Consider the following 57671-nt stretch of genomic DNA (forward strand, 5'->3'; position numbering starts at 1 on the left):
CGCCCCGGCGCTCTTGTCCTCCAATTCGAAAGGGAACACTTCGATCGACATCGGCTTTGTCTGCTGCGCCTGCGCAAATGTGCAGGTGCCTACAAGCAGCGTCACCAGGACACTTAATGTGCGAATGCTCATCGTAGTCCTCCTGTCGGTATGATGGGCATTATACGCGGCCTGACAACGCAAATCACGATTAAATCGAAAGCAATGCTATGCTTCGGGAGTTCTCACGCAGTCTCGCTCGAACTCCGTCGTTCAGAGTGATTGGCTTGATCTTGGACTAACTCTTGCTCGGGACCAGACTGGTCTCCAATGCAGCCAGTCCGCTGGTGATCGCCGTGCGCTCTTCAGCGCTGAGCCTTGCCAGCAAATCCCGTTCGAACGCCTTCGCCAGCGGCACCATCTCGCGGTAGGCGGCCAGCCCCGTTCCGGTCAGCGTCAGATGTTCGATACGGCGATCTTTCTCATCAGGTGTCCGCATCAACCAGCGCCGCCGCTCGAGTTCAGCCACGGCGCGTGAAACCTTGGTCTTGTGCATAGCCGATTGCTCGCCGAGTTCGGTCGCAGTCATCGTTCCATGCTGCCCCAGCCCCGAAAGGGTGCGCCATTCCGGCCGCGTCAGGCCATGGCTGTCCTTGTATATCCTCGAAAATTCGCGGCTGACGGCGTCGGCAAGCCGGTAGAGCCGGTAGGGCAGGAAGTTTTCCAGATTGAGAATTTCAGCCGCGTCGGACGCTTCGCTCCTGATCGCCATTTTTCAAAGCCGCCATTGATGGTTACATTTTCGATGGTTACAAATGAAACCAGTTTGGTCAATTGAGATCCATTCCGGGAGGAAGCAATGGCCTTTTCCTATATGCCGGGCTTCGGCAACGATTTTGAGACCGAGACGCTGCCCGGCTCGTTGCCGCAGGGACGGAATTCGCCGCAGCGGCCGGCCTACGGCCTCTATGCCGAGCAGCTTTCAGGCTCGCCCTTCACCGCGCCGCGCGGCACCAATGAGCGGTCCTGGCTCTACCGCATCCGGCCGAGCGTCAAGCACACCGGCCGCTTCAAGGCGGCGAGCTATCCCTTGTGGAAGAGTGCGCCCAATGTCGGCGATCATGAACTGGCGCTCGGCCAGTATCGCTGGAACCCGGTGCCGATGCCGAAGGAGCCGACCGATTTCATCGCCGGTATGCGCAGCATCACAACCGCTGGCGACGTGCTCGGGCAGACGGGTATGGCAGCCCACGTCTATGTCGCCAACACCTCGATGGCGGACGATCATTTTTTCAATGCCGACGGCGAGTTGCTGGTCGTGCCGCAAGTCGGCGCATTGCGCTTCGTCACCGAGATGGGCGTCATTGAGCTGCGGCCCGGCGAGATCGCGGTGTTGCCACGCGGTCTGGTCTTCAAGGTCGAGCTGGTCGACGCCGAAGTGCGCGGCTACGTCTGTGAGAACTACGGCGCCAAGTTGACGCTGCCCGATCGCGGCCCGATCGGAGCCAATTGCCTGGCCAACCCACGCGATTTCAAGACGCCTGGCGCATGGTTCGAGGAGAAGGAAACGCCGTGCCGGCTGATCGTGAAATGGTGCGGCAATTTCCATGTCACCGAGATCGGCCATTCGCCGCTCGATGTCGTTGCCTGGCACGGCAACTATGCGCCCTACAAATATGATCTGGCGACCTTTTCACCGGTCGGAGCGCTTTTGTTCGACCATCCCGATCCGTCGATCTTCACCGTGTTAACGGCACCAAGCGGCGAGGAGGGCACGGCCAACATCGACTTCGTCATCTTCCCGCCGCGCTGGCTGGTGGCCGAAGATACCTTCCGGCCGCCCTGGTACCACCGCAACATCATGAGCGAGTTCATGGGCCTGATCCACGGCCAGTACGACGCCAAGGAAGAAGGTTTCGTGCCCGGCGGCATCAGCCTGCACAATCTGATGCTGGCCCATGGGCCGGATGCGCCTGGCTTCGAAAAGGCCTCGCGCGCGGAGCTGAAACCGGTCAAGCTCGACAACACCATGGCCTTCATGTTCGAGACCCGATTTCCGCAGATGCTGACCCGCTACGGCGCCGAGCTCGAAACCCGGCAGGACAACTACATCGACTGCTGGGCCGACCTGAAGAAGCGTTTCAACGGCACGCCTGAGGGCGACTGGTCTTGAACACCGAGCCAATGCCGGATCGGCTGGTGCTTTTGGGCTCGAAGGGTGGCCCGGCATTGCGGCCGGGTGGTCCATGGCCGAGTTCGTCGCTGCTGCAGATCGGCGGCCGCAGCATCGTCGTCGACTGCGGCCTTGGCGTGACGCGTGGTCTGGTCGATGCCGGCATCAGCCTGAAGTCGCTCGACCTGATCTTCATCACGCATCTGCACTCCGACCATGTGCTGGAACTGGGGCCGCTGATCCACACCGCCTGGACGGCGGGCCTCGCGACGCCCGTCGGCGTGTTCGGCCCGCCCGGCACCGGTCATTACTGGCGGCGCTTTTGCCAGGCGATGGAGTTCGACATCGAGATCCGCATCGTTGACGAAGGCCGGCCGGATATTCGCGATCTGGTGTCGATCAGCGAATTCGGCGAAGGCCAGGTGGTCGCGCAGGGCGGCTTGACGGTTTCGGCGCTGCGCGTCGAGCATCCGCCGGTGACCGACTGTTTTGCTCTTCGCTTCGAGCATGGTGCCAAAAGCGTCGTGTTCTCCGCCGATACGGCCTTTTATCCGCCGCTCGCCGATTTTGCCCGAGGCGCCGACATCCTCGTCCACGAGGCAATGCTGGAAGAAGGCATCGAGCGACTGGTGGCCAGGACCGGCAATGGTGCGCGGCTCAGAGAGCATCTGCTCGCCAGCCACAGCTTTGCCGAAGAGGCCGGCAGCATCGCAAGCGATGCCGGCGTGAAGAGATTGGTGCTCAACCACCTCATTCCGGCCGACGATTCTTTGATAGGCGAGGCCGACTGGACTGCCGCCGTCAGGAAAACTTGGAACGGCGACTTGACGATCGCCCGCGACGGTCTTGTTGTGGGCTTAAGCAGCGCCAAAGCTGCAGCAGGAGAGGAAACCGTATGAAGCTTGCCACATTGAAGGACGGGACGCGCGACGGGAAACTCGTCGTCGTCTCGCGCGACCTGACACGCTTCACCGACGCCTCGTTCCTGGTTCGCACGCTGCAGGCGGCGCTCGACGACTGGCGGCGCATCGCCCCGCATCTCGCGACAATAGCGGAATCGCTTGAGAACAATGCGATGCCGGCGGAGCGCTTCCACGAACATGACGCCCATTCGCCGCTGCCGCGTGCCTATCAATGGGCCGATGGCTCGGCTTACGTGAACCATGTCGAGCTGGTGCGCAAAGCGCGCGGCGCCGAGATGCCGGCGAGCTTCTGGACCGACCCGCTGATCTACCAGGGCGGCTCGGATTCTTTCATTCCGCCACGTGATCCGATCCGCACGGCTGACGAAGCCTTCGGCATCGACATGGAGGGCGAGGTCGCTGTCATCGTCGACGATGTGCCGATGGGTGCAAGCCTCGAAGAAGCAAAGGCAGCGATCCGACTGGTCATGCTGGTCAACGACGTTACGTTGCGCGCGCTCACCGGACCGGAACTGGAGAAAGGTTTCGGTTTTTTCCAATCAAAGCCGTCCTCGGCGTTTTCACCGGTCGCTGTGACGCCGGACGAACTGGGTGATGCCTGGGACGGCGGCAAGGTCAGCCTGCCGCTGCTTACCGATCTCAACGGCAAGCCGTTCGGCCGCGCCAATGCCGGTATCGACATGACCTTCGACTTTCCTGCGCTGATCGTTCATGCAGCAAGGACACGGCCATTGGCCGCCGGCACGATCATCGGTTCCGGCACCGTCTCCAACAAGCTCGACGGCGGGCCGGGCAAGCCTGTCTCGGCCGGTGGCGCCGGCTATTCCTGCATCGCCGAACTGCGCATGATCGAAACCATTGTGTCGGGCGAAGCCAAAACGCCATTCCTGCGCTTCGGCGACACGGTGCGCATCGAGATGAAGGACAAGGCTGGGCATTCGATCTTCGGTGCCATCGAACAGAAGGTCGAGAAATACGAGAGGTAAGGGCATGACGGGGGGCTATCTGCTGGCTGGTGTCTGGGCACTCGCCATACTGGCGGTCTTCATCCAGGCGATCCGGCTGAGCTATCGCATCGAGGCGCGATCGCCCGACCTGACCAACCGCAGCGGCTTTCCGCGCAAGGCGATGATGTTTTCCACACCATCACCAACATGGACGTCGCGCGGGACGCGGAAACGCAGAGCATGCGTCGGCGTATGAACTGGTTGCTGCTGATCGTTCTTGCTGGATTTGCCGTTATGTGGGCGGGCTTGTATCTGTCGCGGTCAACCGGATGACGTGATGAGCCTGCCCGACTACCCGCGCAGCATGGCCGGCAACAATCTCTGGTCGAACGACCGACTCTACCGCGCGGTATTGTCCCTTCAGCCCGGCGAAAGAGGTCAAGCGGCTGGGCTTGGGCGATCAGGCCAATACGACGTCATAGGCTGAAAATTGCCGATCCGCGGAGACCAACGTCAGGCCTTCAATTTGGGTCTGCGCAATAAGCAGGCGGTCGAAGGGATCGCGGTGGTGAAGCGGCAGATGTTCAAGTCTCGCCGCGTGTAGTTCGTTTACGCCGAGAATCGGAATCCCGTTCGATCGCAGGATGTCCACGATGTCGCCTGTGAGCGTCACTTTGCCGAGCGATTTCTTGATGGCGATCTCGGCCACCGAGACGGCGCTGACGATCACATCCTTGCCTGTGAGAAAGATATCGCGATGATGATCCGAAAGACGTGAATCGGCGTTGAGTACCCAAAGCAGAATATGGGTATCGACCAGATATCTGCGGCTCATTTAATATACTCGTCCCATTCGGGACCGAGTTCATCAAAATCATCCGATATCCAAATCTGGCCTTTCAGGGCGCCAAGCAAGCCTTTGCTCCCACCAGCCCGAACGGGAGCGCTCAAGGTTGCGACAACCTCTCCATGTCGGGTCAGATGGATCTCTTCGCCAGCCTGGGCACGTTTCACCAATTCGGAAAGCTGAGCCTTCGCTTTTGCCATGGGGATATTCATAGATGACCTCTTATGACCAGAATTTAGGTCATAACTGGCCGGGCCGCAAGTGAGTTCGATGGCTATTCCGCCGCCTGAACCTTGATCACCCCGCGCTTGATCTGGTCCTGTTCGATCGATTCGAACAGTGCGCGGAAATTGCCTTCGCCAAAACCTTCGTCGCCCTTCCTCTGGATGAACTCGAAGAAGATCGGCCCGATCACGGTTTTCGAAAAAATCTGCAGCAGGATCTTGGTCATGCCGCCGTCGACGACGCCTTCGCCGTCGATCAGGATGCCGTGCTTCTTCATCCGCTCGATCGGTTCGTCATGGCCGTTCACGCGGTCATACGACATGTCGTAGTAGGTTTCAGGCGGGCCGGGCATGAACTTCAGCCCGTTCTCGGCCAGTCTGTCGGTGGCCTCGTAGATTTCGTCGGTGCCGACGGCGATGTGCTGGATGCCTTCGCCATTGTACTTCTTCAGGTACTCGGCGATCTGGCTAGTCTCGTCCTTGGACTCATTGAGCGGAATGCGGATCTTGCCGCAGGGCGAGGTGATGGCGCGGCTGACCAGGCCGGTGATCTTGCCGTCGATGTCGAAGAAATGGATCTGCTTGAAGCCGAACAGGTTGCGGTAGAAATCCCACCATTTGTCCATCTGGCCGCGATAGACATTGTGGGTCAGGTGATCGAGATAGTAGAAGCCGACGCCTTCCGGCCGCGGGTCGCGCGCACCCAGCCACTCAAACTTGGCGTCATAGGCCGAGCCCTTCTTGCCGTAGGTTTCGATGAAATAGAGCAGCGAGCCGCCAATGCCCACGATCGCCGGCACGTCCAGCGCCTTGTCGGCACCTTCGTAAGGTGTGGCACCCTTGGCAACGGCATGATCGAAGGCGTGTTTGGCGTCGACCACCCGCCAGGCCATCGAGGCGGCGCAAGGGCCGTGCTTGTCGACGAACTTCATCGCATGCGAGCCGGGTTCGGCATTGACGACATAGTTGATGTCGCCCTGGCGCCAGACGGTGATGTCCTTCGTGCGGTGCTTGGCCACCGCGATATAGCCCATGCGGGTGAACAGCTCAGCCAGCTTTTGCGGCTCCGGATGCGCGAATTCGACGAACTCGAACCCATCGGTGCCGGCCGGGTTGTCCTTGCTGATCCTGGCGGGCGGGGCGTCGTGCGGGAAGGGACCCATAATATTCCTCCGAAAGCTGGCCTGGCCTGAAAAGGCGATTTGACACGATGATAACGCGGAGGAGGCGCACGGTGCTTGCATTCAAACGCTTGAAATGATGATGTCATGCGTGAAGCGTGCATGATGTAAGGGAAAGCCATGGATGAGGCGCGCATTGACCAGTTCGACCGCAAGATAATGGCACTGTTGCAGGGTGATGCGCGGCTGACCAACAACGATCTTTCGGAGCGGGTGAACCTGTCGGCGTCGCAATGCTCGCGCCGCCGTCAGCGGCTGGAGGAGGACGGCTTCATCAGGGGCTATCGCGCCGTTCTCGACCGCGACAAGCTCGGTTTTTCCCTGGTCAACGTCATTTCGGTCACGCTCGCCACCCACAATCGCGACAATGCAAGGCGCTTCGGCGAACTGGTGGCGCGGCTGCCCGAAGTGCAGGAAGCGCACGCGCTGACCGGCGAGATGGACTACATCCTGAAAGTGGTGACGCCGGATCTCAAATCATTGTCGGAATTCGTCAACGGCGTGCTACTGCCGCACGAATCCGTGCAGCACGTGAAGACGGCGATCGTGCTGGAGACGCTGAAGGAAACCGGCGCGCTGCCGATTTAATCTGAGCGGATATCATTGATACGTCGGCAGGCCAGAGGGGGTGTGAAGGATCGCCAGCCTAATGACGGAAGGGCCGTTCAACCCTTCGACTGCTGGATCAGTCCATAGAGATTGGTGCAGCGGGCGCCGGAACGGCAATAGGCGAAGACCGGGCCGTCGAGTTCCTCGAGCGCTTCGGCCTGATCCTCGACATTCTCGGCCGTGATCTGGCCGCTGATCACCGGAATGTAGCGGAAGGCGAGGCCTGCGGCTTCGACCGCTGCCCCGACGGTGTCGGCAGAAGGCTGGCCCGGCTGTTCGTCATCGGGCCGGTTGCAGATGACGCTCTTGAAGCCGGCTTTCTTGATGGCGGCGACGTCTTCGGGCTGGATCTGGCCCGAAACCGAATAGTCCTCGCTGATTTCGCGGTATTCCATGGCAGCATCCTCGCAAACTGGTCAGGTGGCAGTCTTGCCACTCCCCGACATGGGCGGCAATCCGTGCCGAAGGATTTCTCTGCCAAATAGACATTGCGTGCCAGAAAATCCAACCGGGCCGATGCGGCCCGGCTGGGCAATCCTTCAAACTCAGCTGCCGAGAATAGCGCCTTTGATCTGACGGATGTTGTTGTGCATCATGTCGATATAGGTCGCGGCCGGGCCGTCGGGCTGCGACAGCGCGTCCGAATAGAGCGTGCCGCCGACTTTGATGCCGGTTTCGCTGGCGATCTGCTCGATCAGGCGCGGGTTGGTGATGTTCTCGACGAAGATCGCAGCCGCCTTGTCCTGCTTCACCTGATTGACCAGCTTGGCAACGTCTGCGGCGGATGGTTCGGAGTCGGTCGACACCCCTTGCGGGGCGAGGAAGGTCAGGCCGTATGCATGTTCGAAATAGCCGAAGGCGTCGTGCGAGGTGATGACGACGCGCTTGCTCTCCGGGATCGAGGCAATTGCCGCTTTCACTTCACCTTCGACCGCATCAAGCTTCTTGGTGTAGGCGGCGGCATTGGTCTGATAGCTGACGCAGCCTTCCGAATCGGCCGCGCAGAAAGCCTCGGCGATGTTCTTCACATAGATCCTGGCGTTGGCAATCGACTGGAATGCGTGGGGATCGGTGACCGTCTTGCCGCCGCCGGTGCCGGCACCTTCGGCCGCGTCGGCATCGGCGAATTCAGGCTTGAAATCGATCGGCGTCACGCCCTTGGTCAAGGTGATGATCGAGGCCTTGGTGGCACTGGCATCGACCAGCCGCTGCAGAAAGCCTTCGAAATGCAGGCCGTTGACCAGCACGATGTCGGCCTTGGCCATGGCCACCGCATCGGCCGGGCTCGGCTCGTAGACATGGGCATCGCCATCCGGCCCGACGATGGTGGTGACATCGATGCGGTCGCCGCCGACATTTTTGGCGAAATCGGCAATGACGGTGAAGCTGGCGACCACTTTCAGCGGTGCCGCGAAGGCCGACGATGCGCCAAAGGCGGTTAATGTTATAACGCTCATCGCCAGGGCGGCATGGATGGATTTCAGCATAGAGGGGTCTCCTTCTAGGGGCGGGGATCAGGCCGTTCTGTGACGGTGATGGATGATGCGTGCGCGCAGGATGCCGCGCGTGCCAAACAGGATCGAGGCGAAATAGACGACGCCGGCCGACAGGATGATGGCCGGGCCGGATGGCAGCGAGGCGTGATAGGACAAAAGCAGCCCGGCGACGCAGGATGCGAAGCCGATCAGTACGGCCAGCACGCACATCGGCTCGACGCGAACCGTCCAGAAGCGGGCGGCCGCGGCCGGCAGCATCATCAGCCCAACCGATAGAAGCGTGCCGAGCGCCTGGAAGCCGCCGACGAGGTTGAGTACGACAAGGCCGAGGAAGATGAAATGCACCGGGCTGCCGAGCCGGCTGACCGAGCGCAGGAACAGCGGGTCGAGGCATTCGGCGACCAGCGCCCGCCAGAAGATGGCGAGGCTGGCCAGCGTCACCGCGACGATGCCGCCGATCAGCGTCAGGGCCTCGTCATTGAGCGCCAGCACGGTGCCGAACAGCACATGCATGAGATCGACGCTGGAACCGCGGATCGACACCATCAGCACGCCGATGGCGAGCGAAATCAGGTAGAAAGCCGCCATCGAGGCGTCTTCGCGCTGGATGGTGAAGCGCGAGACGGCGCCGGCGCCGAGCGCGACGATGACGCCGGCGATCAGGCCGCCGATGGTCATCGGCAGGATTTCCAGCCCATAGAACAGGAAGCCGGCGGCTGCACCGGGCAGGATTGCGTGCGCCATGGCGTCGCCCGACAGGCTCATGCGCCGCAGCATAAGGAAGACGCCGATCGGGCAGGCGCCGAGCGACAGCATCAGCGAGCCGATCAACGCCCGCTGCATGAAGGCGAAATCGGCGAAGGGCGCGATGACTAGGCCGTAAAGCATGTCCATCAAGCAGCCCTCGGTCCGACGCCATGTTGGTGATCGTGATCGTGGCCATGGTGATCGTGACCATGAGCGTCCTCGCCCGGCTCGCACCAGGGTGCATTTTCTTCCCAGGCCTCGTGAAAACGGCGGGCGCGCAACAGATTTTCAGGCTTCAGCGTTTCCCGGGTTTCGCCCCAGGCGATCGGCTGGCGGGCCAGAAGCAGCGTTTCGGGGAAATTCTGCCGCACCAGATCCAGATCGTGGACGACGACCATGATGGTGCGTTCCTCGCCATGCCAGTGCTTGATCAGCGCAATGAGGTCGCCGACCGTCTTGGCGTCGACGGCGTTGAAGGGTTCGTCGAGCAGGATGAGGTCGGCGTCCTGCAGCAGGACACGGGCAAACAGCGTGCGCTGCAGTTGGCCGCCCGACAGCGTGTCGATCGGCCGCTTTTCAAAACCGCCGAGGCCCACCGCCATCAGCGCCTTGCTGACGTCATCGCGATCTTCCTTGGTGTAGCGGCCAAGCAGGCCGCGCCGTGGCCACAGGCCGAGCGAAACCAGATCCACCACCCGCGCCGGAAAGGAGCGATCGAGCTCCGATTGCTGCGGCAGATAGGCGGCACGTACACCGGGCGCGCGGATAACCTCGCCGGCCATTGGCTTCAGGACGCCGACAATGCCTTTCATCAGCGTCGATTTGCCGGAGCCGTTGGCGCCGACCACAGCGGTCAACGAGCCCTTGCGGATGGTGCCGTCGAGATGATGGATCGCCGGATGGCTGCCGTAGCCAAGCGTCAGGTCGCGGAATGTCAGGCAGGTATTTGTCATTCTGCGATCCGTAGGCGGCGAAATCCGGCTGCTGGCAGCGGCCGATTGGATATGTGATGTTATTACATTAGTCAACAAGCCAATCCGGCGGAATTGCGACGGCAGGGTCAACTTGCCGTGTGTGCACATCCATATGCCGTTGGCCCAAGGGGATTCGACCTGGCGACCTTGCCCCAAGCCGGTCGCGACTCTAAAGAAGCGCAACCGCCACAGGAAGGAACCATCCAATGAGCATTCGTCGCATCGATGTCGGCCCGCGCATGAGCCAGATCGTCATCCATGGCAATACCGTCTATCTGGCTGGTCAGGTCGGCCAGCCGACCGGCAACGTCGCTTCGCAGACCAGGGACATCCTGGCGGCTGTCGACGAATTGCTGGCCAAGGCTGGCTCCGACAAGACCAAGATCCTGCAGGCGATCATCTGGCTGGCCGACATGAGCACCTTTGCCGAGATGAACGCTGAGTGGGACAAGTGGGTGCCGCAGGGCAACACGCCAGCCCGCGCCACCGGCGAAGCAAAGCTCGCCGCCCCGGAATATCTGGTCGAGGTTATTATTACCGCTGCGATTTGAGGCGTTGAAGCTGCCAATCTCCCCCACGTGGGGGGAGGTCAGCCTCACCCCTGCGGCCTGAACCTCGCTACCAGCGTGTGGCTCTCGGCCCCGTAGGTGAAGCGCACATGGGTGACCGGGTGCTCGGCGCTCCACGTCCGTCGCTCGACCACCAGGCAGGGCGCACCGGTTTCTATATCGAGTGCAGCCGCGATATGCCTGTCGGCGGCGACAGCGCGAATCCGGTGCTCGGCTTCGCTCCACGGCACGCGGCCAATCAGCCATGGTCCTGGTGCGGTGGCCACGAATTCCTCGTCCGCTGCCTCGGGCACGGCGGTGAGATTGATCAGCCGCTGTTCATGCGCGAACGGCCGCTCGCCGGCGAAATGACCGCACTCCAGCGCCAGCACCGGTCCGGCCACGCCCAGCTCCAGCAGCGCGCGATCCCCGGCGCTGCTGCGCCTTTTGTGTCGGGCGACGCGCTCGTAGCGATAGGGCAGGCCGAGCGCTTCGACCTCGATGCGGATATCGTGGATTTCCAGCACCGCGGCCTGCGACTGCGGCCGGCGCACAAAGCTGCCTGAGCGGCGGCGGCGCTCGATCAGTCCGGCCTTGGCAAGCTGCGACAGCGCCTTGTTCACCGTCATGCGCGAGCAATTGTATTGCACGCTCAACTCATGCTCGAACGGGATGCGATGACCGGGCGCCCAGGCGCCGGACAGGATTTTCTCGCTGATGTCGGAGAGGATGCGCTGGTGCAGCGAGCCGCCGCCTTCCGCCTCCACAGTGCCGGCCATGCTCATGCCGAAAGCGCCGTCATCACGTTGCGAAAACGCTCAGCGATGGCCTCTCGCTTCACATGCCTGCCGCCGCTAACCTGTTTGCGGCCATGCACCCAGACGCAGTCGACCTTGCTGCCATTGGCGAAGATCCAGGCGTCGAGGATCGCGTCGCCACTCTTGCCGGCCAGCGAGGGATTTTTGGGATCGAGCGAGACAAGATCGGCGGATGCGCCGGCGGCGATCGCGGAAGCACCGGCGCCAAGCGCGACGCTGCCACCGTCGAGCGCGGCGTCGAACAGTGCGCGACCGGTCGAGCCGCCTGCGACCGCCAGCACATTGCGGGCGCGGTGGGCGAGACGCTGCGAATATTCGAGCTGGCGTAACTCGTCGGGCAGGCCGATGAGCACATTGGAATCGGAGCCGACGCCATAGCGGCCGCCATGTTCCCTGAACAGCGGCGCGGCAAAAGTGCCGTCACCGAGATTGGCCTCGGTGATCGGGCATAGGCCGGCGATGGCACCGCTTTTGGCCATGGCAACGGTTTCAGCATCGGTCATGTGGGTGGCGTGGATCAGACACCAGCGCTTGTCGACCTTGGCATGGCCAAGCAGAAATTCGACCGGCCGTGCGCCCGACCAGGCAAGACAATCCTCGACTTCTTTCACCTGCTCGGCAATGTGGATGTGGATCGGCCCGTCCGGCGCTAGGGCAGTCACATCAATCAGTTCTTCCGGTGTCGCGGCGCGAAGGCTGTGCGGAGCGACGCCGACAACAGCCTGATCCAACGCGCGAACCGATTCGCGGCATTTCTCAACAAGCCGCGAGAATCGATTCACATCGTTGATGAATCGCCGCTGGCCTTCGTTTGGTGCGGCACCGCCGAAAGACGAGTGCGCATAAAACACCGGCAAAAGCGTCAGGCCGATGCCTGCCTCGCCGGCCGCGGCCGCAACGCGCTCGGCCATCTCGGCGAGGTTGGCGTAGGATTTTCCATCGCGGTCGTGATGCAGATAGTGAAACTCGCCGACGCGGGAAAACCCGGCTTCCAGCATCTCGACATAGAGTTGTGCTGCAACCGCCTCGACCTGATCGGGTGTCATCGACAGGGCGAAACGGTACATCACCTCGCGCCAGCTCCAGAAACTGTCGGCGGAGGGGCCGCGAAGTTCGGCAAGGCCGGCCATGCCGCGCTGGAAGGCGTGGCTGTGCAAATTGGGCATGCCGGGCAACAGGATCGCGTGACGTTCGTCGCCGGCTGCCGCAGCAGCGCCAGGCTGAACGGCTGTGATGCGTCCCTCGGCCAGGGTAAGCCGCACATTTTCGCGCCAGCCATCGGGAAGGAGCGCCTGTTCCGCAAAGATCGCTGCCACTTTTCTCTCCGGTTCTCTGTGTCTCATGCGATGAAGGCACTTGCAGTGCGTTTCAATATGTATATACATAATCGTCATCGATTGAAACGGAAAAGATGATGGCTGCAAAGAGCAAAAGCCGGGCAGGGGATCTTCGTCTGTGGCGCAATGCGCGGCTGACGACAATGGCCGACGGGTCTGCCGGACTTGGCGTCGTCGAACATGGCGCGGTCGCTGCGCGTGACGGCCGCATTGTTTATGCCGGCCCCGAGTCGGAGCTGCCCCCGACACTTGCCCAGGGCGCCGAGACGGTTGATTGCGAGGGCCGCTGGATCACACCCGGCCTGATCGACTGCCACACCCATCTGGTCCATGCCGGCAACCGCGCCAACGAATTCGAGATGCGGCTGGCCGGCGCCACTTATGAAGAGGTCGCCCGGGCTGGTGGCGGCATAGTCTCCTCGGTCAAGTCGCTGCGCGCCGCCAGCGAGAGCGAACTGGTCACCCAATCACTGCCACGCCTCGATGCGCTGATCGCCGAGGGCGTAACCACCGTGGAGGTAAAATCAGGCTACGGCCTGGACCTCGAAAACGAGAAGAAGTCGCTGCGTGCCGCACGACAGCTGGGCAACCAGCGGCCGGTGACGATCCGCACGACCTTCCTCGGCGCCCACGCGCTGCCGCCGGAAGCCAAGGGTGACAAGGACGCCTTTATCGATCTGGTCGCCAAGGAAATTCTCCCGGCGGTTGCCGCCGAGGGGCTGGCCGATGCCGTCGACGGTTTCTGCGAGGGCATCGCCTTTTCGCCGGAACAGATGGCGCGCGTCTTCGATGCTGCAAAGGCGGCCGGCCTGCCGGTCAAGCTTCATGCCGACCAACTGTCCAATTTGCATGGCGCCGAACTCGCCGCCCGTTACGGTGCGCTGTCGGCCGACCATCTCGAATACACCGATGAGGCAGGTGCAGCGGCGATGGCCAAGGCCGGAACCGTGGCGACGATCCTGCCCGGCGCCTACTATTTCATTCGCGAAACCAAGAAGCCGCCGATCGGCTTGTTTCGCCAGCACGGCGTCAGGATGGCTGTCGCCACCGACAACAATCCCGGCACTTCGCCGCTGACCTCACTGCTTCTGACCATGAACATGGCCGCGACCCTGTTCGGCCTGACCGTCGATGAATGCATTGCCGGCGTCACCCGGGAGGCGGCCCGCGCGCTTGGTTTGCTGGGAGAAACCGGCACGCTGGAAGCCGGAAAATCCGCCGACCTGGCGATCTGGAACATCGAGCGCCCCGCCGAACTCGTCTACCGCATGGGCTTCAACCCGCTGCATGCCCGCATCTGGAGAGGACAATGACCGAACTGACCCTGAAGCCCGGCAATGCGACGCTGGCCGACTGGCGCGCCATCTATCGTGGCGCCGTGCCCAAGCTGGACGATGCCTGCCGGCCGAAAATCAAGGCGAGCGCCGAGGCCGTCGCCAGGATAGTCGCCAAGGGCGAGCCGGTCTATGGCATCAACACCGGCTTCGGCAAACTGGCCAGCGTCCGCATCCCGGCCGAGGATCTCGAGACCTTGCAGCGCAACATCGTCCTGTCGCACGCCGCCGGCGTCGGCGAGCCGATGCCGGTTGCCGTTTGCCGGCTGATGATGGCGCTGAAGCTCGCCAGCCTGGCGCAGGGCGCGTCGGGTGTGCGGCCGCAAACCATCGAGTTGCTGGAAGCGATGCTGGCCAACGACGTCATCCCGGTGGTGCCGGCGCAAGGTTCGGTCGGCGCCTCCGGCGACCTTGCCCCGCTATCGCACATGACGGCGGTGATGATCGGCGTCGGCGAATGTTTTACCCCGCATGGCCGTTTCCCGGCCAAGGTCGCCTTCGTCTCGCATGGACTGGAGCCGGTGGCACTGGGCGCAAAGGAGGGCTTGGCGCTGCTCAACGGCACCCAGTTTTCGACCGCCTATGCGCTGGCCGCCTTGTTCGAGGCCGAAGTGCTCTACCAATCGGCGCTGGTCGCCGGTGCCCTGTCGACCGACGCGGCAAAAGGCTCCGACGCCCCCTTCGATCCGCGCATCCATGTGCTGAGAAAGCATCCCGGCCAGATCGAGACGGCCGACGCCCTGCGCAATCTGATGGCCGGCAGCGCCATCCGTGAATCGCATCGGGTTGGCGACGAACGCGTGCAGGATCCCTATTGCCTGCGCTGCCAGCCGCAGGTCATGGGCGCTGCACTCACCGTGCTGCGCCAGGCGGCCGACACGCTGGGCACCGAGGCCAATGGCGTCACCGACAATCCGCTGATCTTCGCCGAGGATGACACCGCACTTTCCGGCGGTAATTTCCACGCCGAGCCGGTGGCCTTCGCCGCCGACATGATCGCGCTCGCCGTCTGCGAGATCGGCTCGCTGTCGGAGCGCCGCATCGCCATGCTTGTCGATCCGGCACTTTCCGGCATGCCGGCCTTCCTGACGCCCAAGCCCGGCCTGAACTCCGGCTTCATGATCCCGCAGGTGACGGCGGCGGCGCTCGTTTCCGAAAACAAGCAGAAAGCCTATCCGGCATCAGTCGATTCGATCCCCACCTCGGCCAATCAGGAGGACCATGTTTCGATGGCGGCGCACGGTGCGCGCCGGCTGATCGGCATGGTCGAGAACGCCACCGCGGTGATAGGCATCGAATTGCTGGCCGCGGCCCAAGGCTGCGATTTCCACGCGCCGCTGGCCTCGAGCGACGCCCTGGAGGCGGTGCGCAGGCTGGTGCGGGCCGAGGTGCCACATCTCGACAATGACCGCCATTTCCACCCCGATATGGAAAAAGCCATCGCCATGGTGCGCAGCGGTGCGACCATCGAGGCCGCCGGCGGTGTGGCTCTGCCGTCGATTTCCGGAGCGGTGTGATGGCAAGCGCGCCCTGGCTGACGGTCACGCCCGGCGCAGCCCCGTTGCTGGTGTCGATACCACACACCGGCATCGACCTCGCCGGCCTTGAGAATCGGCTGGTCTCGCCCTGGCTCGGCCGCCGCGACTGCGATTGGTGGATCGATAATCTCTATGACTTTGCCGCCGGCCTCGGGGCGACGGTGGTGCACACCGCGATCTCGCGCACCGTCATCGACGTCAACCGCGATCCCTCCGGCGCCTCGCTTTACCCCGGCCAGGCGACGACGGGCCTTTGCCCGACCGAGACCTTCGATGGCGATCCGCTCTATCGCGAGGGCGAAGAACCGGGGCCGTCGGAGATCGACGAGCGTCGCGAGGAATTCTTCGTGCCGTACCATGCCGCCTTGCAGGCCGAGATCGGCCGGTTGCGCGGGCTACACGAAAAGATCGTGCTCTATGACTGCCACTCGATCCGTTCAGTGCTGCCGCGCCTGTTCGAAGGCACGCTGCCGGTTTTCAATCTCGGCACCAATGACGGCAGGAGCGCCGATCCGACGCTGCAGGCGATGGTCGGCCAGATCATGGCCGAAACCGGTGAAACCTTTGTCATCAACGGCCGCTTCAAGGGCGGCTGGATCACACGCCATTTCGGCCAGCCGCAACAAGGCGTGCACGCACTGCAGATGGAACTCTCCAACCGCATCTATATGCGCGAGCCCGATGGCAAGGGCACGCCGGACAATTGGCCGGTGCCCTATGACGCCGAGTTCGCAGCACCGATCCGCGCCACCCTGCGGAAAATCCTCGAGACCGCGACATCCTGGGCGCGTGTCTGACATCAGATCCTCTTATGGAGTGACGCCATGAACAATCCTCGCCACAACATCCGCGAAGTCCGCAGCCCGCGCGGCACCGAAATCAGCGCGCGCTCCTGGCTGACGGAAGCGCCGCTGCGCATGCTGATGAACAATCTCGACCCGGATGTTGCTGAAAATCCCAACGAACTGGTCGTCTATGGCGGCATCGGCCGGGCGGCGCGCACCTGGAACGATTTCGACCGCATCGTCGCCTCCTTGAGGACGCTGGCCGATGACGAGACTTTGCTGGTCCAGTCCGGCAAGCCGGTCGGCGTCTTCCGCACCCATCCGGACGCCCCGCGTGTGCTGATCGCCAACTCCAATTTGGTGCCGCACTGGGCGAATTGGGAAAAGTTCAACGAGCTCGATAAGAAGGGCCTCATGATGTACGGCCAGATGACGGCCGGCTCGTGGATCTACATCGGCACGCAAGGCATCGTGCAGGGCACCTACGAGACCTTCGTCGAGGCCGGCCGCCAGCACTACGGCGGCAATCTCAAGGGAAAATGGATCCTGACCGGCGGTCTCGGCGGCATGGGTGGCGCCCAGCCGCTCGCCGCCGTCATGGCCGGCGCCTGCTGTCTCGCAATCGAATGTAACCCGGACTCGATCGATTTTCGCCTGCGCACCCGCTACGTCGACGAGCGCGCCGAGACGCTCGACGAGGCGCTGGAAAAGATCGAACGCTGGACCAAGGCCGGCGAGGCGAAGTCGGTCGGCCTGCTTGGCAATACGGCTGAGATCGTCCCGGAGATGTTCAGGCGTGGCATTCGCCCCGATATGGTCACCGACCAGACCTCGGCGCATGATCCCATCAACGGCTATCTGCCGAAGGGCTGGACGATGGCCGAGTGGCGCGAGAAGCGCGTCAGCGACCCCAAGGCGGTCGAGAAGGCGGCCCGCGCTTCCATGCGCGAACATGTCGAGGCGATGGTGGCGTTCTGGAACGCCGGCGTGCCGACGCTCGACTATGGCAACAACATCCGCCAGGTGGCCAGGGAGGAGGGGTTCGAGAACGCCTTTGCCTTCCCCGGCTTCGTGCCGGCCTATATCCGTCCGCTGTTCTGCCGCGGCATAGGTCCCTTCCGCTGGGCAGCTCTGTCGGGCGATCCGGAAGATATCTACAAGACCGACGCCAAGGTGCGCGAACTGACGCCCGGCAACACCCATCTGCACAACTGGTTGGACATGGCGCGCGAGCGCATCGCCTTCCAGGGTCTGCCGGCGCGCATCTGCTGGGTCGGCCTTGGCGACCGCCACAGGCTCGGCCTCGCCTTCAACGAGATGGTGGCCAAGGGTGAGCTGAAGGCGCCTGTCGTCATCGGTCGCGATCACCTCGATTCCGGCTCGGTCGCTTCGCCGAACCGCGAAACGGAATCGATGAAGGACGGCTCGGACGCGGTGTCCGACTGGCCGCTGCTCAACGCATTGCTCAACACGGCGTCCGGTGCCACCTGGGTGTCGCTGCACCATGGCGGCGGCGTCGGCATGGGTTTCTCGCAGCACGCCGGCATGGTCATCGTCGCCGACGGCACGCGCGAAGCCGCCAGGCGCCTGGAGCGGGTGTTGTGGAACGACCCGGCGACCGGTGTCATGCGCCACGCCGATGCCGGCTACGAAATCGCCGTCGAATGCGCCAAGGAGCACCAGCTCAACCTGCCCGGCATTCTCGGGTGAGAAACGTCCGGCCGCAGGCAGGCGAAAAGCCGCGGAATCGGCTTTTCGAGTTTCGAACGCCCGTAACCATAGCGGAGGGCTAGGTATGCGCATCCTGCGGGCAGCCGAATACCGGTCGATGCCGTGGAAGAACGGCGGCGGCGTGACGACGGAAATCGCCGTCTCGCCGCCCGGTGCCGGGCTCGACGATTTCGACTGGCGCGTGTCGATGGCGCGTGTCGAATCGAGCGGTCCGTTCTCGCAATTCGCCGGCATCGATCGCACCCTTGCCGTGCTCGAAGGCGAGGGCATCGTCCTCGAGATTGCCGGTTACCCGCCGACGTCTATAAACAGGACGACCGCCCTGTTTTCTTTCCCGGCCGACGTGCAGACCTCGGCCGCGCTGATCGGCGGACCGATCACCGATCTCAATGTCATGACCCGCCGAAGCCGGATGACGCATTCGGTCGAACGCCTGGTGATTTCGGCCCCCGTGGAAATCCGGACTGAAGCCGGCACAACGCTCATCCTGTGCTTGGACGGCGACATCAGTGTGCCCGCCGCTGAACCGGTTCGCCTCGGGCCGCTCGACACGCTGCTGTCCGGGCCGGTCAGCACCGGCCTGCTTGTCCAACCCGCCCATGAGGCAACGCTGTACGTGATCCGGATCCGCGCCATCGCCGGCAACGATTAACGCTTGTTTCCAAACATGATCGCGGTACCGGCGAAATATAGCGTAAGCTGCTGGCGGCATCACGAAAAAGCCTGAATCCTCTCCGCCGATCTGGCTGGCGGGAAGTGGGGTGCTTGTCTTTGAGTTTTGCTGAGAGACGACGCCCTGTCGTGGTGCGGAAACAAACTTTCGGCAAGTGGGGTTTATGCAACCAATTGCATTTGAACCGGTTTTAGGGCCATTGCCGTGGCGGTGACGCCGCTCAGTGCCCGCTTACGGAATTTTCAATGAATATTCAGACGAATCCTGCCCAAATCGAGAAGACAAGCGCGAGCTTCCCGGCCATCACCGAAGAGCCGATCCGCTCCAATTACCTGCCCGAAGAGCGCCTTCGGCTGCTCGGTGAAAGCCTGGCGAAAGGCGACCTCACAGATCTGTTCGGGCTGACGCCCTTCGATTTTCAGGCCCGTATCCGCGACAGCGCCAAGAAGATTTTGGAAGTCTACCGGTCGACCAATGCGGCGCAGGCGAGGGGCGAGACGATCACGCCGGCGGCACAATGGCTGCTCGACAACAATTACCTGGTCGAAGAGACCATTTTCCAGGTCAAGCGCGACCTGCCGCGCCGCTTCTATCGCCAGTTGCCGACCCTGAAGCTGCCTGACGGCGGCAGCGTGCCGCGCGCGCTGGCGCTGGCCTGGACCTATGTCGCACATTCGGACAGTTCCGTTTCGGCGACGATGTTCAAGTCCATCGTCCAGGGTTTTCAGTCGGTCGAGCCGCTGAAGATCGGCGAACTCTGGGCGCTGCCTTCGCTGTTGCGCTTCGTGCTGATCGAAAATCTGCGCCGGCTGGCGGTCAGGGTCAACCGAACCCGTCAGATGCGCCAGATCGCCAACGATGTGGCCGACAAGGTCCTGGCCACCGACGACAGCGCGGACCGGCAGTCGATCCTGTCCAATTTCAGCGCACACGCACAGGACACCACCTTCGCCACCCAGCTGCTCTATCGCCTGCGCGATGGCTCGCAGAATGCCGGCAAGGCTCTGGAATGGCTGGAAGGCGAGCTCGAAAAGACCGGCTCCGATGCCGAGGAAATCATCATTTCCGAACATCACACGCTGTCCAGCGGCAATGTGACGACGGGCAACATCATTCGCGGCCTGCGCCTCATCAACGACGTCGATTGGACCGTGTGGTTCGAAGGCGTCAGCCGCATCGACACCGTGCTGCGCGAGCGCACCGATTTCGCCGCGCTCGACTTCTTCTCGCGCGACCAGTACCGGACCGCGATCGAGGAATTGGCGCGCCGCTCGAACCTTTCGGAATATCGCGTCGCCGAGAAGGCCATCGAGCTGGCCGGCCACGCCGCCAGCGATGGCGACGGCGACGTCGTTTTAACCGGGTCCGCCCACACCGATGTCGGCTTCTTTCTCGTCGGCCCACGCCGGCTCGAGCTGGAGAAGGCGATCGGCTATCGACCCACCATCAGCCAGACAGTCAAGCGTGCCTTCCGCAAGACCGGCTGGCTCGGCATCGTCGTACCGGTGTTTGCGCTGACGGCGCTGCTTCTCGTCCTCTCAGGCAATGCGCTTGCCAATCTCGGCCTGTCGGTGCCTTCGATCGTCCTGATGCTGGCGCTGTTTGCCGTGCCGGCCAGCGAGGGCGCGCTCGCCTTCTTCAACACGGTCGTTTCGCTGTTCCTGAAACCGACGCGCCTCGTCGGCTACGATTACCGGCACGGCGTGCCGCCAGAGGCGCGCACGCTGGTGGTGGTGCCGTCGCTGATCGGCTCGCGCGACGATGTCGAGGAAAACATCCGCAATATCGAGGTGCATCATCTCGCCAACACGGCCGATGAAATCCATTTCGCGCTGCTGTCGGACTGGCCGGACTCGAAGACCGAGATCGATGCTGCCGACACCGAAATCCTCGAATTCGCGCGTGCCGAGATCGCTCGTCTCAACGCACGCTATCCCTCCGAAGGCGCGCCGCGCTTCTATATCCTGCACCGGCGCCGGCTCTTCAATGCGGCGCAAGGGTCGTGGATGGGCTGGGAGCGCAAGCGCGGCAAGCTGCATGAACTCGATCTTCTGCTGCGCGGCGACAGCGACACCACGTTCCTGCCGCTCGACGTGCCGCTGCCGGAGAACGTCGTCCACGTGATGACGCTCGATGCCGACACGCGCACCACCCGTGACGCGGTCGCCACCCTCGTAGGCAAGCTCTGCCACCCGCTCAACCGGCCGCATTTCGATGCCAGCAAGCGCGTCGTCACCGCCGGCTACGCGATCCTGCAGCCGCGCATCACCGCGTCGCTGACATCAGGCGATGATGCGTCGTTCTTCCAGCGGGTGTTCTCGGCCAATCGCGGCCTCGACCCTTATGTCTTTGCCGTGTCCGATCTCTATCAGGACGTTTTCGGCGACGGGTCCTTCACCGGCAAGGGCCTCTATCACGTCGACGCCTTCGAGGCCGCCCTGCAGGGCCGCATCGAGGAAAACACCATCCTCAGCCACGATCTGCTGGAAGGCGCGCTGGCGCGCTCGGCGCTGGTCACCGACGTCGAACTGGTCGAGGACTATCCGACCCGCTACTCGGTCGACGCCTCGCGCCACCATCGCTGGGCGCGCGGCGACTGGCAGTTGCTCGGCTTCATGCTCGATCCGCGCTCCGGCGTGCCGGCGCTGTCGCGCTGGAAGATGATCGACAATCTGCGCCGCTCGCTGACGCCGATCTTCTGGGTGATGGCGGCGATTGCCGGCTGGACGCTGCTGCCCTTCACGCAGGCCGCGCAATGGCAGGCCCTGCTGATCCTCAGCCTGTTCATGGCGCCGACATTCGACATCGTCAACGCCATCCTGCCCAAGAGCGGCGACCAGACGCCACGCGGCCATTTCTCGGCCCTGGCACGCGACGTCGCCTTCGGCACCGCCATGGTGGCGCTGAAGATCGTGCTGATGGCGCACAACGCCTGGATGATGGGCGATGCCATCGTGCGCACGCTCTACCGGTTGTTCGTCAGCCGCCAGAACCTTTTGGAATGGCGCACCGCCTCGCAGGCGCACAAGGCGGGCGACAACGATGTCGGTTCCTATTACGGCATGATGTATGGCGCCGTGATCATCGGCTTCGTCGGCCTTGCCATTCCGGTGCTGGCCGATTCGACCGGCGCTTTCGTTGCCTTCTTCTTTGCCCTGTTCTGGATTGGCTCGCCCGCCATCGCCAGCTGGATCAGCCGTTCGGCTGAAACCGAGGATCGCTTGCGCATATCGCAGGCCGATATCCATACTTTGCGCACGGTGGCGCGGCGCACATGGCACTATTTCGAAAGCTTCGTGACGGCAGAGCATCACCATCTGCCGCCCGACAATTTCCAGGAAAGCCCGGCGCCGGTGGTGGCGCCTCGTACTTCGCCGACCAATATCGGCGTCTACCTGCTGTCCGTCGTTTCCGCCCGCGACTTCGGCTGGATCAGCCTGTCCGACGCCATCACCCGCATCGACGCCACCATGGCCACGATCGAGGGCATGCCGCGTGAGCGCGGTCACCTCTTCAACTGGTACGACACCACGACGCTGAAGCCGCTTTATCCGCTCTACATCTCGGCTGTCGACAGCGGCAATCTCGCCGGCCATCTGGTGGCGGTGGCGGCGGCCTGCGCCGAATGGGCCGAGGCGCCCTCCGTGCACCTCCAGGGCGATTTCGAAGGCATTCTCGACACGGTCACCATCCTCAGCGAAAGCCTCGATGATCTGCCCGACGACCGCCGTCAGCTGCGCCCGCTGCGCCAGCGCCTCGCCGACCGTCTCGACGGCATGCGGCGCGCTGTCGACACCATCAAGGCGCAGCCCGAAATGGCGTCGATCCGCACCATCAACCTGGCCGTGCTGGCCGGCGAGATCCGAAAATTGGCCACCGCCATCCATACCGAGGCGGTGTCGCCCCAAAGCGACGTCATCGTCGACTGGGCGGCAAGGCTGGAAGCCACCTGCGAAGCGCACGTCCATGACGCGCACAGCGACGACAATGCCGTCGAGGCGCTGCGTGCCAAGCTGCTCACCTTACGCGAGCGCACCCGCCGCTATGCCTTCGAGATGGATTTCTCCTTCCTGATGCGGCCGGAGCGCAAGCTGCTGTCGATCGGCTACCGGGTCGAGGAACACCAGCTCGACGAAAGCTGCTACGACCTTCTGGCTTCCGAAGCACGGCTGACCAGCCTGTTCGCCATCGCCAAGGGCGATCTGCCGACCGAGCACTGGTTCAGGCTTGGCCGGCCGATCGTCGAAATCGGTTTCCAGGGCGCGCTGATGTCCTGGTCCGGTTCGATGTTCGAATATCTGATGCCGCCGCTGGTCATGAAGGAGCCGCAGGGCTCGATCCTCAACCAGACCAGCAAGCTGATCATCAAGCGCCAGATCCAGTATGGCCGCCAGAAGAACGTGCCGTGGGGCATTTCGGAGGCCGCCTACAATGCCCGCGACCGCGAACTGACCTACCAATATACCAATTTCGGCGTTCCAGGCCTCGGGCTGAAGCGCGGTCTTGGCCAGAACACGGTGATCGCGCCTTACGCCACCATACTGGCGGCCCAGTTCAATCCGCGTGAAGCCGTGCTGAATCTCGCCCGATTGCGGGAGATCGGGGCGCTCGGCCGCCACGGCTACTACGATGCCGTCGACTTCACGCCACAGCGCGTGCCGGAAGGCACGGACCATGTCGTCGTCCAGAATTATATGGCCCACCATTCGGGCATGTCGATCGCGGCGGTTGCCGACGCCATCTTCGAAGGTCGCATGCGCGACCGCTTCCACAGCGATCCGGTCATCGAATCGGCCGAACTCTTGCTGCAGGAGAGGGCGCCGCGCGACATCCCGACAGCGACCGTCAGGACCGAGGCCGACGAACGCTCCAAGGACGAGACCGAAGTCGACAGCCCCGACACCCGCATCGTGCTCAATCCGCTGCAGTCGCTGCGGTCGACCAACGTCATGTCGAACGGCCGCTATTCGGTGATGGTCAGCGCGACCGGCTCGGGCTACAGCCGCTGGGGCGATCTCTCCGTCACCCGCTGGCAGCCGGATCCGACCGAGGACCGGCTCGGCTCCTACATCTTCCTGCGTGACGCCGGCACCGGCGACTGGTGGTCGGCTACAGCCGAACCGAAGCGAGCCGCCGAGGAAAAGGCGCAGACCTTGTTCTCCGACGACAAGGCGAGCTTCGTCAAATCGGTGGGCACGTTGCGCTCCGAGGTCGAATGCATCGTCATCTCGGAAGGCAATGGCGAGGGCCGTCGGGTCACGCTCTACAATGACGGTCCGTCCGACCGTCACATCGAAGTGACCTCCTTTGCCGAGCTGGTGCTCGGCCTGGAGGCGTCCGACAACGCGCATCCGGCCTTCTCGAAGATGTTCGTGGAAACCGAAATCTCTGCGAACAACGCGGCGATCTTCGCCACGCGGCGCAAGCGCGAGACCAGCGAGCCCGATATCGCCATGGTGCATTTCGTCACCGATCCGTCCGGATCGGCGCGCGACGCCGAGGCCGAGACCGACAGGCGCGCCTTCATCGGCCGTGGCCGCACCATCGTCGACGCAGCCGCTTTCGACCCGGGCGCCAGGCTGGGCGGCCACTCAGGCTTTACGCTCGATCCCGTCGCCTCGCTGCGCCGCCAGGTGCGCGTGCCGGCCAACAAGAAGATATCGCTGACCTTCTGGACAGTCGTCGGCGCCGGCCGTGCCGAACTGGACGAAGCCATCGCCCGCCTCGACCATCCGGAGAGCTTTGCCCGCCAGGCCATGCTTGCCTGGACCCGCAGCCAGGTGCAGACCCGCCATATGGGCCTCAGCCTGACCGATGCCGCCAATGTGCAGAAGCTGGCGCGCTATCTGATCTATCCGGATCCGTTCCTGCGTCTTCCCGCCGAATCCATCGCCTCGGGGCTGGGCAAGCAGTCGAGCCTGTGGCCGACAAGCATTTCCGGCGATTTCCCGATCTTCCTGGTCAGGATCGGCGATGTCGCCGATCTCGAAATCGTCGCCCAGGCGCTGCGGTTCCAGGAATATATGCGCACCCGCGGCATGATGATCGACTTCGTCGTCGTCAACGAGCAGGCGTCCTCCTATGTCCAGGACCTGCAGCGGGCGGTCGAGACGCTGTGCGAAAACAGCCGTCTGCGCGGCAAGGAGCTCGGGCCGCGCCAGCACATTTTCGCGGTGCGCCGCGATCTTATGGACGAGACCACCTACAAGACGCTGCTCGCCGTCGCCCGCGTCGTCCTGCACACGCGCAACGGCACCATCTTCGACCAGATCGAGCGCGCCGAGGCGGCGGCCCTGCAGGCGCGGGATGCTCTGGCAACGTTGCCGATTCCGCGTGAATTGCCGTCGCCGACACCCACGACGCATACTCCTGCCTCGCAGGCGGTGGCCAATGTCAGCGCCGATGGCAGCGGACTCAGCCAATGGAACGGCTTTGGCGGTTTCGACGGCGACGGACGGCACTATGTCGTGCGCCTGGCCGGGCGGCGCACGACGCCGCAGCCGTGGATCAACGTCGTCTCCAACGCCTCGTTCGGGTTCCACACCTCCGCCGAGGGCGCAGCCTTCACCTGGAGCCGAAACAGCCGCGACTACCAATTGACGCCGTGGTCGAATGATCCGGTCTCGAACCGCCCGGGCGAGGGCCTCTATATCTACGATCAGGCCAGCGGCAAGGCATTCTCGCCGCTCGCCGCCATGGTGCGCGATCCCTCGATGACCTACGAGGCCTGGCACGGCCAGGGTTTCTCGACCTTCCGCTCGAAGCGCGGACCGTTGTCGATGGACCTTACCCATGTCGTCGATCCGGTCGATTCCCTGAAGATCTCGCGGCTGCGCATCCAGAATTCCGGCTCGGTGCCGGCGCGGCTGCGTGTCTATGCCTATGCCGAATGGGTGCTCGGCGGGCATCGGTCGCGCACTGCGGCAACCATCGTCCCGTCGCGGGACGCGGCAACCGGTGCGCTGCTGGCACAAAACCCCTATGGGCTGGATTTCGGCGAGCGTGTGGCCTTCCTGGCGGCCGACGGCGGCGTCCATTCGGTGACCACAGACCGATCGGAGTTCCTGGGCCGGCATGGTTCCAGCGAGCTACCGCAGGCGGTGCTGAGTGGTGCGGCGCTGTCTGGCCGTGTCGAGGCCGGCGACGATCCGTGCGCGGCGATTGCCCGCGACGTCGAGATCCCGGCAGGCGGCGACGTGACGCTGCTCTGGCTGCTCGGCGACGCCGAGTCGGTCGAGGAGGCGAGCGCGCTGGTGCAGGAGCATCGGGCCAAGGACTTCGACCAGCGATTGGCCGACAATGAGCGCGAATGGCGCGGCTTCCTCGACACCATCCAGGTCGAGACGCCCGACAAGGCGCTCGACGCCATGGTCAACCACTGGCTTCCCTATCAAAGCCTGGCCTGCCGCATCCGCGCCCGCTCGGCCTTCTATCAGGCCAGCGGCGCCTTCGGCTTCCGCGACCAGTTGCAGGATACGCTGGCGCTGCTGGTGCATGACCCACAGTTGGCGCGCGACCAGATCCTCAACGCGGCGCGGCGGCAGTTCCCCGAAGGCGACGTGCAGCACTGGTGGCTGCCGCGCACGGGTGCTGGCGTACGCACGTTGATCTCCGACGACGTGGTCTGGCTTGCCCACGCTACGGCGCGCTATTTGCTGGTCACTGGCGATGCCTCCATCCTCAAGGAGCAATTGGCCTTCATCGATGGACAGCCGCTGGGCGAGGGCGAGCACGATGCCTTCTTCACCCCGGAAATCTCGAAGAAGACAGCGACGCTCTACGACCATTGCGCGCGTGCGCTCGATCTCGCCATCAAGCGCAGCAGCCCCGCGGGCCTGCCGCTGATCCTCGGCGGCGACTGGAACGACGGCATGAACCGCGTCGGCGAGCACGGCAGGGGCGAGAGCGTCTGGCTCGGCTGGTTCCTGCTGAAGACGCTAGGCGATTTCGCCCCCGTCGCCAAGACCGAGGGTGATGCCAAGCGAGCACAGGCCTGGGCAAAGCATGCCGATGTTCTGAAGCGGGCGCTTGAGAGCACCGCATGGGACGGCGAATGGTACCGGCGCGGCAGTTTCGACGACGGCACGCCTTTGGGGTCTCGCAACTCGCAGGAGTGCAAGATCGACTCGATCGCCCAGTCCTGGAGTGTGCTTTCGGGAGAGGGCGACCCGGCACGGTCGACCACCGCCATGGAGCAAGCAACGAAGCTGCTCGTCGACGACAAGCTGAAGATCGTCAAGCTGTTCACGCCGCCATTCTCGAAGACGGAAAAGGACCCCGGTTACATCAAGAGCTATCCGCCTGGCGTGCGCGAGAATGGCGGCCAGTACACCCACGCCGCCACATGGTTCGTCATCGCGCTTGCAGAGATGGGGCAGGTCGACGAGGCCTATCGTTGTTTCTCGATGCTGAACCCCGTCAACCACGCGACCGACGAGGCCACGGCCGAGCACTATCGAGTGGAGCCCTATGTCGTGGCGGCCGACATCTATGCCGGGGACGACAATGCCGGCAACGGCAAGGGCGGCCGTGGCGGCTGGACCTGGTACACCGGCTCTGCCGGCTGGCTCTACAGGGCTGCGGTCGAAGGCATTCTGGGCATCGAACGGCGCGGCAAGCGTGTCCAGTTCAAGCCGAAGCTGCCAAGCCACTGGGATGGGTACTCGGCAAATCTCAAAATGCTGGGGGCGGAACTCAAGGTTCGCGTCATCCGCGACAACAAGGCCAAGGCCGTGTCGCTGGAGGTGAATGGGGCAAAGACCAAGGCTTCGGCAGTCGAGCTGAAGGACGGCGAAGTTGCCGAGGTGGTCATCAGGATCCCGGCCTGAGGCCTGTTGCCCAAAAAGCATGCGCTCGGAGCGGGGGTCCGGGCCGCGACTTTTGTCACCACGGCGGATGAGAGGCCCCATCCCGCCTGGCGTTGCCGTCTGCCGTTGACGGGCATCTCGCCGAGAAGTCTATGAAATCAAAGGCTTGAGGCGTCCCATAGGAGTAGCCGCGAGCGGTGAGGGTTTGGCCACCCTTCGCCTGGAAGGGCATCCTGCAGCTTTGTTTTGCTTTATACTTCGCGAAAGGCGATTTCGGCCTCAGTCATCCGCCCGACATTGTTGCTGATTAAAATTATGGCAGCACGTGCCAACTGCCATGATTTCGCCGCATGCCTGACATTTTACCTGTCTTCTCAAACCGTTAGGTGATCACGGCAGATTTCGGAACGTCGCCATCTTTTGTTCGCTCTAAGGGAACTGAAGGGGTACACGGCCATTGTTTTGCGACGTATCAACCGGTACGAATAAAATGATGCAGTGCACAATAAACAGCGTGGCGGAGTAACTGGGGTGACCCTTCTGCAAATCTACTGGCGAGCTCTCGGTTATCTGGCCGCGGACAGGAAACGCGTTGCGTTGATCTGTTCGGCCAACGTGGCTCTCGCCATCGTAGCGCTTCTCGAGCCGATTATGTTCGGTCGCGTCATCGGCGCCATCTCCGAGCGTGGCTCTGTCTTCACCACGCTGGTCATGTGGGCCGGTCTCGGCGCCTTCAACATCGTTGCCTTCGTCATGGTGGCGCGCGGCGCTGACCGTTTCGCCCATGCTCGACGCAGCGAAGTGCTTTGCGAGTCGTTCGAGCGCGTGATCACCATGCCGCTCGCCTGGCACCATCAGCACGGCACCTCCAATGCGCTGCACACGATGCTGCGCGCCGTCGAAACCCTGTTCAGCCTTTGGCTCGAATTCATGCGCCAGCATCTGTCCACGGCTGTCGCCCTCGTGCTGCTGGTCCCGACCGCGATCAGCATGGACCTGCGCATGTCGCTGGTGCTGCTTGGCCTCGGGCTGCTCTATGTCGGCATCGGCCGGATGGTCATGCGCCGCACCAAGGCGGGCCAGGCCGCGGTCGAGCGCCACTACCACAAGGTGTTCGCGCATGTGACCGACTCGGTCAGCAACGTTGCGGTGCTGCAGAGCTACAATCGCCTCGGTCACGAGGCCGATACGCTGCGCCGCTACGTCAAGAACCTACTCGACGCGCAGAACCCTGTGCTCGACTGGTGGGCGCTGGCCAATGCCTTGCACCGTCTGTCATCGGCAATCTCGATGCTGATCGTGTTGTCGATCGGCTCCTATCTCGTGACTCATGGTCAGTTGGGTGTCGGCGACGTCATTGCCTTCACCGGTTTTGCCACGATGCTGATCGCTCGCCTCGACCAGATGTCGGCTTTCGCCAACCAGATTTCCGAGGCCCGTGCCAAGCTCGAGGATTTCTACCATCTCGAGGACTCCGCGGCTGATTCCGCCGAGCCGGACGGCTTGCGCGATCTTTCCAACGTCACCGGCCATGTGCGCTTCGAGAATGTCGGCTTTGAATTCGCCAATTCCGGCCAAGGCATCGACGACGTGTCCTTCGAGGTGCAGGCGGGCCAGACCGTCGCCATCGTGGGCCCGACGGGTGCCGGCAAGACCACGCTCATCAACCTGCTGCAGCGTGTCTTCTCGCCGTCCCATGGCCGTATCCTGATCGACGGCATCGACACCCGCACCGTGACCCGCAAGTCGGTGCGCCATTCGATCGCCACGGTGTTCCAGGATGCCGGCCTGCTCAACCGCTCGATCGAGGACAACATCCGTGTTGGCCGCGCCGATGCAAGCAATGACGAGATCCATGCCGCTGCCAATGCGGCTGCCGCACAGGACTTCATCCTGTCCAAGAGCAATGGCTACGACACGGTGGTTGGCGAACGTGGCGGCCAGCTGTCGGGCGGCGAACGTCAGCGCATCGCCATTGCCCGTGCCGTGCTGAAGGACGCACCGATCCTGGTGCTCGACGAGGCGACCAGCGCGCTCGACGTCGAGACCGAGGACCGCGTCAAGGAAGCGATCGACGAACTGCGCCGCGACCGCACCACCTTCATCATCGCCCACCGCCTGACCACCGTTCGCGACGCCGATCTGGTCGTGTTCATGGACAAGGGCAGGGTGGTCGAGATGGGCGGCTTCACCGAGCTGTCGCTGCGCAATGGCCGCTTTGCCAGCCTGCTGCGCGCTGGCGGCCTGCTCAACGACGAGGAGGTCCGCCGCCTCAGCCGCACCGTGCTGCAACAGCAGGAAGCGGCCGCCTGATCAGGCACGTCTCTGCCTTCTCCCACAGGGGAGAAGGCAAAGCGCTGCAGCCCTGCGACACCACCGCTCGATTGCCCCGAACGCCGCGGCGGTTTATGTAGAACCGCATGAGCGACACGACTTCACGCCTGACAAGCTGGATGGATCTCGCCAACCCGACGCGCTTCGTCGGGCTGGCGGACAAGGTCGTGCCATGGCTGGCCACGATCGCCGCACTGATCCTCGCAGTCGGGCTCTATATGAGCTTTGCCGCGCCTGAGGATTTCCAGCAAGGCATCACCGTCCGCATCATGTACATCCACGTGCCTTTCGCCTGGCTGGCCATGATGTGCTACACGCTGATGGCGGTCTCGGCGCTCGGCACGCTCGTCTGGCGGCATCCGCTGGCCGATGTCGCGCTGAAATCAGCCGCACCCATCGGTGCGGTCTTCACCGCGCTGGCGCTGATCACCGGTTCGATCTGGGGCAAGCCGATGTGGGGCACCTGGTGGGTCTGGGATGCGCGGCTGACCTCGGTCTTCGTGCTGTTCCTGATGTATCTCGGCATCATCGCGCTGACCCGTGCGCTCGACGATGCCAGCCGCGCCGCCTGGGCCGCCGCCATCATCACGCTGGTCGGCTTCATCAACATCCCGATCATCAAGTTCTCGGTCGACTGGTGGAACACGCTGCATCAGCCGGCCTCGGTGTTCCGCATGGGCGGCTCCACCATCGACCCCAGCCTGCTGTGGCCGCTGCTGGTCATGGCGCTCGGCTTCACCGTGCTGTTCTTCGCGCTGCACCTGATGGCGATGCGCACCGAAATCCGCCGTCGCCGGGTGATTGCCATGCGCAGGGTCGCGGCACGGCAGGCGGAGCGCTCTCCCCCTTCTCCCCTTGTGTGAGAAGGCAAGACGCTTCTTAGTTCACCCCATCCTTCCGCGCGCCGCCACCGGCAGCGTTTCCAGCACTTTGTCGCCGTCGACCAGGTTGACCTCGTTGAACAAGTTTGTGACGACGCAGCAATGGTCGGGCACGACACGCACGCGCTCGCCGATGCGCAATTTGCCGTCACCCGAAAGCGTGACGGTGCCGTGCTCCTCGCTCAGGCCCGTCACCCGCGCTCCCGGCACGCCGGGCAACTCGCCGAAATCGGCGAGACCCAGCGTGTCGCTGGACAGCGCCTTGCTGCCGGCATCGAGGATAGCGCGCGTCGCGGTGGGATGGCTGACCACCGTCGACAGCACCGTCAGCGCGCAATCGTCGAGCGTGCCGACGCCTTTGGCGACTTGATAGCGGTCGAGATAGATGTAGGTGCCTGGACGATACTCCGTGACAACAGATGTATCGCTGGAGCGCCACATATCCGGCGTGCCGCCGCTGGAGATGCGTTCGCAGGCGAGGCCCGATGCGGCCAGCGCCTGCTTGGCGTCGGCGAGCCAGGCTTCGGCCTCCGCTGCCTTCCCGGCGGCCGGGTAGGTCATCAGTCCTCCGAAGGCGAGGCCACCGGCTCTGTCGATCTGTCTTGCCAGCGCAACCGCTTCATCGGCCGACTGCACGCCGCAGCGTCCCATGCCGGTGTCGCATTCGACCAGCACCGGCAGGCGATGACCGGCATCGGTGAAGGTGGCTGCCAGCCCTTCGAGCGTCTCCATGCTGTCCGCTGTCACCGACAGGGTGACGCGCCCGTGCAGCGCCAGAAGCCGCTCCAGCTTGGCGCGCCCAAGGATGTTGTAGGGAAGAAAAATATCGGTCAGCCCGGCATCGGCCATCACCTCGGCCTCGCCGATCTTCTGGCAGGTGATGCCGACGGCGCCGGCCGCCACCTGCTTCTTCGCCCAATAGGGCAATTTGTGCGTCTTGATATGCGGCCTGAGCTTCAGCCCGTTCTTGTCGGCATGCGCCTGGGCGCGGGCAATGTTGGCTTCGGCGCGCGTCGCGTCGATGAGAATCGACGGCGTATCGAGGTCGTGGACGGTCGGCATCATCTTTCACCCCATGAGGAATCCGCGGGTTTTATGGCCCTGAAAATCCGCGATGTCACGCGGCCAGCGAAGCGGATCTGTGGTCCATGCGCCTAAGCGCAAGGCCGGGCAGGCGGCGAGATGGATCGACACCGCATCGACGTTCGGCTATGCGATTTGCCAGACAAATCGATACGAAGGGATCATGATCATGAAGCGCTCCGCCATCAACGACATCATCCGCGAAGCCGACGCTTTCATCCGCTCGTTCGGCTACATCATGCCGCCCTTCGCCTATTGGTCGCCGCAGGAGGCGAAGGCGCGCCAGGTCGACTCGTCGGCGGTGTTCACCTCGCGGCTCGGCTGGGACATCACCGATTACGGTCAGGAGAAATTCAGGGAACTCGGCCTGTTCCTGTTCACCGTTCGCAACGGCCGCTACGAGGACATGAAGAAGGGCATGGGCATGCTCTATGCCGAGAAGATCATGATCTCGCGCAAGGACCAGCTGTCGCCGATGCATCGCCACAACATCAAGGCCGAGGACATCATCAACCGTGGCGGCGGCAAGCTGGTGCTGGAACTGTTTATGCATGACCGCGACGGCGGCATCGATCCCAAGGCCGAGGTTTCGGTGCCTGTCGACGGAACCATCCACAGGCTGCCTGCGGGCGGGCTCCTGAAGCTCGACCCGGGCCAGAGCGTCACGCTGCTGCCCGGCGTCTGGCATGCCTTTTGGGCCGAGGGCAAGGATGTGCTGATCGGCGAGGTCTCGACCGTCAACGACGATCTCACCGACAATGTGTTTCGCGAACCGATCGGCCGTTTTTCCAACATCGACGAAGACGTTGCCCCGATCCATCTGCTGGTGTCCGACTACGAGAAGTGGCTGGGGTAAGGGGCCGCTCCACGCCCTCGGCGACGCCAGTCACACGACCGTGTGACTAGTCACACGGTCGAAAGTGGGTAGGCCGTAGCGCCTACCTACTGCGATCCTTGTTCGACCGATCCTGCCGCTTCGTCCTTGAAGACGACCTTTGTGCCTTTTTGCACTTCGGAGGCGAGGTCTTCGGCATCCCAGTTGGTCAGCCTGATGCAACCATGCGAGAAGGTCTTTCCGATCTTGCCTGGGTCCGGAGTCCCGTGAATGCCGTAGCTATCGATGGACAAGTCGATCCAGACCGATCCCACCGGATTGTTTGGCCCGGCAGCGATCGTGAAGGGGCGCTTGCTCCTCACTCCCTTGAAGGCAAACTCGGGATCGTAATGATAAGTTGGGTGGTGCACCACGCGTTTGACCTCCGCCTGGCCACTCGGCGCGGGCTTCTCCTGACTTCCGATCGAGGCGGGGTACGTCGCAAGCACTTTGCCGGAAGGGTCAAGCACCCGAACCTGGCGAGCGCTCTTGTCGACCTCGACGCTCGCGATGTCTTGCGGCGGATCACCTCGGGTGACAGCTGGCACGAGCAGCTTTTGCCCCGCCTTCCTGAAGCCGATGCCGGGATTGAGCCGTTCAAGCAGTTGCTCGCTGATGTGGAAGCGCTCCGCCATCTTTTCCAGGGCATTGTGGTAGGCCAGCCTGGGCAGGCGGGCCATCCTCTCCATGCGCGCCGGAATTCGCCTGGTGAACGGCCCATGCACATCCTTGCGTGTCAAATCGTAGGTCTCAATCGCGGGGCGCGAGGAGGTCGCGACCAGCTTGTCCCATGTCTCGCGGGTGAGCTTGCCGTCGGCAGGCAATCCGTTGGCCGCTTGGAACGCACTGACTGCCCGGGTGAAGTTCTCCGCCTGGCGGCCATCGATCAGGCCTGGCGAGAAGCGTGCACGATCCAGGAGGATTTGCGCCTTCAGCACGGTCGCACTGACGCCTTTCGCTTCGCTGCCGTCAAATTGGGCGTTGTTGACGGCGGCCGCGTCCAGTTTTGCCGCCGCCGTTGCATCGCATGCGATGACGAGCATGGCGACCGCGACAAGAACGAGCCTGATCATGGAGGTCACACTCCCGTATGGGCACCTGCTTCTATGACGTCGCACGGCCGATCTGGTTCCATTTCCTGCAGTTGCGTCCGACTGCCGAGTGCTGTGCGCGCAGTGAACCCGGACCAGGAGCACCCGGCGGTGGCGCGGGTGCATTGTTGATAAGGGGCCGCCATCATCAAGATGAATGGCGACTCCCGTCAGCGCATGTGTTGGCTTCAGAACCGCAGAGACCGGAGCGACAACGGGCCAACGCCCGATTGAGTCCGTCTCCACAGGCTCGGTGACCGAGGAGAGCCAGGATGCAATTTCCTGCCCAGAAGAACAAAGGACCGGCTCAATCAGCCGAGGATGAGCGCCAGGCACGGCTTGAGAAAACAGCCAGGCTCAAGCAGCTTCGCTCCTATGCTTCCTGGCTTTCGTCTGACCCAAACGCCCAACTTCACGATGAGATAGACTGCTCCGTGCTGATCGAAGGCGTGGGACGACGCAGCATGGAGCCTTGGCTGATCGGCAGGTGACATACCCGGGCGGCGAGGTTTCCACCGCCAACGACGATCTGGTCGACAATTGTTTGGCTAAAGCAGTTCACCGTTTCACGGAAACGGCGACCCGCTCTAACTCCTTGTTTTGACGCAATTCCGGACGGAAAACCGTTTCACACTTTTCCTGGAATTGCTCTAGCCGATCGGCCGCAACAGTGGCGACAGGCAGACTTCGCGTCAGTGACAGCAGCCTTGCTGCGCGCTCGTCCTGCACAGGCAGGACGAGGTGATCGGTACGTCCGCCTTGGCCAGCGCCGCTGCAAGGCTTGTCTGCAATGTCGGCAATTCATCGGTCTCGCCGCGCCGTTTCAGGCATTCCACAAGCCCGTGCAATGCCCAGACATTGTTCGGATGCTGGGCACAGCGCTGCACCGTGCCGCTCAGGCCCAGATCGTCGCGATAGACCTGTTCTGCTTCCTGCGCGTGACCCTGGTCGAGAAGCAGCGCCGCCAGCGCATGGCGCGGCGGGTGCATCCAGGCCCACGGCTCGGTGTAGGACAGATTGTCGTCAAGCTCGACCGCCTGCCGCAAATGGCCATACGCCTCCTCATGCCGGCCCTGGTGGTACGCCAGCTCGCCGTCGAGCAGGGCGGCACCGACAGCCAGCGAAGCTTGCGCCGGGTTGCTGAGGAAGCGCCGCTCGGGCGCAATGCCTTTCAGATGCCGATGGAACTCTTCGCGCTCACGTTCAGCCTCAGCGAAATGCTTGAGCGTCGCATGCGCCACACCCTTGGCGTAGCGCTGCATGGCCGCCGTCAGCACATAGAGGCCCGGCTCCTCGGTGATCGGTTCGTCGATGATCTCCTGCCAGCGGCCGAAGCGCACCTGCACATGCGATTTCATCGCATGGTAGCCTTCCACCGTCTGCGTGAGCTTGGGCCGGCCGGGGATGGCGACCACGTCGCGCCCGACCAAGCTGCGCACCCTGTCGGCTGCCCACAGTGCAGGCTGGTACTGGCCCAGGAACATGCAGGTGAACATCATCAGATGCAGATCGTGGCAGCAGCCGAGCAAATAATAGGTCGGCTCGTCGGCATAGGCGAGATAGAGGTCATTGGCGCGCACCGCCTTTTCGCTGGCGCGCTTTGCCTTTTCATACTCGCCGCACAGCACATAGATGTGCCCCGGCATGTGGTTCATGTGCCCGGCATCGGGGCACATCTCGCCGAGCAGATCCGCTGACCGCATGCCGCGCTCCGGCATCGTGGACATTTCCAGGAGATGGATGTGCAGGTGGACGATCGCCGGATGTTGTGCTGCGCCGGCCTCATCGGCAAGCCGGATCGACCGCTCGCAGACGTCGAGCGCCTCGACGACATCGGAATTCGGCGCCGGCGCGCCGGTCTTGAGGTTCCACAGCCGCCGCACCGTGCGCATCATCAGCGCTTCGACCAGCAGTGCCATCACATCATGGTCGTCGGGAAAGTCCCTGTACACAAGCCGCATCGCGGCGGCATAGGCGTCATCCCACCGTTCGAATTCGTCCGGGCTCACCCGGTGTGGCTTCTGAAAGCGGGCGGCCAGCGCCTCGATCAGCCGCTTCTCGATCTTACTGGCGGCAGCCGCATTGGCCCGCGCCAGCTGGACATGCTCGAAGCAGCGCTTGGTCGCGCTGTCGGCCTCGGCCTCGCCATGTTCCTTCCAGGTCAGATTGTAGAAAGGTCCAGCGGCATAGGCGATGCCCCAGTGAACCATCGCGCAGTGAGGATCCGTCTCCAGCGCCTTCTCAAAACACTTGATGCCTTCCTCATGGTTGAAGCCGTAGCACCAGTTAAGGCCAATATCGAACCAACGCTGGGTTTCTGTCGAGCGAGTGGAGATGGGGCGGCGGTAGGTGCCGAGGTCGAAGCGGTCCATGTCGTCTCATTTCAATTCTGATTGCCAGCGAGCCAGCTCTGGTCAGACTCCTTCGCCATCAATGTGTGCCGAAACTGGCAGGCATGGCAAACGCAACGAGTGCCATCGCTGCTTGCATTGGAGACTATCGCCGCCCTTAGCCGGTCTCTTCGGGCACCGTTTCGTTTTGCCAGCCGGCTAGCTCAGGCAGGTCGTCAAGCCAGCTTTTCTCCGTCATCAAGGCATCGCCGGCCTGCGGAGCAGCCTCGGTGGCGTTTTGGATGAGCCAGTCCATCCACTTCCGATAAGCAGCCGGGGTCAACTCGGGCGGCAGCACCTTGGCCTTGGCCAGCATGCGTTTGCGGAAACTCACCTGCCTGCGGAGTTTCGTCGTCGTGAATTTGATGGTCTTGCCTTGGTATTCGACCGTCCAGCGCCCGTCGCCGTGGCTGGTGAGCCTGTCGATGGCGAAGCCGACGTCCACCGGCCTATCCCGCCACGGAAGCTCGACCGCATTCTTCCTCAGATCGAGTGCCCATCGCCTGTAGTCGGTCCCGGCACGCTGGGGCGGCAGCATCCCAGCCTGTTCGAGCATCTTCCTGCGGAAGGTCGGCTGCTTCTTGAGCTGGCCTGTCGTCAGCTCGATGCGATGCCCGCGGATTTCGACATGCCAGCGGATCCTGCCATTGCCGAAATACTTGACCAGCCTGTCGATGACGAATTCGTCGTCGGAGAGCGTCACGCAGCCTTGGCTGATGCGTTCGAGAATGAATCGGCTGTCACTGACCATTACGCGTTTGCTCCATGCTCCTCGATGTAGCAGAGGCCGGGTGCCGGGAGTGGAGCGCGACCGGAATCGGCCTCGGCTTCATCGAAGGAAATCACGCAGCCGAGGCGGCCTACAGGAAGGCAGGGTAAGTGACGACACGGCGCGCGATGCGGCGAACGCCGGAATAAATATGCCGGCTCGTCGGATCGACTGGTGTTGCTGGCGGTGTCTTGAATTTCACGCTTGGCGCGTTCGACGGGGTCGCTGGTACAGCACTCCACTCGCTTAATCTGGTGCCATCTGGCAATTGGGGCCAATCCATTTATTTGCCGAAGTATCGAGTTCATTGTCCATGTCGGAGGCGCTGCATACAGGATACCGGTCATCACCGCGCCGAGCCATACTTAAGGACTTATACCGGCGAAGGAGTGCATCGTGATCTTGGGGCTGTTGGCCTTGTCGCTGCGACGAAAGCTTCATCATGCAATTGGCAAAAGCATCCGTGCCTTGTTTAAAACCAAAGCCGGTACACTGCGCCTTGTCTTCCGCAGTCTGGGTTTGACTGGCATTCCCCTTGTCTGTCGTGCAGCCAACCAAGAAAGTAACGAACATCAGAAATCCGATGAAGACCAAAGCGCGCATTCCGTTCTTCCTTCGATAATTTCGATCCTTTGACGATCCTATAAATGTCACCCCGCCGCAACCCACCATAGCTGGGATCCCGTCAGGTGGTCGCCAGGGAGCATTTCACGATGATGAGCGTTGGTGATTGTTTTGATCGAGAGAAGAGGAGTGGCTGGGGAACCTGGATTCGAACCAGGACTAACGGAGTCAGAGTCCGTGGGTCTACCGTTAACCTATTCCCCAGCAGGCACGATCTTGAATATCACGATAAACGTGAAAACCGTGCGGGCCGAGCGGGCAAGCCGCTGTGAGCGCTGCCTTGTAGCCGCCAGCGGAAAATAGTCAAGCCTGCTCTGTGCTTCAATGGCACGTTTCGACAGGACGCCACACTTCAGATGCCGGCGCGCGGCGCCTAGTCCAATTCCAGCCTTCAAGGCTCCGTCCGGCTGAACTGCGAGCGTTCGAAGAACAGCACGATGCCCAGGCCCAGAATCAGCGGGACGATCAGATAGAACAGCCGGAACACCAGCAGCGCCGCCAGCACGCCGACCGGATCCATGTCCGACAGGCCGGCGAGGAACACCACCTCGAACACGCCGAGTCCGCCCGGCGCATGCGAGATCTGCGCGATCGAGAAGGAGACGAGGAAGACGCCCAGTATGACGAAGTAGCCGGGATTGTGGGCTGCGGGCAGGGCGAAGAAGATGATCGCGGCGGCGGCCAGCAGTTCGATCGGGCCGATCAGCAACTGCCGGGCGACGATCGGCAGCGCCGGATAATGCAGCTGAAAGCTGGCGATCTTCAGCGGGCGCAGATGCAGCCAGCTGCCGAAGACATAGGCGGCGACGAGCAGCAGCATCGCGATACCGGCCGCTTCGGACAGGCCATGATGGGCGATGCCGGAAAATCGGTCGAGTATCTCAGGCTCGAACACCAGAACGAGGCCTGAGGCCAAAATCGTCGACAGCACGAAGGTGATCCAGCAGACCGCCACCAGCACGCCGACATCCTGTCCGGTCAGGCCCCTGGTACCGTAGGCGCGGTAGCGGATGACGGCGCCCGAGAACACCGAACCGCCAATGTTGTGCGACAGCGCATAGGTGGTGAAGGAGCACAGCGTGACGAACAGCCACGACACGCGCTTGCCGATATGCAGAAGCGCGATGTGATCGTAGCCGGCAAGCGAGGCATAGGCGATGATCGAACTCAGCGCGGCAAGGACCCAGCCGCGGGTCGGAATGGCAGCGATGCCGTCCCAGACATCGTCGAGCGAAATGCCGCGCAGTTCGTGCCAGAGCAGCAGCAGCGAGAAGATCACCGCGGCGATGCCGACGACCGGCCAGAAATAGCGTCTCCAGTTCATTGCCTGACTGCCATGCGTTGCGGGGTCCGCTTCCTTTCGTGGCTGGTGGGAGGCCGGCTGCGCCGGATTCTTCCGCTCATTTCAGAAATGCCTCATCGAAGCCGGCTATTCAACCGCGAACCCTTGTCGCAGCGGCGGCCGGCAAGATTTGTCCGTGGGGCGCCCGAAAGAGATGCCGGCAGGCGTTGCGCCGGCAACTGCGGCGCGCGGATTCATCACGCGGCCGCGCCGGAACGGCGGTCAGCGGCCGCGCCGGAACGGCGGTCAGCGGCCTGCCGGTAAAATTCGGCATGCGGCTCTTGGTGATCGGGCACGGCGCTGTTAGTCTGGCGACAACTTAAAACACTGAAGCGCCTGCTGCGTCTATCATAGGTTCGCGCGGCGCCGGAAGGAACGACAGTGGAAGACCACGATACCGGCGCCGGCGCGCCGGAGGTGGGCGTGTCCAGCGCTTCCCAGCGGTCGGCTGACCCGGGGAACGCAAGCTGGCAGCAACGCCGCCCGACGGAGCTCCGCTCGGCAGACGGGCAGGCGGGCGACGCACCCCACAAAGGCAAGCCCAAGAAGCGGCGCAAGCGAAGGCGCGGGCGCAAGGTTTTTGCGCGCGACGAAGCGCGTCCCGCGGAGAATCGATCGCCGGCGCCAGGCAAAACCGGTGCCCCGGCGGCGGAGGCCCACAGACCGGCGGAAGCGGTGGTCTCGCCCGCCGCTCTTGTGCCGCGGCCGGAACAAGGCGCCCGTCGACCGCCGGTCCATGAGCTTCCGGTGTTTGCGGCGCTTGACCTCGGCACCAACAATTGCCGGCTGTTGGTCGCCGTGCCGACGCGGCATGGCCAGTTCCGCGTCATCGACGCCTTTTCGCGCATCGTCCGGCTGGGCGAGGGGCTCACCGCCAATGGCCGGCTCGGCCAGCCGGCGATGGACCGCGCGGTCGAGGCGCTGAAAATCTGCGGCGACAAATTGCGCAACCGCAAGATCAGAAAAGCCCGGCTGATCGCCACCGAGGCCTGCCGCACGGCCGAAAACGGCGTCGAATTCATCGACCGCGTCGAACGCGAGGCCGGCCTGAAGCTCGAGATCATCGACCGCCAGACCGAGGCGCGGCTGGCGGTGTCCGGCTGCGGCTCGCTGGTCGAGCGCGACACCCAAGGCGTCGTGCTGTTCGATATTGGCGGCGGTTCGTCGGAAATCGCGCTCATCGATCTCGCCGGCCGCCGTTCGCCGAGGTTGGCCAATCATATCGTGTCGTGGACGTCGCTGCCGGTCGGCGTCGTCTCGCTGGCCGAGCGCTTTGGCGGCCGCACGGTGACGCGCGAGATCTTCGCCGCCATGGTCGATGACGTTGCCGGCCGGCTGGCCAGCTTCGACGGTCGCGATCGGCTGAGCCATCTCAAGGCCAGCCCGAATTTCCATCTGCTGGGCACGTCCGGAACGGTGACGACGCTGGCCGGTGTCCACCTTGAACTCGAGCGCTACGATCGCCGCCGTGTCGACGGGCTGTGGATGGACCGCGACAGCGTCGACCGCATGGTCGAAAGACTGGTTGGCTGGGATTTCCAGCAGCGCTGCGCCAACCCTTGCATCGGTGCCGATCGCGCCGATCTGGTACTGGCCGGCTGTGCTATCCTCGAAGCGATCCGCGCCGTATGGCCGTCCGAGCGGCTGCGCGTCGCCGATCGTGGCCTGCGGGAAGGTATTTTGAGCGAACTGATGGCCGATGATGGCGTCTGGCGCAACGATGGGCGTGGCAGAGCGTGAACAGTCGACCCCCACTCCGTCGAGCTACGCTCGACACCTCTCCCCCGATCGACGGGGAGAGGAAAGGCGTGAACTTATGCAGGCTGGCTCCCTTCCTCTCCCTCCGGAGGGGGGAGAGGTGGCTCGGCGAAGCCGAGACGGAGTGGGGGAAGCCGTTCACGAAACGCGCAGACGTCGAAAAATGAACACAACTCGACGAGCGAGAAAACCCGGACCAGAAATCAGGCAATGACCAAGAAACCGGAAAAACCAGGATCCGCCAGCATTCGCGTGCTGAAGACGCGGATCAAGAAGAAGAGCGGGCTGAAGGAATCGTCGCGCCGCTGGCTGCAGCGCCACATCAACGATCCCTATGTCCAGCGCTCCAAGGCCGACGGCTATCGCTCACGCGCGGCCTATAAGCTGATCGAGATCGACGACAAGCATCATCTGTTGAAACCCGGCATGAAGGTGATCGATCTCGGTGCCGCCCCCGGCGGCTGGTGCCAGGTCGCCGCCGCGCGGACGAAATCGACGGCCGACAAGCCGCATGTCATCGGCATCGATTATCTCGAAATGGACGCCGTGCCCGGCGCACCGGTGCTGCTGATGGATTTCCTCGATCCGCAGGCGCCGCAGAAGCTGGCCGAGGCGCTGGGTGGGGATCCCGATATCGTGTTGTCCGACATGGCGGCACCGACCACCGGCCACAAGCGGACCGACCATATCCGCACCATGCATCTGTGCGAGGTGGCGGCCGATTTCGCGCTCTCCGTCCTGAAACCGGGCGGGCATTTCCTCGCCAAGACCTTCCAGGGCGGCGCCGAAAACGAACTGCTCTCCATGCTCAAGAAGAACTTCCGCTCGGTCCATCACGTCAAGCCGCCGGCGTCGCGGGATGAATCGGTCGAGCTTTATCTCTTGGCCAAGGATTTCAAAGGGCGAGATCTTCCTTCTCCCCTGGGAGAAGGTGTCGCCGAAGGCGACGGATGAGCTCCAGGGAGCGCCAACGTTTCACTCCGCTGGAACACCCCTCATCCGTCTCGGCGCTTTCGCGCCGATCCACCTTCTCCCACAGGGGAGAAGGCAAGAGGGAACTACTTCCCCGCCGTGCTCGTTTCCAGCGTCTTGGGTGTGGTCAGGCGGCCGTGGCCGGAGATGGCGTTGCCGGCATCGGGCGCCAGCCGCATGAACGACAGCGACGCGGCGGCCGAAATCGCCGCGACGACGAAAAACGCGGTGTGGAAATCCGCCAGCGTCAGTGATCGGTCGTGCAGGCTTGTGGACACTTCCAGGATTCCGCCGGCCAGCGCCACGCCGAGCGCGACCGACAACTGCTGGAACACCGCCGTGATCGGTGTCGCCTTGCTGGTGTCTTCAGCCGAAACCTCGGCATAGGCGAGCGCATTGACGCCGGTGAAGAACATCGAGCGGATGAAGCCGCCGACGAGCAGCATGGCCAGCATCAAGAGATAGGGTGTGTCGGGTGTGAACAGGCCGTTGATGGCGATCGAGGCGGCGGCGACCAGAGAACCGACAACCAGGACGCGGCGGAAGCCGGCGACGCGGAAGATCAGCGCGGTGACAAACTTCATCCCGATGGCGCCGATCGCCGAGACGAAGGTGATCATGCCGGACTGGAACGGCGTCAGCCCAAAACCGATCTGGAACATCAGCGGCAGCAGGAACGGCACCGCGCCGATGCCGATGCGAAACAGCGATCCGCCGAGCACCGAAGAACGGAACACCTGGTTGCGGAACAGTTCGAGCGCCAGCAGCGGATTTTTGGCGCGCCGCGCGTGCAGCAGATAGAGCGCCCCCGACACCAGGCCGACCGTCACGGTGATGGCGCCGATTATTGGCGGCAGATACGGCAGGCTGACCACCGACAGGCCGAACACCACACCGGACGCCGCCAGCCCGCTCAGCACGAAACCGATGAAATCGAGCGGTGGCGTCTCGATCGAATCGGTCTTCGGCAGGAAACGCGTCGCCAGCCAGATGCCGATCAGACCGATCGGCACATTGATCAGGAAGATCCAGTGCCAGGTGAAATAGGTGGTGATGAAGCCGCCGACCGGCGGGCCGACCAACGGCCCGACCAGTGCAGGCACGGTCAGCCAGGACATCGCCGCGACCAGTTCGCTCTTCGGTGTCGCGCGCACCAGCACCAGCCGCCCGACCGGTGTCATCATGGCGCCGCCAATGCCTTGCAGGAAGCGCGAGACCACGAAAGCCGGCAGCGAACCGGACAGCGCACAGGCGATCGAGCCGACGATGAAGACAGCGATCGCGGCGCGAAAGATGTTCTTGGCGCCGAAACGATCGGCCATCCAGCCGCTGATCGGAATGAAGATCGCCAGCGAGACCAGATAGGCGGTCAGCGCCAGCTTGAGCGCGATCGGGCTGGTGTGGATGTCGATGGCGATCGCCGGCAGCGATGTCGCAATGACGGTCGAATCCATGTTTTCCATGAAAAGGGCGACCGCCAGGATGAGCGGAATGGTGCGGTTCAAGGAACGCGTCCAGACTTGAATGTTGCGTTGCCGGTTGCATGTCGGCCTTGAGGCGGGCGGTTATCATGCCTTCGCCGGGATGTCGCATTAATTTGCTGTCACTTTTGTGCGACCGGCAACCACAGGTGGCATCCCTTCGCCGGAAAGTCACCTTTCCGGGAGCGTGAAATCATCCGCTTTTCATCGGTGCTTGGACGTGGTACCAGCCAGCGCCAATCCTGAAAGGGAAGAAACGAGTCGGCGCTGTCCATTCCGGTCCAGCGCTTTTTTGTATTCCCCCACCGTTTTTATGTTCAAGGGACTGGCCATGGCAAAAATCATCGAAACGTCCACCGGCGCATTGGCGCTGACCTTTGACGACGTGCTGCTGCAGCCGGGTCATTCCGAGGTCATGCCTGGCGAAACCGATGTCCGCACCCGCATCGCCGGCGACATCGACCTGAATGTGCCGATCCTGTCGGCGGCGATGGACACCGTCACCGAGGCGCGGCTTGCCATAGCCATGGCCCAGGCCGGCGGCATTGGCGTCATCCACCGCAATTTCTCGCCGGCCGAACAGGCCGAGCAGGTGCGGCAGGTCAAGAAATTCGAATCCGGCATGGTGGTCAATCCCGTCACCATCGGCCCCGACGCGACGCTCGCCGACGCGCTGGGCCTGATGCGCAGCTATTCGATCTCGGGCATCCCGGTGGTCGAGAACGGCGGCAGCGGCGGCCACAAGATCGGCCGGCTGATCGGCATCCTGACCAATCGCGACGTGCGCTTTGCGTCCGATCCGGCGCAGAAGGTCCATGAACTGATGACCCGTGACAACCTGATCACGGTCAAGGAGAACGTCGACCAGGACGAGGCCAAGCGCCTCCTGCACCAGCACAGGATCGAAAAGCTGGTGGTCGTCGACAGGCAGGGCAATTGCGTCGGACTGATCACCGTCAAGGACATCGAGAAGTCGCAGCTCAACCCGCACGCCACCAAGGACGCACAGGGCCGCCTGCGCGCCGCCGCCGCCACCAGCGTCGGCGATGACGGTTTCGAGCGCGCCGAACGCCTCATCGATGCCGGCGTCGACCTTCTGGTGATCGACACCGCGCACGGCCACTCACAACGCGTGCTCGACGCCGTCACGCGGGCGAAAAAACTATCCAACTCCGTCCGCATTCTGGCCGGCAATGTCGCCACCGCCGCGGGCACGCAGGCGCTGATCGACGCCGGCGCCGATGCCGTCAAGGTCGGCATCGGCCCGGGTTCCATCTGCACCACCCGCATCGTTGCCGGCGTCGGCGTGCCGCAGCTCTCAGCCATCATGTCGGCGGTCGAGACGGCGCACAAATCCGGCGTCTCGGTAATCGCCGATGGCGGCATCAAATATTCCGGCGATCTGGCCAAGGCGCTCGCCGCAGGCGCCAGTGCCGCCATGATCGGCTCGCTGCTGGCCGGAACCGACGAAAGCCCGGGCGAGGTCTATCTGCACCAGGGCCGCTCCTTCAAGGCCTATCGCGGCATGGGCTCGGTCGGCGCCATGGCCCGCGGCTCCGCCGATCGCTACTTCCAGGCCGAGGTGCGCGACACGCTGAAACTGGTCCCCGAAGGCATCGAAGGGCAGGTTCCCTACAAAGGACCTGTGTCTGGCGTGCTGCACCAGCTTGCGGGCGGCTTGAAAGCCGCTATGGGTTATGTTGGTGGCCGCGATCTTGCCGATTTCCGCGAGCGCGCCACTTTTGTGCGCATATCCAATGCCGGACTTCGTGAAAGCCACGCCCATGACGTCACGATTACCCGCGAAAGCCCGAACTATCCCGGCGGAGCCTGACCAGTACGGGCTCGGGCGGAGCCTGACGGCAACGATCCTGCGGCTGCCGCGCCACGCAGGCGCACTCTGTTTCCTGTCGGCGGTGGTTTTCATCGCCATGACGGCTATGGAATTCCTCTACTTCCGCCAGTTGAGCGGCGGCTTGCCATCACTCGACATGCGTATTTTCGGTTTCACTCCGGACGAAGGCATGGCCTGGCTGACGGCACTCGGCCGGCGCGGCGGCGAGATCATTCTCGTCTGGCACTATCTGACCTTCGATCTGTTGTTCCCGGCGCTGCTGTCTGTGACGCTGGTCAGCCTGATCCTGGCCACCGGCCGGCGATTGAAGGCTTTCCGCGTGCAGCCGGTGCAGCTGCAGTCGATCTTCGCGCTGGTCCTGGTGCTGCCCTACACGCTTGCCGACTACGCCCAGAACATCGCGGTAGCGCGGCTTCTGTCCGATTTCCTGTCGGCGAATCCGGACTCGCTGTCTTTGGCTTCGGCGCTCACCGTCACCAAATTCGCGCTTTTCGCCATCCCGGTGATCGTCATTGCCGCCTTCTGGCTGGCAGGCCAGAAACGCCTGGCCTGATGCCGCGCGCAAAGCTCAGCCCGCTAGGGGACACTTGGTGAACCAGACCACGATCTTCTGGCCTGTTCTGGCGCATGTGCTGCTGATCTACATCGTCTACTGCGTCCTGGGTCGCCGCAGATACGGCGCAATCAGGTCAGGCGAGGCGAAGCCAGCTCAGTTCAAGGTGCGTTCGACCGAGCCGGCCTCCAGCGTCACCGTTGCCGCCAATCTCACCAACCAGTTCGAGCTGCCGGTGCTGTTCTATGTGCTGTGCCTGACGCTGCACCTGACCAACGGCGTCAACTATCTGACCCTGGTGCTGATGTGGATTTTCGTCGCATCGCGCTATTTCCACGCCTGGGTTCACCTGACCAGCAACAATCTGCTGCTGCGCAGCCGGTCATTCTTCGTCAGTGCGGTGATTCTCCTGCTGGGATGGATCTGGTTCGCGCTACACCTGCTCGGCATGGTTTGAGCAGGGCACCTTTTCCGTCTCCCGCAAGGGGAGAAGGAAAGTCCGCGAGGGACGTCTACAGGTCGAACACCGCAATCTTGCGCTTGTCGAACTTGATGCCGATCTCGCCGCGCACCAGCTTGAGCGCGGCCTCGCCGAACACCGCGCGCCGCCAGCCCTGCAGGGCCGGTACGTCGGCGTCCTCGCCCTCGGCGGCGATACGGTCGATGTCGTCGCTGGAGGCCAGCACCTTGGACGCGACGCCTTCCTTTTCGGCGACGATCCGCAGCAGCACCTTCAACAGTTCCGCCGCGGCGCTCGAGCCCTCGGGCGGCTGGAAACTCTTCGGCAGCTTCGGCATCTGCTCCTTGGGCAAGGCAAGGGCGGTGTTGACCGCGCCAAGCAGCGCCGTCGCCGTCGAGGAGCGTTCCCAGCCCTTCGGCGTCGTGCGCAGCTTGCCCAGGGCTGCCGCGTCGCGCGGCGCCTGCTGCGCCACCTCGTAGATCGCGTCGTCCTTCAGCACGCGGCCGCGCGGCACGTCGCGTTCGCGCGCCTCGCGCTCGCGCCACGCCGCAACGCCCTGCACGATCGCCAGTTCCTGCGGCTTGCGCAGCCGCATCTTCAGCCGCTTCCAGGCGTCCTCGGGATGCGGATCATAGGTTTCGCGGGAGGTCAGCACCTCCATTTCCTCGTTAAGCCAATGGGCGCGGTTTTCCCGCTCCAGTTCGGCGCTGAGGTGCTGGTAGACCTCGATCAGATGGGTGACGTCGGCCAGCGCATAGTCGAGCTGCTTGTCGGAAAGCGGCCGGTGGCGCCAGTCGGTGAAGCGCGACGACTTGTCGAGCCGCGCCCCGGTGATGCGCTGCACGAGCTGATCGTAGGAAACGCTGTCGCCGAAGCCGCAGACCATCGCCGCCACCTGCGTGTCGAACACTGGATGCGGAACCAGATCGCCGAGATGGACGATGATTTCGATGTCCTGCCGCGCGGCGTGGAAGACTTTGACCACCGCCTCGTTGGCCATCAGCCTGAAGAACGGCTTCAGGTCGATATCGGGAGCCAGCGGATCGATCAGTGCCGTCACGCCGGGAGCGGCCATCTGGATCAGGCACAGGATCGGCCAAAACGTCGTTTCTCGAATGAACTCGGTGTCGACAGTGACGAAATCCGACTTTTCGAAAGCGGCGAGAACGGTCTCGAGTTCTTTCTGGGTGGTGATGACGTGCATCAAATCGCTTTTGGCAGGAGTAAGGTCTTCCTAGATTTCAGCCGCCGGGGCTTTCGTCAAGCTTTGGCACCGCCATCATGAGGTTCCCGGACCGTCGGAATCGCCGTTTCTCCTGGCCAGCCGCGCGAAAACCGTCGAAGTGCGCAGGAGCGCAATGAAGCGGCCGCGCCTGCCCGCCGGCACGCCGGACCGAGCCTGCATGCGGTAGAGGATGACGGCGATGAAGATCGCATAGACCACCGCGCTGAATACAAACAGGGCGCCCGGTCCGAAATATTGCATCGCCGTCGAGGCGGCGAACGGGCCGCCGATCGCGCCGAAGGAATAGAACAGCATCAGCGCCGCGTTGATCAGCACGAACTCGCCGGTGTCGGCGCGGTCGTTGGAATGCGCCGCCGACAGCGAATAGAGCGGCATGGCGAAACAGCCGAAGATGAAGATGAAGATGAAGTTGAGCGCCGGATTGCTGCCGGCGATGAACACCAGCGCCAGCGCCGAAAACATCGCGCAGCAGGTCGTCATCAGCAGCACCCGGCGCCGGTCCCAGCGGTCGGAGAGGTAGCCGAGCGGATACTGGATGATGGCGCCGCCGAAGATGCCGACGCTGACGAAGGTGACGACATCGGCGACCGACATGCCGATCTGCTCGGCATAAACCGGCGACAAGGTGCGAAAGGCGCTGTTGGTGACGCCGACGGCGATGCAGCCGAAGCAGCCCAGCGGCGAAATCCGCCAGACGCGCGCTAGGTCGAGCTTGACGTCCTCCGGCGGCGTCGGGTTGGAGCGGTCGCCGAGCGAAACCGGCACCAGCGACAGCGTGATCATCATCGACATGATAGCGAAAATTGCGAAACCGCCAGCGCCGAAGATCGGGATCAGGAACTGGGCTGATGTCACCGAACCGATGTCGACCATCCGGTAGATCGCCAGCACGCGTGCCCGATCGTGATTGCTGACGCCGGAATTCAGCCAGCTTTCGACGATGGTGAACAGCCCGGCGAAGCAGAAGCCGCCGGCAAGACGCACCGCGCACCACATCACCGGATCGATGACCAGCACCAGGAGCAAGGTGCCGACCGAGGCGATTGCCGCCAGCGCCGAAAATGCCCTGATATGGCCGACCGCCTTCATGATGCGGGTGATGGCCAGGCAGCCGAGAAGGAAGCCGGCGAAGTAGAAGGTGCCCATCAGGCCTATGTCGGAAGCGGAAAACCCTTCCTGCGCGCCGCGCAGCGCGATCAGCGTGCTCTGCAGCCCATTGCCGCCGAGCAGGATGCCTGCGGCGAGAAGAAGCGGGATCATCGGGCGGATGGAGGACATGAAGAGGCGATCACGTGTCGGTGATCCCTTCTTGGACCATCGCCCTGGCCAACGCCAGCAGCAATTCCCAGCAAACTACAGCGAGGATATGTCCAACTCTTCGTGGAAGGTCCAAACGCTTATGAACGGGCCGTCGTTTAGGTTCTTGCTATAGATCGTCATGATCACCTGTTGCCGTTGATCGTCGCGCGGAGGCAACTGACCGGTGATGAGCCGGAAACCGTCGGGATCTACGCCAACAGCGAATTGCTGTTCCGGGTCGATACGATCGTAGTCGATTATGAGCCGCGATCCGTCGAACTGCTCCCGCATCGATTCGTCGTTCGGAAAGTCACCGTCGGAGAGGGCTTTGAACCGCGCCCAATCGTCTATGCGAGCCGCGTCAAGCAGGTTGACGATGCGGCTGCGCTCTTGAGGTGTCAGAAAGAGCTTCTGGTTTTGCATATCCTGATCTCATTTGCCGTAAACGTAGCGGTAGAGGATATCGCTATCCATTGTGCCGCCCAAGTTTACAACGGATGTCCTGTCGAAGCCGCTTGCCTTGACAAATCCGGCCTCCCATGCGCTTTTCGCGCAAATTTTGAGGCCGGGCTTGATGCTCGGCCCGCAACCCAGCACCCCGGACTTTACCAATGACAATGCACCGTTACCGCAGCCATACCTGTGCCCAGTTGAGGAAGAGCGACGTCGGCTCGACCGTTCGCCTGTCGGGCTGGGTGCATCGCGTGCGCGATCATGGCGGCCTGCTCTTCATCGACCTGCGCGACAATTACGGCCTGACCCAGATCGTCGCCGATCCGGATTCGCCGGCCTTCAAGGTCGCCGAGACCGTGCGCGGCGAATGGGTCATCCGCGTCGACGGCGAGGTCAAGGCGCGTTTGCCCGAGACCACCAACGCCAACCTGCCGACCGGCGAGATCGAGATCTTCGCCCGCGAGATCGAGGTGCTGTCGGCCGCCAAGGAATTGCCGCTGCCGGTGTTCGGCGAGCCCGACTATCCCGAGGATATCAGGCTGAAATACCGCTTCCTCGATCTACGCCGCGAGACGCTGCACAAGAACATCATTGCGCGGACAAAAATCATCGCCGAAATGCGCAAGCGCATGGGCGATGTCGGCTTCACCGAATTCTCGACGCCGATCCTCACCGCGTCGTCGCCGGAAGGCGCGCGCGACTTCCTGGTGCCGTCGCGCATCCATCCCGGCACCTTCTATGCGCTGCCGCAGGCGCCGCAGCAGTACAAGCAGCTGATCATGGTGTCGGGCTTCGACCGCTATTTCCAGATCGCGCCCTGCTTCCGCGACGAGGACCCGCGCGCCGATCGTCTGCCCGGCGAATTCTACCAGCTCGACCTTGAAATGAGCTTCGTCGAGCAGGACGACGTGCTGTCGACCATGGAACCTGTCGTGCGCGGGGTCTTCGAGACCTTCGCCAACGGCAAACCGGTGACGCAGAACTTCCAGCGCATTCCCTATGATGTGGCCATGCGCAAATACGGCTCCGACAAGCCGGACCTGCGCAACCCGATCGAGATGCAGGCCGTCTCCGATCATTTTCGCGATTCCGGCTTCAAGGTGTTCGCCAACATCCTGGCCAACGACCCGAAGGCCGAAGTGTGGGGCATTCCCGCCAAGACCGGCGGCAGCCGCGCCTTCTGCGACCGCATGAATTCCTGGGCGCAGGGTGAGGGCCAGCCGGGGCTCGGCTATATCTTCTGGCGCAAGGAGGGTGACAAGCTCGAAGGCGCCGGTCCGCTCGCCAAGAACATCGGCGAGGAACGCACCGAGGCGATCCGCCTTCAGCTCGGCCTTGCCGATGGCGACGCCGCCTTCTTCGTTGCCGGCGACCCGAAGAAGTTCGTCTCCTTCGCGGGGGCTGCGCGCACCCGTGCCGGCGAGGAGCTGAACCTTGTCGACCGCGAGCGTTTCGAGCTGTGCTGGATCGTCGACTTCCCGTTCTTCGAGTGGAACGAGGAAGAGAAGAAAATCGACTTCGCCCACAACCCGTTCTCGATGCCGCAAGGTGGCATCGATGCGCTGAACGGCGAGGATCTGCTCGGCATCAAGGCGTTCCAGTACGACATGGTCTGCAACGGTTTCGAGATCGCCTCAGGCGGTATCCGCAACCATCTGCCCGAAACCATGGTCAAGGCGTTCGAAACGGTCGGGCTGGACCGCGCCACGGTCGAGGAGCGCTTCGGCGGCCTCTATCGTGCCTTCCAGTATGGCGCACCGCCGCATGGCGGCATGGCCGCCGGCATCGACCGCGTCGTCATGCTGCTGCTCGGCGCCAAGAACCTGCGTGAGATCACCATGTTCCCGATGAACCAGCAGGCCTATGATCTGTTGATGAATGCACCCTCGGAAGCGAGCCCGCAGCAGCTTCGCGACCTGGCGCTGCGCGTTGCCGTGCCCAAGAAGGACGCCTGATCGCGCGCTTTGGGCGATGCTTTAAAGAACCGCCCGAACCGATTCTTTCGATTCGCTAATCCCAAGAAAAAGCCCGGCATCGCTGCCGGGCTTTTCGCATAGCGAGATCGCTTCGATCAGTCTTCGTTGGCCTTGACGGTGACACCGAGCGTCTTGGGCAGATCGAGCGGGTTGGACATGGCACCCGCCATGATCAGTGCGAACGGCACGGATGCCGGCGGCTCGGCCGAGATTTCGAGGCTCTTCGGATCGTCGAGGAATTTGCTGACCGCGGCCGTAACCTGTGCCGTCAACTCGGGGTTGTTGAGCTGCGCCATGCCGAACGGCACGATCGCCTTGGCCTGGTTGGCGATGTCCTTGCCGGACATGCCTTGCTGCTTGCCGACATAGTCCAGAACCTTGTTGGTCAGCGAATCGTCGTCGAAGCGGATCGAGGCGCTGTTGAACGAAAGCTGCTGCAACAGGCCGAGCATGGCCATGCCTTGCGCCGAATTGTCGGCGCCTTCCGGCTGTGCCGCCATCTTCTTCTGCATTTCCTGCAGCGACTTGATGAAGTCCATCGTGTAGCCGCCGAGATTGAAGGTCATGCCGAGCGTGCCGGCATTCTCGACCGAGATGTCGTATTTCGACAGTTCCATCTTGCCGTCCGTGGGCTGCCAGGTGCCGGCCATTTCGAGATTGCCCGCGATGTTCTGGTAGCCGAGCGCGTTGATGACTTCCTTGGACTTGGGATCGTCCACCAGCGTCAGGTCGGCATTGAATTTTTCGGTGGTTGCGGTGAATTCCATCGCCTTGCCGTCCGCCGGCGGCGTGATTTCGATGGCAAGCCCGTCCATCGAGAAGGCGGTCTTGTCGGCGACCTTGACGGTCATGTTCGAGAGTTCGGCGGACTTGTACATCATCAGCGAGCCCAGCGGGCCGGTGGCGCCGTCGGCCGGAACTGTCATGTCGTGGATGACGAAGGGGCTGAGGTCGAGGGTGACGCCGTCCTTGCTGTGTGTGAAGGCAGCCGTTGATACGGTGGCGATGTCATAGCCGCCATTTGCCTCGGTCACGCCTTCGAGTTTGACGTCGCCGATGGGAAGCGCTTCCTTCTCCGCCGCCGGTTTGATGGCAACGCCCTGCAGCACCATGCTGGTGTTGTCGCCGGTCACCCCGGTCCAGGTGATGTCGACACCTTGTGCGACAAGCGCTGCCTTCAGCCGGTCGGCCACTGCCGTATCCTGTGCGAGCGCCGCATTCAGCGGCAGCGTGAGCAAGAAGGTCGAAAAAGCCAGTTTCTTGAGAATTGAGCGTTTGATTGTCATCGCAAGGTCCCTGAGAGTGTCCTGAAATTGTTTTTTCAATTATTTGCGCCATCACCATTCCGTGACGAACTGGACCGGAAAAAGGCGTGTCCCGGCACATTGGTCAAAAATCGCGGTGAAAGGCAAACCCGATCCCACCGTCTTTGCGCAAACCGGTGAATTTGTCATGAAGAGCCGATAGCCGGATATCGTCGCGCTTGGCCATAGAACCCGCATGTAACAGGCTGATGTTGGCCGACATCCGCTGGGTTATGGTTTCATGTTGCAGAAAGGCCGGTATCTCCGTCGGGCTCTTGCCGCGAATCACCCGCTCGGCTAGTCCCAGCCGATGGGAAAAAGGCTTTTGCCGCCTGAAAATGGCGGTGGCGATCATATCGAGCCGGTCGATCTGAAGAAGGCGCTGGAAGAGCGTTATCTTGCCTATGCGCTGTCGACCATCATGCACCGGGCGCTGCCCGACGTGCGCGACGGACTGAAGCCGGTCCATCGCCGCATCATGCACGCCATGCGCCTGCTGCGGCTCAATCCCGACCAGGGCTTTGCCAAATGCGCCCGCATCGTCGGCGAGGTGATGGGCAAGTTCCACCCGCATGGCGACCAGTCGATCTATGACGCGCTGGTGCGGTTGGCGCAGGATTTCTCGATGCGCTATCCCCTGGTCGACGGGCAGGGCAATTTCGGCAACATCGATGGCGATAACGCCGCCGCCATGCGCTACACCGAAGCGCGCATGACCGATGTGGCGACCGAACTTTTGTCCGGCATCACCGAGGATGCCGTCGATTATCGGCCGACCTACAATGAAGAAGACGAGGAGCCGGTGGTTTTGCCCGGCGCCTTTCCCAACCTTTTGGCCAACGGCTCGTCCGGCATCGCGGTGGGCATGGCGACATCGATCCCGCCCCACAACGCCGCCGAGCTTTGCGATGCCGCACTTCACCTGATCGAAAACCGGGACGCGCCGGTGGCGAAGCTGATGGACTTTGTCCAGGGGCCGGATTTCCCGACCGGCGGCATCATCGTCGACAGCCGCGCCTCGATCCTCGAAGCCTACGAAACCGGTCGCGGTGGCTTTCGCGTGCGCTCGAAGTGGTTCCAGGAGGACCAGGGCAGGGGCACCTGGAGCATCGTTGTCACCGAAATCCCGTACGGCGTGCAGAAGGCGCGGCTGATCGAGAAGATCGCCGAGCTGCTGATGGCGCGCAAGCTGCCGCTGCTCGAGGACATCAGGGACGAAAGCGCCGAGGACGTCCGCGTCGTGCTGGTGCCGAAGAGCCGTTCGGTCGACCCCGGCATCCTGATGGAATCGCTGTTCAAGCTGACCGAGCTCGAAAGCCGCTTCCCGCTCAACATGAATGTGCTGTCGCGCGGCAAGGTGCCCAACGTGCTGTCGCTGAAGGGCGTGCTGCAGGAGTGGCTCGAGCACCGCCGCGAGGTTTTGGTCCGCCGCTCGAAACATCGCCTCGGCGAAATCGAAAGACGGTTGGAGATACTTGCCGGTTACCTGATCGCCTACCTCAACATCGACGAGGTGATCAGGATCATCCGCGAGGAGGATGAGCCAAAGCAGGTCATGATGGCCCGCTGGTCGCTCACCGACACCCAGGCCGAAGCCATCCTCAACATGCGGCTGCGCGCTCTGCGCAAGCTTGAAGAATTCGAGATCCGCAAGGAATTCGACGGCCTGAGCGCGGAGAAAAAGCAGATCGAGGCACTGCTTGCTTCAAACGAGAAGCAGTGGGCGACGATCAAGTGGGAAGTCACCAACATCCGCGACAAGTTCGGTCCGGAGACCGAGCTCGGCAAGCGCCGCACCCAGTTCGCCGACGCGCCCGAGCATGATCTGACCGACATCGCCCACGCCATGATCGAGCGCGAGCCGGTCACCGTGGTCGTCTCGGAAAAGGGCTGGCTGAGGGCGATGAAGGGGCATCTGGCCGATCTCTCGACGCTGACCTTCAAAGAGGGCGACAGCCTCAAGCTCGCCTTCCATGCGCAGACCACTGACAAGGTGCTGGTCTTCACCACCGGGGGCAAGTTCTACACCATCGGCGCCGACCGGCTGCCTGGCGGGCGCGGCCATGGCGAGCCGATCCGCATCATCGTCGATATGGACAATGACCAGGACATCGTCACCGCCTTCGTTCACGATCCGAAGCGCAAGCTGCTGCTGGCCTCGCACGACGCCAACGGTTTTATCGTGCCGGAGGAGGAGGTCGTTGCCAACACCCGCAAGGGCAAGCAGGTGATGAACGTCAAGGCGCCGGACGAAGCCAAGCGCTGCATCCCGGTCACCGGCGACCATCTCGCCATCGTCGGCGAGAATCGCAAAATGCTGGTGTTCGCGCTCGCAGAGATTCCGGAGATGGGCCGCGGCAAGGGCGTGCGCCTGCAGAAATACAAGGATGGCGGCCTTCTCGATCTCAAGCCGTTCACGCTGGAGAGCGGCCTCTCCTGGCAGGATTCAGCCGACCGCACCTTCACAAGGTCGCGCGAGGAACTGGCTGAATGGATCGGCGCCCGTGCCTCGGCCGGACGCATGGTGCCGAAGGGATTCCCGAGGACGGGGAAATTTGGGTAGCGAGTGAAGCTGCCGATCCCCCCTCGAGGGGGAGATGCCCGGGGAGAGCGACTATCTGGGGTGTCAAGTTGCACTCGCGAACTCGTTGCGCGCATCGCGTGCTTTTGCATTGAGGATGACGAGGAGTTTTCTGGCGAGTGCGATGCGGATGAGCATTTTTGGCTTTCCCGCCTGTTGCAACCGTTGAGCGAAAGCTTTGAGATTGGGATCGAATTTGGCCACGATGGCTGCGACGATGAAGAGGATGCCACGCGGCCCGGCGCGTCCGCCGCGCACATGCCTGTTGCCGGTGCGCTTGCCGCTATCGTTGGCGAAGGGAGCGAGGCCTGCCAGCTTGGCGATGGCCTTGTTGGAGATGAGGCCGATCTCGGGCAGTTCGGCCATCAGGCGGGCGACGGTGCGTCCGGCCACGCCCTTCAGCGAACGAAAGGCCTGCTCCAGCCTGGCCCACAGCGGATCGTCATCGATCATCGAGGCAATCTCGCCTTCCAGGCGCCGTTGCTCGCGCTTGAGGAAGGCCAGCATCGCCTCGATGCTGGCGCATACCTCGGCGTCGCGTGCGGCACTTCTACGCTGCTTGTTGATGGTCGCATCGCCGACAATCTGGCAAAGCCGGCCAACCAACGCGGCAATCCGCTGCTGGGCGGCGCTTGGCGGTGGCGTCGGCACAGTGTTCTTGACTGCGCCGTAGTGGGCGATGACAGCGGCGTCGATCCTGTCGGTCTTCTCAAGATAGCCCATCGCCTCGGCGAAACGGCGCACGCTCTTGGCATTGACCGCGCCGCACGGCATGCCGTGCGCCCACAAGAGCATGAATCCCAGCCGTTCATAGCCGCCCGATGCCTCCATCACCGCAAGGGCTGCGTCATGGCTGCGGCAGAACAGCCAAAGAGCTGCGATCCCCGCCGCGTCGTTGGCGAAGCGCGCTGCCGCTCCGCCAGGCCAGACATGCGCGTCCAGCCAATCTTTCGAAACATCAACTCCACAAATAATCCTGTTCACGGTAACCTGCCTTGTGCGTACGGTTGGAACCAAGCGACTGTTCGGTCGTGCGTGATGAAGGCGAAGATCCCAAGCTCTCCCGCGGCTGTAACCTCAGGTGGTACGGGCGACTTCGCCAAGCCAAGGTCCGGGCGGCCACCCGGACCTTGGCTCAATCGCTCTAATCCCACGAAATCTCTCTCGTGTAGATACAAGGGGGGCGCTGTCCCGCCGACGGTCGAGTTCACAGATACTCGATTGGTTTGCGGCTCACGGTCCAAATCCAAGGCCGCGATCCTTCACACCCCCCTCTGTCCTGCCGGGCCTCCCCCACGAGGGGGGAGATTGGCAGCTTCACCATCTCATTTGGACTATCGTCACGATTGCTGCACTATATCAGTGCATAGACAGGAGGGGTGTTTGGGAGAGCCAGGCGTTTGAAGGAAGCAAGAATCCAGAAACCGGAACGGCAGCAGCGCCTCTTCGGCCTGTCGACGCCGCTCAGGGCAGCCGTTATCCCGCCGCTGTCGGCGGCACGCTGGCTGCTGGTGCTGATCGTTGCCGCCGGCGTCTATTTCTTCCACGGCTTCCTGTTTCCGGTGCTGGCGGCGCTCGTCATCGCTTTCGCCAGCTGGCCGCTCTACCGCCGCCTGCTTGTCGCGGTCGGCGGCAACCGCACCATCGCCGCGACCTTCGCCATCCTGTTCATCCTCGCCTTCCTGGTGATCCCGATCGCGCTCGCCGGCACCTATGCGATCAACGAGGTCCGCGAATGGGTCGCCTGGGCGATCGAGACCAACCGCCACGGCGCGGTGACGCCACACTGGATCGCCACCATGCCTGTCGTGGGCGAGTGGCTGAACGAACAGTGGACCACCAATTTCGGCCATCCCGGCGGCATTGGTGAGCTGATCCAGCTGGTCAGCGGCGCTAATATCGGCAGCATCTATCGTGGCGTGCTGGCCGCAGGCGGCAGTGCTTTCGGCCTGCTGTTGACGCTGCTGTTCATGATGATCGCGCTGTTCTTCGCCTATCGCGACGGCGAGCACTTTGCCGGCCAGGTCGACCGTCTCGGCGAGCGCATCCTGCCGACCAGATGGGAGCGGATTTCGCGCGTCGTGCCGGCGACGATCTCCTCGACCGTGACCGGCATGACCGTTATCGCCATCGGCGAAGGGCTGGTGCTGGGCATCGCCTACTGGCTGGCCGGCGTGCCGTCGCCGGTCACGCTTGGCGCCCTGACCGGCGTCATGGCGCTGATCCCCGGCGGCGCACCGCTGTCGTTCACGCTGGTCTCGATCTACCTCGCCGCCAGCGGCTCGCCGATGGCCGGGCTGGCACTGTTCCTCTGGGGTGCGGTCGAGCTGTTCATCGTCGACAAGACGCTGCGCCCCAAGCTCGTCGGTGGCCCGATAAAACTGCCCTTCCTGCCGACTTTTTTCGGTCTGATCGGCGGCGTCAAGACCATGGGGTTTCTCGGCCTGTTCATCGGCCCGGTGCTGATGGCCCTGCTGGTGGCTATCTGGCGCGAATGGCTGCGCGAGGTGGAAATGGCGGAAGACGTCGTTCCCGATGGCGTCGCCGAGATCGAAGGCAGCCCGCCGCAGATCGAAATTGTCGCCGAGAAAAAGGCCCGGGCATGATCTTCGGGATCCAAGCGCGACTCACCTGACGTCGGTCTACGCATGTTTTTGCGATTTGTTCTGCCAAG

General features: G+C 63.1%; 48 protein-coding genes, 1 tRNA gene and 1 pseudogene (1 of these 50 running past the window's edge). 25 read left to right on the plus strand and 25 right to left on the minus strand.

All coding sequences use genetic code 11. The annotated features are described in order from the left end of the window. A protein-coding gene (locus tag A4R29_RS34615; RefSeq protein ID WP_063171871.1) for a hypothetical protein crosses the window boundary here: on the minus strand, positions 1 to 132 show its 5' portion. It extends 96 nt beyond the left edge of the window; the window shows 132 of its 228 coding nt (coding positions 1-132); its start codon is at positions 130 to 132; its stop codon lies off the left edge, out of view. Between the two features lie 145 nt (positions 133 to 277). Next, on the minus strand, positions 278 to 751 hold the full coding sequence (locus A4R29_RS10580) for a MarR family winged helix-turn-helix transcriptional regulator (RefSeq protein ID WP_024505603.1): 474 nt from the start codon (positions 749 to 751) through the stop codon (positions 278 to 280). A gap of 87 nt (positions 752 to 838) precedes the next feature. On the opposite strand from A4R29_RS10580, the gene hmgA reads away from it, so the two are divergent. From hmgA to A4R29_RS35020, 5 genes and pseudogenes are all read left to right on the plus strand, one after another. Continuing rightward, on the plus strand, positions 839 to 2152 hold the full coding sequence (hmgA, locus tag A4R29_RS10585) for a homogentisate 1,2-dioxygenase (RefSeq protein WP_063171872.1): 1314 nt from the start codon (positions 839 to 841) through the stop codon (positions 2150 to 2152). Positions 2153 to 2163: 11 nt separating this feature from the next. Beyond that, the gene (locus A4R29_RS10590; protein WP_063173642.1) at positions 2164 to 3051 is read left to right on the plus strand and encodes an MBL fold metallo-hydrolase; all 888 of its coding nucleotides are present in this window, start codon (positions 2164 to 2166) and stop codon (positions 3049 to 3051) included. Next, entirely contained in the window at positions 3048 to 4061 is a 1014-nt protein-coding gene (locus tag A4R29_RS10595) for a fumarylacetoacetate hydrolase family protein (protein WP_063171873.1), read from the plus strand. The genes A4R29_RS10590 and A4R29_RS10595 overlap by 4 nt, the downstream gene beginning before the upstream one ends. Before the next feature lie 4 nt (positions 4062 to 4065). Further along, the gene (locus tag A4R29_RS10600) at positions 4066 to 4278 is read left to right on the plus strand and encodes a hypothetical protein (RefSeq protein WP_244506943.1); all 213 of its coding nucleotides are present in this window, start codon (positions 4066 to 4068) and stop codon (positions 4276 to 4278) included. 81 nt (positions 4279 to 4359) lie between these two features. Beyond that, a pseudogene (locus A4R29_RS35020) lies at positions 4360 to 4455 on the plus strand (DinB family protein); the annotation flags it as partial. 27 nt (positions 4456 to 4482) lie between these two features. Here A4R29_RS35020 and A4R29_RS10605 read toward each other — a convergent pair. From A4R29_RS10605 to hppD, 3 genes are all read right to left on the minus strand, one after another. After that, a complete protein-coding gene (locus tag A4R29_RS10605) occupies positions 4483 to 4857 on the minus strand; it encodes a type II toxin-antitoxin system VapC family toxin (protein WP_013532314.1) in 375 nt (124 codons plus the stop codon). Next, positions 4854 to 5069, minus strand: a complete 216-nt coding sequence (locus A4R29_RS10610; RefSeq protein ID WP_395316750.1) for a type II toxin-antitoxin system Phd/YefM family antitoxin — start codon at positions 5067 to 5069, stop codon at positions 4854 to 4856. Before A4R29_RS10610 ends, A4R29_RS10605 begins: the two co-directional genes overlap by 4 nt. 74 nt (positions 5070 to 5143) lie before the next feature. Beyond that, positions 5144 to 6256, minus strand: coding sequence for a 4-hydroxyphenylpyruvate dioxygenase (gene hppD, locus A4R29_RS10615; RefSeq protein WP_063171874.1), 1113 nt, complete (start codon positions 6254 to 6256; stop codon positions 5144 to 5146). A 138-nt stretch (positions 6257 to 6394) separates the two neighbouring features. On the opposite strand from hppD, the gene A4R29_RS10620 reads away from it, so the two are divergent. After that, positions 6395 to 6862 carry an Lrp/AsnC family transcriptional regulator gene (locus A4R29_RS10620; RefSeq protein ID WP_013532311.1) on the plus strand — a complete coding sequence of 156 codons (468 nt, stop codon included), beginning with the start codon at positions 6395 to 6397 and terminating at the stop codon, positions 6860 to 6862. A 77-nt stretch (positions 6863 to 6939) separates the two neighbouring features. On the opposite strand, the gene A4R29_RS10625 is transcribed toward A4R29_RS10620, so the two are convergent. The 4 genes from A4R29_RS10625 to aztA all read right to left on the minus strand — a co-directional run bounded on the left by A4R29_RS10625 (position 6940) and on the right by aztA (position 10079). Continuing rightward, the gene (locus tag A4R29_RS10625; protein WP_013532310.1) at positions 6940 to 7278 is read right to left on the minus strand and encodes a protein tyrosine phosphatase family protein; all 339 of its coding nucleotides are present in this window, start codon (positions 7276 to 7278) and stop codon (positions 6940 to 6942) included. Between the two features lie 150 nt (positions 7279 to 7428). Beyond that, positions 7429 to 8370, minus strand: a complete 942-nt coding sequence (aztC, locus tag A4R29_RS10630; protein ID WP_013532309.1) for a zinc ABC transporter substrate-binding protein AztC — start codon at positions 8368 to 8370, stop codon at positions 7429 to 7431. A gap of 27 nt (positions 8371 to 8397) precedes the next feature. Further along, entirely contained in the window at positions 8398 to 9273 is an 876-nt protein-coding gene (gene aztB, locus A4R29_RS10635; protein WP_063171875.1) for a zinc ABC transporter permease AztB, read from the minus strand. Then, positions 9273 to 10079: a zinc ABC transporter ATP-binding protein AztA gene (aztA, locus tag A4R29_RS10640; RefSeq protein WP_013532307.1), complete on the minus strand. Its 807-nt coding sequence runs from the start codon at positions 10077 to 10079 to the stop codon at positions 9273 to 9275. The genes aztB and aztA overlap by 1 nt, the downstream gene beginning before the upstream one ends. A gap of 227 nt (positions 10080 to 10306) precedes the next feature. On the opposite strand from aztA, the gene A4R29_RS10645 reads away from it, so the two are divergent. Continuing rightward, positions 10307 to 10651: a RidA family protein gene (locus tag A4R29_RS10645; RefSeq protein WP_024505595.1), complete on the plus strand. Its 345-nt coding sequence runs from the start codon at positions 10307 to 10309 to the stop codon at positions 10649 to 10651. A 44-nt stretch (positions 10652 to 10695) separates the two neighbouring features. Here the strand turns inward: A4R29_RS10645 and hutC are convergent, their stop codons facing one another. Both hutC and A4R29_RS10655 read right to left on the minus strand, forming a co-directional pair. Continuing rightward, entirely contained in the window at positions 10696 to 11433 is a 738-nt protein-coding gene (gene hutC, locus A4R29_RS10650; protein ID WP_082827373.1) for a histidine utilization repressor, read from the minus strand. Further along, on the minus strand, positions 11430 to 12782 hold the full coding sequence (locus A4R29_RS10655; protein WP_063171877.1) for a formimidoylglutamate deiminase: 1353 nt from the start codon (positions 12780 to 12782) through the stop codon (positions 11430 to 11432). The genes hutC and A4R29_RS10655 overlap by 4 nt, the downstream gene beginning before the upstream one ends. 98 nt (positions 12783 to 12880) lie before the next feature. Here A4R29_RS10655 and hutI point away from each other — a divergent pair, with 98 nt between their 5' ends. From hutI to A4R29_RS10695, 8 genes are all read left to right on the plus strand, one after another. Then, positions 12881 to 14116 (plus strand): imidazolonepropionase, encoded by a 1236-nt coding sequence (hutI, locus tag A4R29_RS10660; RefSeq protein ID WP_063173643.1) that lies wholly within the window; start codon positions 12881 to 12883, stop codon positions 14114 to 14116. After that, positions 14113 to 15654 carry a histidine ammonia-lyase gene (gene hutH, locus A4R29_RS10665; protein ID WP_063171878.1) on the plus strand — a complete coding sequence of 514 codons (1542 nt, stop codon included), beginning with the start codon at positions 14113 to 14115 and terminating at the stop codon, positions 15652 to 15654. Before hutI ends, hutH begins: the two co-directional genes overlap by 4 nt. Further along, positions 15654 to 16472: an N-formylglutamate deformylase gene (gene hutG / locus A4R29_RS10670; RefSeq protein WP_063171879.1), complete on the plus strand. Its 819-nt coding sequence runs from the start codon at positions 15654 to 15656 to the stop codon at positions 16470 to 16472. The genes hutH and hutG overlap by 1 nt, the downstream gene beginning before the upstream one ends. Positions 16473 to 16499: 27 nt before the next feature. After that, entirely contained in the window at positions 16500 to 18170 is a 1671-nt protein-coding gene (gene hutU, locus A4R29_RS10675; RefSeq protein WP_063171880.1) for a urocanate hydratase, read from the plus strand. Between the two features lie 85 nt (positions 18171 to 18255). Further along, complete coding sequence (locus tag A4R29_RS10680) at positions 18256 to 18843, plus strand: HutD/Ves family protein (RefSeq protein ID WP_063171881.1); 588 nt, start codon at positions 18256 to 18258, stop codon at positions 18841 to 18843. Between the two features lie 266 nt (positions 18844 to 19109). Continuing rightward, the gene (locus tag A4R29_RS10685; RefSeq protein WP_063171882.1) at positions 19110 to 27692 is read left to right on the plus strand and encodes a glycoside hydrolase family 94 protein; all 8583 of its coding nucleotides are present in this window, start codon (positions 19110 to 19112) and stop codon (positions 27690 to 27692) included. A 510-nt stretch (positions 27693 to 28202) separates the two neighbouring features. Beyond that, the gene (locus A4R29_RS10690) at positions 28203 to 29984 is read left to right on the plus strand and encodes a glucan ABC transporter ATP-binding protein/ permease (RefSeq protein ID WP_013532297.1); all 1782 of its coding nucleotides are present in this window, start codon (positions 28203 to 28205) and stop codon (positions 29982 to 29984) included. Between the two features lie 107 nt (positions 29985 to 30091). Next, the gene (locus tag A4R29_RS10695) at positions 30092 to 30868 is read left to right on the plus strand and encodes a heme ABC transporter permease (protein WP_027162453.1); all 777 of its coding nucleotides are present in this window, start codon (positions 30092 to 30094) and stop codon (positions 30866 to 30868) included. A gap of 21 nt (positions 30869 to 30889) precedes the next feature. On the opposite strand, the gene A4R29_RS10700 is transcribed toward A4R29_RS10695, so the two are convergent. Continuing rightward, positions 30890 to 31948 (minus strand): D-TA family PLP-dependent enzyme, encoded by a 1059-nt coding sequence (locus A4R29_RS10700; RefSeq protein ID WP_063173644.1) that lies wholly within the window; start codon positions 31946 to 31948, stop codon positions 30890 to 30892. 190 nt (positions 31949 to 32138) lie between these two features. Between A4R29_RS10700 and A4R29_RS10705 the strand changes: the two genes are divergently transcribed. Further along, a complete protein-coding gene (locus A4R29_RS10705; RefSeq protein ID WP_013532294.1) occupies positions 32139 to 32825 on the plus strand; it encodes a D-lyxose/D-mannose family sugar isomerase in 687 nt (228 codons plus the stop codon). Between the two features lie 86 nt (positions 32826 to 32911). Here the strand turns inward: A4R29_RS10705 and A4R29_RS10710 are convergent, their stop codons facing one another. Then, positions 32912 to 33916 (minus strand): L,D-transpeptidase family protein, encoded by a 1005-nt coding sequence (locus A4R29_RS10710; RefSeq protein WP_013532293.1) that lies wholly within the window; start codon positions 33914 to 33916, stop codon positions 32912 to 32914. 290 nt (positions 33917 to 34206) lie between these two features. Here A4R29_RS10710 and A4R29_RS32990 point away from each other — a divergent pair, with 290 nt between their 5' ends. Then, on the plus strand, positions 34207 to 34425 hold the full coding sequence (locus A4R29_RS32990) for a hypothetical protein (protein ID WP_082827374.1): 219 nt from the start codon (positions 34207 to 34209) through the stop codon (positions 34423 to 34425). 201 nt (positions 34426 to 34626) lie between these two features. Here the strand turns inward: A4R29_RS32990 and A4R29_RS10715 are convergent, their stop codons facing one another. The 5 genes from A4R29_RS10715 to A4R29_RS10735 all read right to left on the minus strand — a co-directional run bounded on the left by A4R29_RS10715 (position 34627) and on the right by A4R29_RS10735 (position 39041). After that, positions 34627 to 36306 (minus strand): hypothetical protein, encoded by a 1680-nt coding sequence (locus A4R29_RS10715; RefSeq protein ID WP_063171883.1) that lies wholly within the window; start codon positions 36304 to 36306, stop codon positions 34627 to 34629. Positions 36307 to 36442: 136 nt separating this feature from the next. Continuing rightward, on the minus strand, positions 36443 to 37075 hold the full coding sequence (locus tag A4R29_RS10720) for a hypothetical protein (protein ID WP_013532291.1): 633 nt from the start codon (positions 37073 to 37075) through the stop codon (positions 36443 to 36445). A 264-nt stretch (positions 37076 to 37339) separates the two neighbouring features. After that, positions 37340 to 37696 (minus strand): hypothetical protein, encoded by a 357-nt coding sequence (locus A4R29_RS10725; protein WP_024505762.1) that lies wholly within the window; start codon positions 37694 to 37696, stop codon positions 37340 to 37342. A gap of 151 nt (positions 37697 to 37847) precedes the next feature. Continuing rightward, a tRNA-Gln gene (locus A4R29_RS10730) sits at positions 37848 to 37921 on the minus strand. A gap of 187 nt (positions 37922 to 38108) precedes the next feature. Beyond that, on the minus strand, positions 38109 to 39041 hold the full coding sequence (locus A4R29_RS10735) for a lysylphosphatidylglycerol synthase domain-containing protein (RefSeq protein WP_027162446.1): 933 nt from the start codon (positions 39039 to 39041) through the stop codon (positions 38109 to 38111). Positions 39042 to 39440: 399 nt separating this feature from the next. On the opposite strand from A4R29_RS10735, the gene A4R29_RS10740 reads away from it, so the two are divergent. Further along, positions 39441 to 40799: a Ppx/GppA phosphatase family protein gene (locus A4R29_RS10740; protein WP_063171884.1), complete on the plus strand. Its 1359-nt coding sequence runs from the start codon at positions 39441 to 39443 to the stop codon at positions 40797 to 40799. A 228-nt stretch (positions 40800 to 41027) separates the two neighbouring features. Beyond that, positions 41028 to 41771 (plus strand): RlmE family RNA methyltransferase, encoded by a 744-nt coding sequence (locus A4R29_RS10745; protein ID WP_013532288.1) that lies wholly within the window; start codon positions 41028 to 41030, stop codon positions 41769 to 41771. A 104-nt stretch (positions 41772 to 41875) separates the two neighbouring features. On the opposite strand, the gene A4R29_RS10750 is transcribed toward A4R29_RS10745, so the two are convergent. Further along, a complete protein-coding gene (locus tag A4R29_RS10750) occupies positions 41876 to 43294 on the minus strand; it encodes an MFS transporter (protein WP_063171885.1) in 1419 nt (472 codons plus the stop codon). Between the two features lie 307 nt (positions 43295 to 43601). Here A4R29_RS10750 and guaB point away from each other — a divergent pair, with 307 nt between their 5' ends. Genes guaB through A4R29_RS10765 form a run of 3 tightly spaced genes read left to right on the plus strand, consistent with a single transcriptional unit; the run spans position 43602 to position 46135 of the window. Further along, the gene (gene guaB, locus A4R29_RS10755) at positions 43602 to 45104 is read left to right on the plus strand and encodes an IMP dehydrogenase (RefSeq protein ID WP_013532286.1); all 1503 of its coding nucleotides are present in this window, start codon (positions 43602 to 43604) and stop codon (positions 45102 to 45104) included. Further along, on the plus strand, positions 45055 to 45678 hold the full coding sequence (locus A4R29_RS10760) for a hypothetical protein (protein ID WP_013532285.1): 624 nt from the start codon (positions 45055 to 45057) through the stop codon (positions 45676 to 45678). The genes guaB and A4R29_RS10760 overlap by 50 nt, the downstream gene beginning before the upstream one ends. 37 nt (positions 45679 to 45715) lie before the next feature. After that, a complete protein-coding gene (locus tag A4R29_RS10765; protein ID WP_027162444.1) occupies positions 45716 to 46135 on the plus strand; it encodes an MAPEG family protein in 420 nt (139 codons plus the stop codon). 55 nt (positions 46136 to 46190) lie between these two features. Here A4R29_RS10765 and rnd read toward each other — a convergent pair whose 3' ends face one another. From rnd to A4R29_RS10780, 3 genes are all read right to left on the minus strand, one after another. Next, positions 46191 to 47342 (minus strand): ribonuclease D, encoded by a 1152-nt coding sequence (rnd, locus tag A4R29_RS10770; RefSeq protein WP_013532283.1) that lies wholly within the window; start codon positions 47340 to 47342, stop codon positions 46191 to 46193. A 75-nt stretch (positions 47343 to 47417) separates the two neighbouring features. Next, positions 47418 to 48662, minus strand: coding sequence for an MFS transporter (locus tag A4R29_RS10775; RefSeq protein ID WP_027162443.1), 1245 nt, complete (start codon positions 48660 to 48662; stop codon positions 47418 to 47420). A 75-nt stretch (positions 48663 to 48737) separates the two neighbouring features. Beyond that, a complete protein-coding gene (locus tag A4R29_RS10780; RefSeq protein WP_024504702.1) occupies positions 48738 to 49106 on the minus strand; it encodes a hypothetical protein in 369 nt (122 codons plus the stop codon). A 194-nt stretch (positions 49107 to 49300) separates the two neighbouring features. On the opposite strand from A4R29_RS10780, the gene aspS reads away from it, so the two are divergent. Continuing rightward, a complete protein-coding gene (gene aspS, locus A4R29_RS10790) occupies positions 49301 to 51091 on the plus strand; it encodes an aspartate--tRNA ligase (protein ID WP_027162442.1) in 1791 nt (596 codons plus the stop codon). Between the two features lie 116 nt (positions 51092 to 51207). Here aspS and A4R29_RS10795 read toward each other — a convergent pair whose 3' ends face one another. Both A4R29_RS10795 and A4R29_RS10800 read right to left on the minus strand, forming a co-directional pair. Beyond that, a complete protein-coding gene (locus tag A4R29_RS10795; RefSeq protein ID WP_027162441.1) occupies positions 51208 to 52398 on the minus strand; it encodes a hypothetical protein in 1191 nt (396 codons plus the stop codon). A 103-nt stretch (positions 52399 to 52501) separates the two neighbouring features. Beyond that, the gene (locus A4R29_RS10800; RefSeq protein WP_145923750.1) at positions 52502 to 52771 is read right to left on the minus strand and encodes a hypothetical protein; all 270 of its coding nucleotides are present in this window, start codon (positions 52769 to 52771) and stop codon (positions 52502 to 52504) included. Here A4R29_RS10800 and parC point away from each other — a divergent pair. Next, positions 52727 to 54979 (plus strand): DNA topoisomerase IV subunit A, encoded by a 2253-nt coding sequence (gene parC / locus A4R29_RS10805; protein WP_024504699.1) that lies wholly within the window; start codon positions 52727 to 52729, stop codon positions 54977 to 54979. The two genes, A4R29_RS10800 and parC, sit on opposite strands and share 45 nt — an antisense overlap. Positions 54980 to 55042: 63 nt before the next feature. Here the strand turns inward: parC and A4R29_RS10810 are convergent, their stop codons facing one another. Next, positions 55043 to 55981 (minus strand): IS110 family RNA-guided transposase, encoded by a 939-nt coding sequence (locus A4R29_RS10810; RefSeq protein WP_063171888.1) that lies wholly within the window; start codon positions 55979 to 55981, stop codon positions 55043 to 55045. Positions 55982 to 56397: 416 nt separating this feature from the next. Here A4R29_RS10810 and A4R29_RS10815 point away from each other — a divergent pair, with 416 nt between their 5' ends. Beyond that, positions 56398 to 57603, plus strand: coding sequence for an AI-2E family transporter (locus tag A4R29_RS10815; protein ID WP_013532277.1), 1206 nt, complete (start codon positions 56398 to 56400; stop codon positions 57601 to 57603). Positions 57604 to 57671 lie beyond the last annotated feature (68 nt).

Origin of the sequence: Mesorhizobium ciceri biovar biserrulae (assembly GCF_001618845.1) — a bacterium.
Taxonomy (GTDB): Bacteria; Pseudomonadota; Alphaproteobacteria; order Rhizobiales; family Rhizobiaceae; genus Mesorhizobium; species Mesorhizobium ciceri.

What these genes read in the sequence shown, in the direction of transcription:
- parC (WP_024504699.1), top strand. Translation starts at nt 52,727, where the DNA reads ATGGGAAAAAGGCTTTTGCCGCCTGAAAATGGCGGTGGCGATCATATC.
- hutU (WP_063171880.1), top strand. Translation starts at nt 16,500, where the DNA reads ATGAACAATCCTCGCCACAACATCCGCGAAGTCCGCAGCCCGCGCGGC.
- hutG (WP_063171879.1), top strand. Translation starts at nt 15,654, where the DNA reads ATGGCAAGCGCGCCCTGGCTGACGGTCACGCCCGGCGCAGCCCCGTTG.
- aztA (WP_013532307.1), bottom strand. Translation starts at nt 10,079, where the DNA reads ATGACAAATACCTGCCTGACATTCCGCGACCTGACGCTTGGCTACGGC.
- A4R29_RS10680 (WP_063171881.1), top strand. Translation starts at nt 18,256, where the DNA reads ATGCGCATCCTGCGGGCAGCCGAATACCGGTCGATGCCGTGGAAGAAC.
- A4R29_RS10695 (WP_027162453.1), top strand. Translation starts at nt 30,092, where the DNA reads ATGAGCGACACGACTTCACGCCTGACAAGCTGGATGGATCTCGCCAAC.
- A4R29_RS10685 (WP_063171882.1), top strand. Translation starts at nt 19,110, where the DNA reads ATGAATATTCAGACGAATCCTGCCCAAATCGAGAAGACAAGCGCGAGC.
- A4R29_RS10605 (WP_013532314.1), bottom strand. Translation starts at nt 4,857, where the DNA reads ATGAGCCGCAGATATCTGGTCGATACCCATATTCTGCTTTGGGTACTC.
- A4R29_RS10745 (WP_013532288.1), top strand. Translation starts at nt 41,028, where the DNA reads ATGACCAAGAAACCGGAAAAACCAGGATCCGCCAGCATTCGCGTGCTG.
- aztB (WP_063171875.1), bottom strand. Translation starts at nt 9,273, where the DNA reads ATGGACATGCTTTACGGCCTAGTCATCGCGCCCTTCGCCGATTTCGCC.
- A4R29_RS10645 (WP_024505595.1), top strand. Translation starts at nt 10,307, where the DNA reads ATGAGCATTCGTCGCATCGATGTCGGCCCGCGCATGAGCCAGATCGTC.
- A4R29_RS10600 (WP_244506943.1), top strand. Translation starts at nt 4,066, where the DNA reads ATGACGGGGGGCTATCTGCTGGCTGGTGTCTGGGCACTCGCCATACTG.
- A4R29_RS10705 (WP_013532294.1), top strand. Translation starts at nt 32,139, where the DNA reads ATGAAGCGCTCCGCCATCAACGACATCATCCGCGAAGCCGACGCTTTC.
- guaB (WP_013532286.1), top strand. Translation starts at nt 43,602, where the DNA reads ATGGCAAAAATCATCGAAACGTCCACCGGCGCATTGGCGCTGACCTTT.
- aspS (WP_027162442.1), top strand. Translation starts at nt 49,301, where the DNA reads ATGCACCGTTACCGCAGCCATACCTGTGCCCAGTTGAGGAAGAGCGAC.
- A4R29_RS32990 (WP_082827374.1), top strand. Translation starts at nt 34,207, where the DNA reads ATGCAATTTCCTGCCCAGAAGAACAAAGGACCGGCTCAATCAGCCGAG.
- A4R29_RS10620 (WP_013532311.1), top strand. Translation starts at nt 6,395, where the DNA reads ATGGATGAGGCGCGCATTGACCAGTTCGACCGCAAGATAATGGCACTG.
- hutC (WP_082827373.1), bottom strand. Translation starts at nt 11,433, where the DNA reads ATGAGCATGGCCGGCACTGTGGAGGCGGAAGGCGGCGGCTCGCTGCAC.
- A4R29_RS10800 (WP_145923750.1), bottom strand. Translation starts at nt 52,771, where the DNA reads ATGATCGCCACCGCCATTTTCAGGCGGCAAAAGCCTTTTTCCCATCGG.
- rnd (WP_013532283.1), bottom strand. Translation starts at nt 47,342, where the DNA reads ATGCACGTCATCACCACCCAGAAAGAACTCGAGACCGTTCTCGCCGCT.
- A4R29_RS10625 (WP_013532310.1), bottom strand. Translation starts at nt 7,278, where the DNA reads ATGGAATACCGCGAAATCAGCGAGGACTATTCGGTTTCGGGCCAGATC.
- A4R29_RS10795 (WP_027162441.1), bottom strand. Translation starts at nt 52,398, where the DNA reads ATGACAATCAAACGCTCAATTCTCAAGAAACTGGCTTTTTCGACCTTC.
- A4R29_RS10725 (WP_024505762.1), bottom strand. Translation starts at nt 37,696, where the DNA reads ATGCGCGCTTTGGTCTTCATCGGATTTCTGATGTTCGTTACTTTCTTG.
- A4R29_RS10735 (WP_027162446.1), bottom strand. Translation starts at nt 39,041, where the DNA reads ATGAACTGGAGACGCTATTTCTGGCCGGTCGTCGGCATCGCCGCGGTG.
- A4R29_RS10590 (WP_063173642.1), top strand. Translation starts at nt 2,164, where the DNA reads ATGCCGGATCGGCTGGTGCTTTTGGGCTCGAAGGGTGGCCCGGCATTG.
- A4R29_RS10780 (WP_024504702.1), bottom strand. Translation starts at nt 49,106, where the DNA reads ATGCAAAACCAGAAGCTCTTTCTGACACCTCAAGAGCGCAGCCGCATC.
- hppD (WP_063171874.1), bottom strand. Translation starts at nt 6,256, where the DNA reads ATGGGTCCCTTCCCGCACGACGCCCCGCCCGCCAGGATCAGCAAGGAC.
- A4R29_RS10720 (WP_013532291.1), bottom strand. Translation starts at nt 37,075, where the DNA reads ATGGTCAGTGACAGCCGATTCATTCTCGAACGCATCAGCCAAGGCTGC.
- hutH (WP_063171878.1), top strand. Translation starts at nt 14,113, where the DNA reads ATGACCGAACTGACCCTGAAGCCCGGCAATGCGACGCTGGCCGACTGG.
- A4R29_RS10595 (WP_063171873.1), top strand. Translation starts at nt 3,048, where the DNA reads ATGAAGCTTGCCACATTGAAGGACGGGACGCGCGACGGGAAACTCGTC.
- A4R29_RS10610 (WP_395316750.1), bottom strand. Translation starts at nt 5,069, where the DNA reads ATGGCAAAAGCGAAGGCTCAGCTTTCCGAATTGGTGAAACGTGCCCAG.
- A4R29_RS10775 (WP_027162443.1), bottom strand. Translation starts at nt 48,662, where the DNA reads ATGTCCTCCATCCGCCCGATGATCCCGCTTCTTCTCGCCGCAGGCATC.
- hmgA (WP_063171872.1), top strand. Translation starts at nt 839, where the DNA reads ATGGCCTTTTCCTATATGCCGGGCTTCGGCAACGATTTTGAGACCGAG.
- A4R29_RS10580 (WP_024505603.1), bottom strand. Translation starts at nt 751, where the DNA reads ATGGCGATCAGGAGCGAAGCGTCCGACGCGGCTGAAATTCTCAATCTG.
- A4R29_RS10760 (WP_013532285.1), top strand. Translation starts at nt 45,055, where the DNA reads ATGACGTCACGATTACCCGCGAAAGCCCGAACTATCCCGGCGGAGCCT.
- hutI (WP_063173643.1), top strand. Translation starts at nt 12,881, where the DNA reads ATGGCTGCAAAGAGCAAAAGCCGGGCAGGGGATCTTCGTCTGTGGCGC.
- A4R29_RS10700 (WP_063173644.1), bottom strand. Translation starts at nt 31,948, where the DNA reads ATGCCGACCGTCCACGACCTCGATACGCCGTCGATTCTCATCGACGCG.
- A4R29_RS10715 (WP_063171883.1), bottom strand. Translation starts at nt 36,306, where the DNA reads ATGGACCGCTTCGACCTCGGCACCTACCGCCGCCCCATCTCCACTCGC.
- aztC (WP_013532309.1), bottom strand. Translation starts at nt 8,370, where the DNA reads ATGCTGAAATCCATCCATGCCGCCCTGGCGATGAGCGTTATAACATTA.
- A4R29_RS10710 (WP_013532293.1), bottom strand. Translation starts at nt 33,916, where the DNA reads ATGATCAGGCTCGTTCTTGTCGCGGTCGCCATGCTCGTCATCGCATGC.